At 64.1% G+C, this 55,470-nt stretch carries 56 protein-coding genes and 1 pseudogene (2 of these 57 cut by a window edge); 36 read left to right on the top strand and 21 right to left on the bottom strand.

Annotated features, from left to right (window positions below):
- Positions 1–445, top strand: partial view of an exopolysaccharide biosynthesis protein gene (locus tag K1X15_RS17160; protein ID WP_220304808.1) — the 3' portion only. 143 nt of this gene lie to the left of the window's left edge; only the last 445 of its 588 coding nucleotides appear in the window; its start codon lies off the left edge, out of view; the stop codon is at positions 443–445.
- Here K1X15_RS17160 and K1X15_RS17155 read toward each other — a convergent pair.
- On the bottom strand, positions 442–1,455 hold the full coding sequence (locus tag K1X15_RS17155; RefSeq protein WP_220304807.1) for an alpha/beta hydrolase: 1,014 nt from the start codon (positions 1,453–1,455) through the stop codon (positions 442–444). The two genes, K1X15_RS17160 and K1X15_RS17155, sit on opposite strands and share 4 nt — an antisense overlap.
- 64 nt (positions 1,456–1,519) lie before the next feature.
- Entirely contained in the window at positions 1,520–1,855 is a 336-nt protein-coding gene (locus tag K1X15_RS17150) for a hypothetical protein (protein ID WP_220304806.1), read from the bottom strand.
- A 154-nt stretch (positions 1,856–2,009) separates the two neighbouring features.
- Between K1X15_RS17150 and K1X15_RS17145 the strand changes: the two genes are divergently transcribed.
- The 4 genes and pseudogenes from K1X15_RS17145 (at position 2,010) to K1X15_RS17130 (ending at position 5,546) form a co-directional block, all read left to right on the top strand.
- Positions 2,010–3,014: a ligase-associated DNA damage response exonuclease gene (locus K1X15_RS17145; RefSeq protein ID WP_220304805.1), complete on the top strand. Its 1,005-nt coding sequence runs from the start codon at positions 2,010–2,012 to the stop codon at positions 3,012–3,014.
- Positions 3,011–4,582 (top strand): cisplatin damage response ATP-dependent DNA ligase, encoded by a 1,572-nt coding sequence (locus K1X15_RS17140; RefSeq protein ID WP_220304804.1) that lies wholly within the window; start codon positions 3,011–3,013, stop codon positions 4,580–4,582. Before K1X15_RS17145 ends, K1X15_RS17140 begins: the two co-directional genes overlap by 4 nt.
- 35 nt (positions 4,583–4,617) lie before the next feature.
- Positions 4,618–4,705, top strand: a pseudogene (locus K1X15_RS21330) (UvrB/UvrC motif-containing protein); the annotation flags it as partial.
- A gap of 211 nt (positions 4,706–4,916) precedes the next feature.
- Positions 4,917–5,546, top strand: coding sequence for a hypothetical protein (locus K1X15_RS17130; protein ID WP_220304802.1), 630 nt, complete (start codon positions 4,917–4,919; stop codon positions 5,544–5,546).
- Here K1X15_RS17130 and K1X15_RS17125 read toward each other — a convergent pair whose 3' ends face one another.
- A complete protein-coding gene (locus K1X15_RS17125) occupies positions 5,547–6,632 on the bottom strand; it encodes a hypothetical protein (protein WP_220304801.1) in 1,086 nt (361 codons plus the stop codon). It lies immediately after the preceding gene.
- 38 nt (positions 6,633–6,670) lie between these two features.
- Between K1X15_RS17125 and K1X15_RS17120 the strand changes: the two genes are divergently transcribed.
- Both K1X15_RS17120 and K1X15_RS17115 read left to right on the top strand, forming a co-directional pair.
- A complete protein-coding gene (locus tag K1X15_RS17120) occupies positions 6,671–7,375 on the top strand; it encodes a hypothetical protein (protein ID WP_220304800.1) in 705 nt (234 codons plus the stop codon).
- On the top strand, positions 7,372–8,310 hold the full coding sequence (locus K1X15_RS17115; RefSeq protein ID WP_220304799.1) for a hypothetical protein: 939 nt from the start codon (positions 7,372–7,374) through the stop codon (positions 8,308–8,310). The genes K1X15_RS17120 and K1X15_RS17115 overlap by 4 nt, the downstream gene beginning before the upstream one ends.
- Positions 8,311–8,317: 7 nt before the next feature.
- On the opposite strand, the gene K1X15_RS17110 is transcribed toward K1X15_RS17115, so the two are convergent.
- Together K1X15_RS17110 and K1X15_RS17105 are read right to left on the bottom strand one after the other, a co-directional pair.
- Complete coding sequence (locus K1X15_RS17110; protein ID WP_220304798.1) at positions 8,318–8,710, bottom strand: MerR family transcriptional regulator; 393 nt, start codon at positions 8,708–8,710, stop codon at positions 8,318–8,320.
- On the bottom strand, positions 8,707–10,422 hold the full coding sequence (locus K1X15_RS17105; RefSeq protein ID WP_220304797.1) for a long-chain-fatty-acid--CoA ligase: 1,716 nt from the start codon (positions 10,420–10,422) through the stop codon (positions 8,707–8,709). Before K1X15_RS17105 ends, K1X15_RS17110 begins: the two co-directional genes overlap by 4 nt.
- 403 nt (positions 10,423–10,825) lie before the next feature.
- Between K1X15_RS17105 and K1X15_RS17100 the strand changes: the two genes are divergently transcribed.
- The 9 genes from K1X15_RS17100 to K1X15_RS17060 all read left to right on the top strand — a co-directional run bounded on the left by K1X15_RS17100 (position 10,826) and on the right by K1X15_RS17060 (position 22,747).
- Positions 10,826–13,291, top strand: a complete 2,466-nt coding sequence (locus K1X15_RS17100; RefSeq protein ID WP_220304796.1) for an acyl-CoA dehydrogenase — start codon at positions 10,826–10,828, stop codon at positions 13,289–13,291.
- Between the two features lie 162 nt (positions 13,292–13,453).
- Entirely contained in the window at positions 13,454–15,415 is a 1,962-nt protein-coding gene (locus K1X15_RS17095) for a 3-hydroxyacyl-CoA dehydrogenase NAD-binding domain-containing protein (RefSeq protein WP_220304795.1), read from the top strand.
- Positions 15,416–15,428: 13 nt separating this feature from the next.
- On the top strand, positions 15,429–16,715 hold the full coding sequence (locus K1X15_RS17090; protein ID WP_220304794.1) for an acetyl-CoA C-acetyltransferase: 1,287 nt from the start codon (positions 15,429–15,431) through the stop codon (positions 16,713–16,715).
- Entirely contained in the window at positions 16,712–16,870 is a 159-nt protein-coding gene (locus K1X15_RS17085) for a hypothetical protein (protein WP_220304793.1), read from the top strand. The genes K1X15_RS17090 and K1X15_RS17085 overlap by 4 nt, the downstream gene beginning before the upstream one ends.
- A 314-nt stretch (positions 16,871–17,184) precedes the next feature.
- The gene (locus tag K1X15_RS17080) at positions 17,185–18,798 is read left to right on the top strand and encodes a peptide ABC transporter substrate-binding protein (protein ID WP_240549534.1); all 1,614 of its coding nucleotides are present in this window, start codon (positions 17,185–17,187) and stop codon (positions 18,796–18,798) included.
- Between the two features lie 99 nt (positions 18,799–18,897).
- The gene (locus K1X15_RS17075; RefSeq protein ID WP_220304792.1) at positions 18,898–19,821 is read left to right on the top strand and encodes an ABC transporter permease; all 924 of its coding nucleotides are present in this window, start codon (positions 18,898–18,900) and stop codon (positions 19,819–19,821) included.
- Complete coding sequence (locus K1X15_RS17070) at positions 19,821–20,741, top strand: ABC transporter permease (RefSeq protein WP_220304791.1); 921 nt, start codon at positions 19,821–19,823, stop codon at positions 20,739–20,741. Before K1X15_RS17075 ends, K1X15_RS17070 begins: the two co-directional genes overlap by 1 nt.
- Positions 20,742–21,725: an ABC transporter ATP-binding protein gene (locus K1X15_RS17065; protein WP_220304790.1), complete on the top strand. Its 984-nt coding sequence runs from the start codon at positions 20,742–20,744 to the stop codon at positions 21,723–21,725.
- Positions 21,725–22,747 carry an ABC transporter ATP-binding protein gene (locus tag K1X15_RS17060; protein WP_220304789.1) on the top strand — a complete coding sequence of 341 codons (1,023 nt, stop codon included), beginning with the start codon at positions 21,725–21,727 and terminating at the stop codon, positions 22,745–22,747. Before K1X15_RS17065 ends, K1X15_RS17060 begins: the two co-directional genes overlap by 1 nt.
- Before the next feature lie 52 nt (positions 22,748–22,799).
- Here the strand turns inward: K1X15_RS17060 and K1X15_RS17055 are convergent, their stop codons facing one another.
- Entirely contained in the window at positions 22,800–23,291 is a 492-nt protein-coding gene (locus tag K1X15_RS17055; RefSeq protein WP_220304788.1) for a response regulator, read from the bottom strand.
- Between the two features lie 183 nt (positions 23,292–23,474).
- Between K1X15_RS17055 and ykgO the strand changes: the two genes are divergently transcribed.
- Positions 23,475–23,600 (top strand): type B 50S ribosomal protein L36, encoded by a 126-nt coding sequence (gene ykgO / locus K1X15_RS17050; RefSeq protein ID WP_046105532.1) that lies wholly within the window; start codon positions 23,475–23,477, stop codon positions 23,598–23,600.
- Positions 23,601–23,700: 100 nt separating this feature from the next.
- Here the strand turns inward: ykgO and K1X15_RS17045 are convergent, their stop codons facing one another.
- Positions 23,701–24,399 (bottom strand): L,D-transpeptidase, encoded by a 699-nt coding sequence (locus tag K1X15_RS17045; RefSeq protein ID WP_220304787.1) that lies wholly within the window; start codon positions 24,397–24,399, stop codon positions 23,701–23,703.
- 461 nt (positions 24,400–24,860) lie between these two features.
- Here K1X15_RS17045 and K1X15_RS17040 point away from each other — a divergent pair, with 461 nt between their 5' ends.
- Entirely contained in the window at positions 24,861–25,262 is a 402-nt protein-coding gene (locus tag K1X15_RS17040) for an SRPBCC family protein (RefSeq protein ID WP_220304786.1), read from the top strand.
- Positions 25,263–25,331: 69 nt separating this feature from the next.
- Here the strand turns inward: K1X15_RS17040 and pyk are convergent, their stop codons facing one another.
- Both pyk and K1X15_RS17030 read right to left on the bottom strand, forming a co-directional pair.
- Positions 25,332–26,771, bottom strand: coding sequence for a pyruvate kinase (gene pyk, locus K1X15_RS17035; protein WP_220304785.1), 1,440 nt, complete (start codon positions 26,769–26,771; stop codon positions 25,332–25,334).
- The gene (locus tag K1X15_RS17030; protein ID WP_220304784.1) at positions 26,768–27,298 is read right to left on the bottom strand and encodes a DUF1036 domain-containing protein; all 531 of its coding nucleotides are present in this window, start codon (positions 27,296–27,298) and stop codon (positions 26,768–26,770) included. Before K1X15_RS17030 ends, pyk begins: the two co-directional genes overlap by 4 nt.
- Before the next feature lie 294 nt (positions 27,299–27,592).
- Here K1X15_RS17030 and K1X15_RS17025 point away from each other — a divergent pair, with 294 nt between their 5' ends.
- The gene (locus K1X15_RS17025) at positions 27,593–27,856 is read left to right on the top strand and encodes a DUF2312 domain-containing protein (protein ID WP_220304783.1); all 264 of its coding nucleotides are present in this window, start codon (positions 27,593–27,595) and stop codon (positions 27,854–27,856) included.
- Between the two features lie 51 nt (positions 27,857–27,907).
- On the opposite strand, the gene K1X15_RS17020 is transcribed toward K1X15_RS17025, so the two are convergent.
- From K1X15_RS17020 to K1X15_RS17010, 3 genes are read right to left on the bottom strand one after another with little or no spacing between them, the layout of a single operon-like run.
- Positions 27,908–28,135: a flagellar basal body rod C-terminal domain-containing protein gene (locus K1X15_RS17020; protein ID WP_220304782.1), complete on the bottom strand. Its 228-nt coding sequence runs from the start codon at positions 28,133–28,135 to the stop codon at positions 27,908–27,910.
- 55 nt (positions 28,136–28,190) lie between these two features.
- On the bottom strand, positions 28,191–28,976 hold the full coding sequence (locus tag K1X15_RS17015) for a class II glutamine amidotransferase (protein WP_220304781.1): 786 nt from the start codon (positions 28,974–28,976) through the stop codon (positions 28,191–28,193).
- Between the two features lie 2 nt (positions 28,977–28,978).
- On the bottom strand, positions 28,979–29,689 hold the full coding sequence (locus tag K1X15_RS17010) for an aspartate/glutamate racemase family protein (RefSeq protein ID WP_220304780.1): 711 nt from the start codon (positions 29,687–29,689) through the stop codon (positions 28,979–28,981).
- A 147-nt stretch (positions 29,690–29,836) separates the two neighbouring features.
- On the opposite strand from K1X15_RS17010, the gene K1X15_RS17005 reads away from it, so the two are divergent.
- Positions 29,837–30,298, top strand: coding sequence for an Lrp/AsnC family transcriptional regulator (locus K1X15_RS17005; RefSeq protein ID WP_220304779.1), 462 nt, complete (start codon positions 29,837–29,839; stop codon positions 30,296–30,298).
- A 134-nt stretch (positions 30,299–30,432) separates the two neighbouring features.
- On the opposite strand, the gene dxs is transcribed toward K1X15_RS17005, so the two are convergent.
- From dxs to K1X15_RS16975, 6 genes are all read right to left on the bottom strand, one after another.
- A complete protein-coding gene (gene dxs / locus K1X15_RS17000) occupies positions 30,433–32,361 on the bottom strand; it encodes a 1-deoxy-D-xylulose-5-phosphate synthase (protein WP_220304778.1) in 1,929 nt (642 codons plus the stop codon).
- Positions 32,362–32,504: 143 nt separating this feature from the next.
- Complete coding sequence (gene mepK / locus K1X15_RS16995; RefSeq protein WP_220304777.1) at positions 32,505–34,151, bottom strand: peptidoglycan L,D-endopeptidase MepK; 1,647 nt, start codon at positions 34,149–34,151, stop codon at positions 32,505–32,507.
- A 236-nt stretch (positions 34,152–34,387) separates the two neighbouring features.
- Positions 34,388–36,085, bottom strand: a complete 1,698-nt coding sequence (locus K1X15_RS16990) for a L,D-transpeptidase family protein (protein WP_220304776.1) — start codon at positions 36,083–36,085, stop codon at positions 34,388–34,390.
- A gap of 401 nt (positions 36,086–36,486) precedes the next feature.
- Positions 36,487–37,200 carry a DUF4386 domain-containing protein gene (locus tag K1X15_RS16985; protein ID WP_220304775.1) on the bottom strand — a complete coding sequence of 238 codons (714 nt, stop codon included), beginning with the start codon at positions 37,198–37,200 and terminating at the stop codon, positions 36,487–36,489.
- 40 nt (positions 37,201–37,240) lie between these two features.
- Positions 37,241–37,963 carry a DUF4386 domain-containing protein gene (locus K1X15_RS16980; protein ID WP_220304774.1) on the bottom strand — a complete coding sequence of 241 codons (723 nt, stop codon included), beginning with the start codon at positions 37,961–37,963 and terminating at the stop codon, positions 37,241–37,243.
- 81 nt (positions 37,964–38,044) lie between these two features.
- On the bottom strand, positions 38,045–39,049 hold the full coding sequence (locus tag K1X15_RS16975) for an NAD(P)-dependent alcohol dehydrogenase (RefSeq protein ID WP_220304773.1): 1,005 nt from the start codon (positions 39,047–39,049) through the stop codon (positions 38,045–38,047).
- A gap of 108 nt (positions 39,050–39,157) precedes the next feature.
- Between K1X15_RS16975 and K1X15_RS21325 the strand changes: the two genes are divergently transcribed.
- From K1X15_RS21325 to K1X15_RS16940, 8 genes are all read left to right on the top strand, one after another.
- A complete protein-coding gene (locus K1X15_RS21325; protein WP_240549533.1) occupies positions 39,158–39,547 on the top strand; it encodes a LysR family transcriptional regulator in 390 nt (129 codons plus the stop codon).
- The gene (locus K1X15_RS21320; RefSeq protein ID WP_240549532.1) at positions 39,516–40,052 is read left to right on the top strand and encodes a substrate-binding domain-containing protein; all 537 of its coding nucleotides are present in this window, start codon (positions 39,516–39,518) and stop codon (positions 40,050–40,052) included. Before K1X15_RS21325 ends, K1X15_RS21320 begins: the two co-directional genes overlap by 32 nt.
- Before the next feature lie 112 nt (positions 40,053–40,164).
- Positions 40,165–41,061, top strand: coding sequence for a LysR family transcriptional regulator (locus K1X15_RS16965; RefSeq protein WP_220304772.1), 897 nt, complete (start codon positions 40,165–40,167; stop codon positions 41,059–41,061).
- Between the two features lie 96 nt (positions 41,062–41,157).
- Positions 41,158–41,781 (top strand): NAD(P)H:quinone oxidoreductase, encoded by a 624-nt coding sequence (gene wrbA, locus K1X15_RS16960; protein ID WP_220304771.1) that lies wholly within the window; start codon positions 41,158–41,160, stop codon positions 41,779–41,781.
- Positions 41,782–41,826: 45 nt separating this feature from the next.
- Entirely contained in the window at positions 41,827–42,837 is a 1,011-nt protein-coding gene (locus K1X15_RS16955) for an EamA family transporter (protein WP_220304770.1), read from the top strand.
- A gap of 58 nt (positions 42,838–42,895) precedes the next feature.
- Positions 42,896–43,285 carry a VOC family protein gene (locus tag K1X15_RS16950; RefSeq protein WP_220304769.1) on the top strand — a complete coding sequence of 130 codons (390 nt, stop codon included), beginning with the start codon at positions 42,896–42,898 and terminating at the stop codon, positions 43,283–43,285.
- A 238-nt stretch (positions 43,286–43,523) separates the two neighbouring features.
- Entirely contained in the window at positions 43,524–43,940 is a 417-nt protein-coding gene (locus K1X15_RS16945) for a LiaF transmembrane domain-containing protein (RefSeq protein WP_220304768.1), read from the top strand.
- Between the two features lie 150 nt (positions 43,941–44,090).
- A complete protein-coding gene (locus tag K1X15_RS16940) occupies positions 44,091–44,417 on the top strand; it encodes an ElaB/YgaM/YqjD family protein (RefSeq protein ID WP_220304767.1) in 327 nt (108 codons plus the stop codon).
- A gap of 65 nt (positions 44,418–44,482) precedes the next feature.
- Here K1X15_RS16940 and K1X15_RS16935 read toward each other — a convergent pair whose 3' ends face one another.
- Complete coding sequence (locus K1X15_RS16935) at positions 44,483–45,316, bottom strand: Crp/Fnr family transcriptional regulator (RefSeq protein WP_220304766.1); 834 nt, start codon at positions 45,314–45,316, stop codon at positions 44,483–44,485.
- A 433-nt stretch (positions 45,317–45,749) separates the two neighbouring features.
- Here K1X15_RS16935 and K1X15_RS16930 point away from each other — a divergent pair, with 433 nt between their 5' ends.
- The 8 genes from K1X15_RS16930 (at position 45,750) to K1X15_RS16895 (ending at position 54,116) form a co-directional block, all read left to right on the top strand.
- Complete coding sequence (locus K1X15_RS16930; RefSeq protein WP_240549531.1) at positions 45,750–46,964, top strand: ROK family transcriptional regulator; 1,215 nt, start codon at positions 45,750–45,752, stop codon at positions 46,962–46,964.
- Complete coding sequence (locus K1X15_RS16925) at positions 46,961–48,220, top strand: M20 family metallopeptidase (protein ID WP_220304765.1); 1,260 nt, start codon at positions 46,961–46,963, stop codon at positions 48,218–48,220. Before K1X15_RS16930 ends, K1X15_RS16925 begins: the two co-directional genes overlap by 4 nt.
- Positions 48,221–48,246: 26 nt before the next feature.
- Positions 48,247–49,305, top strand: coding sequence for a substrate-binding domain-containing protein (locus K1X15_RS16920; RefSeq protein WP_220304764.1), 1,059 nt, complete (start codon positions 48,247–48,249; stop codon positions 49,303–49,305).
- A 58-nt stretch (positions 49,306–49,363) separates the two neighbouring features.
- A complete protein-coding gene (locus tag K1X15_RS16915; protein ID WP_220304763.1) occupies positions 49,364–50,356 on the top strand; it encodes an ABC transporter permease in 993 nt (330 codons plus the stop codon).
- 11 nt (positions 50,357–50,367) lie between these two features.
- Entirely contained in the window at positions 50,368–51,567 is a 1,200-nt protein-coding gene (locus tag K1X15_RS16910; RefSeq protein ID WP_220304762.1) for an alanine racemase, read from the top strand.
- Positions 51,568–51,577: 10 nt separating this feature from the next.
- Positions 51,578–52,318 carry an ATP-binding cassette domain-containing protein gene (locus tag K1X15_RS16905; protein WP_220304761.1) on the top strand — a complete coding sequence of 247 codons (741 nt, stop codon included), beginning with the start codon at positions 51,578–51,580 and terminating at the stop codon, positions 52,316–52,318.
- A 300-nt stretch (positions 52,319–52,618) separates the two neighbouring features.
- Entirely contained in the window at positions 52,619–53,104 is a 486-nt protein-coding gene (locus K1X15_RS16900; protein WP_220304760.1) for a TerB family tellurite resistance protein, read from the top strand.
- A gap of 40 nt (positions 53,105–53,144) precedes the next feature.
- Positions 53,145–54,116, top strand: a complete 972-nt coding sequence (locus K1X15_RS16895; protein WP_220304759.1) for a TerC family protein — start codon at positions 53,145–53,147, stop codon at positions 54,114–54,116.
- Positions 54,117–54,190: 74 nt separating this feature from the next.
- Here K1X15_RS16895 and K1X15_RS16890 read toward each other — a convergent pair whose 3' ends face one another.
- Both K1X15_RS16890 and K1X15_RS16885 read right to left on the bottom strand, forming a co-directional pair.
- Positions 54,191–54,865 carry an ABC transporter ATP-binding protein gene (locus K1X15_RS16890; RefSeq protein ID WP_220304758.1) on the bottom strand — a complete coding sequence of 225 codons (675 nt, stop codon included), beginning with the start codon at positions 54,863–54,865 and terminating at the stop codon, positions 54,191–54,193.
- Positions 54,862–55,470, bottom strand: the 3' portion of a protein-coding gene (locus K1X15_RS16885) for an ABC transporter permease (RefSeq protein ID WP_220304757.1). Its footprint extends 597 nt past the window's final position; 609 of the gene's 1,206 nt are visible here — the last part of the coding sequence; its start codon lies beyond the right edge, outside the window; its stop codon occupies positions 54,862–54,864. Before K1X15_RS16885 ends, K1X15_RS16890 begins: the two co-directional genes overlap by 4 nt.

Below are 55,470 nucleotides of genomic sequence, written 5' to 3'. Positions count from 1 at the left end.
ATTGCTCGTGGTATCCCCGCTCAGCATCATTCCCGGATTGCCCAGCCTTGTGGGTCTCAACAGCGTCCTGATTGCAGGGCAGGTGGCGCTGGGGCGGGAGACGGTCTGGCTTCCCAAATGGCTGACGAAGCGCTGCATTTCCGCCAAGCAGGCGCAGAAGCTGCTCAAGTTCCTCCGACCGGTTAGCAAGGTGACGGACAACATGATAAAGCCGCGCGTGCGGCCACTGACCGGCATGGCCATGCGGCGGGCCGGAGCGGTGGTCTGCGTGCTGGTCGGCGCGATCATGCCGGTGATGGAACTGGTGCCATTCACCTCGACATGGGCGGGTGCGGTGATAGCCGGCTATGGGCAGGCCATCACCGCGCGCGATGGCCTGCTGGCCCTGGCCTGGGCAGGGGTGGTGGTCACCGGCCTCATGCTGGGCTGGATGCTGCTGGCCTAGCGGCTCAGCACTTCGGCCAGAAATGGCAGGGAAATATCCATGCGATAGTCGACGCTGGAATGGTTGTCGGGGAATTCCTCGTAGCGGTGGGCGATGCCCCTGGCTTCGAGCGTCTTGTGAATGCGGCGGGTGCCGTAGAGAATGTTGTACTGGTCCTCGGTGCCGCAATCGAGGAAGAAGCCCTTGAGCTTGCCAATGGCATCGGCATGGGTTTCGACCATGCGGGCCGGGTCCCAGGCAAGCCAGTTGTCCCAGCGCTCGGCGATCAGTTCGCAGGTATCGAGGGTCACAGGCAGGCGCAGGCCAAGGAAAGTTTCGGGGCTGGGATCGGGGTCGAAGCTGGCGGCCTGGGCCAGGATCATCAGGACGAGGGTGTCCTTGCCGTCGATCTTGTCCTTGGCCTCGAAGGCGGTCAGCCATTTTTCGATGGAATTGTCGCTCTTGGCCAGCGCCCGCAGCGTGGCGGGGAATTCGGGGATGTAGAGGTTCTCGAAACCGGCATCGCCCGAATGGCTGGCCGCGGCAGCCCAGATATCGGGGTGGCGCATGGCGTGGACGAGACTGCCGAAGCCGCCCGAGGACTTGCCGAAGACGCCGCGCCGGCCCGTGCCACCGCAAGAAAAGCGGTTTTCTATCTCGGGCAGCATTTCGGCAATGAGGAAATCCTCATAGTTTCCGAGGACGGGTGAATTCACATATTGATTGCCGCCCAGGCGGCTGTAGCAATCGGGAAAGGCGACCACGACCGGCGCCATCCTGCCGTCGCCGATCAAGCGGTCGAGGCGCTCGGGGACGTTTTCGGAAAAGCTCTTCCAATTGGTGTGCGCCGGGCCTCCCGCGGTGAAACCGACGAGATCGACCAGCAGCGGCAGGCCCTTGCCGTCATGGCCATGGGGCACATAAACGTCGATGATGCGCTCGGTCGGGTCGCCCAGGCGATTGCCGGCGAGCGCCTTGCTGTCGATCATCAGGCGGTGGATGGTGCCGGGGGCGTGGGTGGTCTTGCGCATGGACGGGCTCCGGGGTGTTCTGGTCTCACCCCGGTTGTAAGGACCAGCACAGGCTTGGCAAGTCTCAGGCGCTCATGTCGACAAGCGAGCCGGGTTCGGCATCGGCCTTGCCGGTGAGGGCTTCGAGCATGCGGCGCTTGATTTCGTCCTCGACGCCAGCGCGGGCTTCCGGGTCCATGGCGGCGAGACTGTCTTCGCTCAGTTCCATGTCTTCAAGGATTTGTGCGCGCAGCCGCTCGGCCGGCGACATGCGCGCATATTCGAGGAATTCATCCCTGGCATCCACCTTGAGCGGGGTGGCGCTCGTACCGGAGGTGGGGGTAACCGGCTTGCCGGTGGGGAAGAGCTGGTTGATCGGCGAGATGTTCATGACAGACCGTGTCAGCAGGGATGGTGCCATCTGACATGCAAGGAGTCTGCCATGTTTGCGCGACCGGTTTCGGTGGCTTTGCGGGCATCGGGCCCGGCATCATCGCGGCAGGGGGCAAGATTTACCCGGACGAACCTGCCGCCTGAGTGAACCGCACCGGTTCGGGCAACGTTGAGAGGAAGCCATGGCCACGCCGATCCTCGACCGTAATCTCTATGTGCCTGCCATCGATGCCTGGATCGATCCGGACACTCCGCGGCCGCGCGCCATCATCACTCACGGCCATGCCGACCATGCCCGCTCGGGGCATGGGGCGGTGCTGGCGACGCCGGACACCATTGCCATCATGCAGGTGCGCTATGGGGCCGATTGCGCTGGACGGTTCGAGGCGCTGGACTTCGGCGCGGTGCTGGACATTGATGGCGCCAAGGTGAGCCTGCATCCGGCCGGGCATATTCTGGGCTCGGCGCAGGTGAGAATCGAGGCCGGGGGGCAGCGGGCGCTGGTGACCGGCGACTACAAGCGTCTGCCGGACCGCACGGCGCAGCCCTATCAGCCGGTCGCATGCGACCTGCTGGTCACCGAGGCGACCTTCGGGCTGCCGGTGTTCCAGCATCCCAGGCCGCAGGATGAGATCAAGCGGCTGCTGAAATCGGTCGGGGACCAGCCGGAGCGCTGCCACCTCGTGGGCTGCTATGCCCTGGGCAAGGCGCAGCGGGTGATCGCGCTGCTGCGCGATGCGGGGTGGGATCGGCCGATCTATCTCCATGGTGCGATGATCGGGCTGTGCGCGCTATACGAGGAACTGGGGGTGTCGCTGGGGGAGCTGATCCCGGCAACCGGCATGCCCAAGGCGGCGATGGCGGGGCAGATCGTCATCGCGCCGCCCTCGGCCATTCGCGACCGCTGGAGCCGGCGCTTTCCCGACCCGGTGGTGTGCCAGGCCTCGGGCTGGATGAGCATAAAGCAGCGGGCACGGCAGGCGCTGGTGGAATTGCCCCTGGTGATCTCGGACCATTGCGATTGGGGCGAACTCAACCAGTCCATTCTCGAGAGTGGCGCGGAAACCGTGTGGGTGACGCATGGGCGCGAGGATGCGCTGGTCTATTGGTGCCGGCAGCAGGGCCTTGCGGCCGATCCGCTGGCGCTGCCGGGGCTCGATGACGATGGCGGGGAGGGCGGGGCATGAAGCGCTTTGCGGACCTGCTCGAACTGCTGGCGCTGACCCCGTCGCGGACCCGCAAGATCGCGGCGCTGGCACAATATTTCGCCGAAGTGCCGGACCCGGATCGGGGACTGGCGCTGGCAGCGCTGACCGGGGAAATGGACATTCGCAATGTCAAGCCGGCCCTGCTCAAGGAGACGGTGCTGGCCGAGGTCGATGAGACGCTGTTTGCGCTGAGCTATGACTATGTGGGGGACCTCGGGGAGACCATCGCCCTGATCTGGCCGCATCATGGGGAAGGGGAATTGCCGCGGCTGAGTGAATTGGTGAGCCTGCTCAACACCACCAGCAAGGCCGAATTGCCCAGGGTGATCGGGGGATTGCTGAGCCAGGCGGCGATCCATGAGCGCTGGGCGCTGATCAAGCTGGCGACCGGCGCCCTGCGGATCGGGGTATCGGCGCGGCTGGCCAAGACGGCGCTGGCGCAAATGAGCGGGGTGGACCTGCAGGCGATCGAAGAGGTCTGGCATGGGATCAGACCGCCCTATGGCGAGCTTTTTGCGTGGCTGGAGGGCAGGGCCGAGCGGCCCGACATCGACCATGCGGCGCGGTTTCATCCGCTCATGCTTTCCAACCCCATCGAGACCAGCGATTTCGAAAAGCTCGATCCGCGGGATTTTTCGGCGGAGTGGAAATGGGACGGCATCCGCGTGCAGCTGGTGCTCGGGCGGGACGGCGCCTCGCTGTTCTCGCGCACCGGTGATGATATTGCGGCGAGCTTTCCCGATGTGGTCGAGGCGGCGATGGGGCGCGCGGTGCTCGATGGCGAATTGCTGGTGGGCCATGATTTCGAGGCGAAGAGCTTCAATGACCTGCAGCAGAGGCTCAATCGGAAGGTGGCCCAAGGCAAGCAGATGGCCGAGCTGCCGGGCTTCGTGCGGGTCTACGACATGCTGTTCGATGATGACGAGGATATTCGCGCCCTGGGCTGGGAGGCGCGGCGGGCGCGGCTCGAGGCCTGGTTCGCGGCCAATCCGCAGACGCGCATGGACCTCTCTGAAGTGCTGCCCTTCCAGTCGTGGGAAGAGGTTGCACAATTGCGGCGCCAGGGCGCCGATGAGCATGGCCATGAAGGCGTGATGATCAAATTGCGCAGCGCGCCCTATGTGCCGGGGCGGCCCAAGGGCTTCTGGTACAAGTGGAAGCGCGATCCCAATGTGGTCGATGCGGTGCTGATGTATGCCCAGCGCGGGCATGGCCGGCGCAGCTCGTTCTATTCGGACTATACGTTCGGGGTGTGGAAGGGGAACGAGATCGTGCCCATCGGCAAGGCTTATTTCGGCTTCACCGATGAGGAGCTGAAGCAGCTCGACCGCTGGATCCGGGGCAATACGGTCGGGTCGTTCGGGCCGGTGCGGGAGGTGCGCAAGGACCTGGTATTCGAGGTGGCCTTCGACTCAGCGCAGAGGAGCAGCCGGCACAAATCGGGCGTGGCGCTCAGATTTCCGCGCATCAACCGCATCCGCTGGGACAAGCCGGCCCATGAGGCGGCGCGGCTCGAGGACATGGATGCCTTTGTGGGAGGGAGCTGATGTCGTCCCGGACCAATCACCAGCGGCTGGTGGCGCTGGAAAAGCAGATGGAAGAAGCGGCCGCCGCGTTCGACTTCGAACGGGCCGCGACGCTGCGGGACGAAATCGCCCGCCTGCGCGGCGAGGCCGACGGGCTGGTGGGCCAGCCGCCGCCGGGGCAGATGGGACTGGGCTCGAATGCGCCAGTGCGCGCGCCGCCCAAGGGCTGGGTGAAGCCAAAAAAGCCGGACCCGTTGACGGGCGGGCACAAGGGCCGCAAGCGCTAGACAGACCGCCGGAATTGACACGCCCGGGGGCGGGTTTATTCTGCCCGATGTGACGTGAGGGGGGTGGTATGCGCAAGCTGTTACTGACCTTGATCTGCAGCCTGGCGGGGGCCGGGGCGGCGATGGCGCAGACCTCGCTGGCCGATATCCAGGCCGCCGTGGCCGCAAGCAGCAGCGAACTGGACCAGGTGGATGCCATGCTGGCCGACACCGATCCCAACCGGCGCCTCGCCGCTTTGAAACTGCTGATCGCCTCGGGCGAGCCTTTGTTCGTGAAGCGGGCCAAGGAGGTCGGGCTGCTGAGCTCAGACCCGGAAATGCAGAAGGTGGCGGTTGCCGCGACGCTGGACCAGGGCGGTCCCTTCCGGCTGGAAATCGACCTCTCGCAGCTCGAGGAGGGGTCGTCGCTCCACAAGCTGATCCAGGATTATGACGGCAGTATCGACGAGACTGCAAAGCTCGGGCGGGTGACCTTCTCGACGCTGCCCTATGACGCGGACAGGAAGTGCTGGCCCGCCGCCGACGGCAAGCTTTGCGCCATCATCCCGACAGGCGCAGCCTATTCGCTGGATGAATGGCAATATGGTTCTGGCTCGCTGGAACTGCAGCCGGACGGGGCCCTGACCGGCACGTTCAACTTCAACCGGGGCGGGTTCGAGCGCGTCGGGGCGCCGGCGCGGATTCCGCTGGCCGAATAGCTATTGCAGGGACAAGCAGTCGAGGGCTGTCGGCAGGGCCGGGTCCCAGCTCGATTGCAGGGTGATCGCCACCTGGGTCGCGTAGGGCGCGGCGCCGTTGGGGGCCTCGAAGCGTCCGGTGGGCGGCATGTCGCCACTGGCAAAGCGCCGCCAGCGCGGCGTTCCATTGGTGCTCGATATCTCGATCAGGATGCCCTTGGGCATGGTGGCGGACGGCGCCATGCCGGACGAGCCAAGCGCGACAATGCGGAGGGGAAGCGCCTTGTCGCCGGGCAGGTCGAGAATGAGGCGTGGCGGGGTATCGGAGGGCGGGAAGGCGGCGACGCCGCCCTTGGCGAGGTTCGAGCAGGAGAGCTCGGGCGAGAGCGGCTCGAGATTGCAGGTGACCTCTTCAGGGGCAAACGTTCCGGCGGGGCAAAGCCCGGCAGCCTCGATAGGTGCGGGCATGGCCGGATCCCTCACGATGGTCGCCGGCCCGGTGTCGAGCAGGCGCCCCAGCCGCGCCGCGATCTCGTCGGCGCGCAGGAAGAAGGCGTCGTCAATGCCCTGGGATTGTACGGCCATGCCGATCAGGGTGCCGCCGGCGCGCAGGATGCCGCCGCTGCTGCCCTGATAGATTTCGGCGCCCAGATCGCGCGAGGCCGGGCGCGCAGTGATCGATTCAAAATCAAAGGAGGTGATGACCATGTCGTCGCGCAATTCGAGCCCGCCGGCATCGACCCGGACGAGCTGGGCGTTCTCGGTGCTGTCCAGGATGGGCTGCAGGTCGGTGCGCAGCGCGTCAAAGCGGTCATTGCAGCGCTGGGACAGGCCGCTGGTGACGATGCCGAGTGCCAGGTCCATGCCCGGCGCATAGGTGCGGAATATTTCAGCGTCGCCAATCGAGGAAGGCGCGGAAGTGGACAGGCTCAGTCGCGTAGCGCCCTGCCGCACATGATCGGGGACGATCAGGTAGCAATTGCCGCGGTGATTGAAGACATAGCCCAGTCCAGTGCCCCGGTTGATGGAGACGGGTTCTGCCGTGGCCGCCGTGACCATCAGGCAGGCGACGAGAATGGACTGGCAAACGCGGAGCAATAGCGTCATTGTATTATGGTCTGGAAGATCGGGGGATATCTCAACCGATGTGCAGGTCCATTGCAAGCATGGTGATGCTGGCCCTTCTGGCTGGCCCGGTGGCCAGCCAGGCGCAGGAGGACGTGCCGGCTCCGGTCAGCGATCTGGTGGAACGCTATGCGCCGGCAGCCCAAATCTCCGGGACACCGGTGATGGGATTGGCCCTGGCGGGCGTGCTCGATCCGTCGGCGGGGCAGATCACCGCCTTCGTTCCGGCGCAATGGCAGGAGCAGGTGTTCTGCGCGCGGGTGGTGTCCTCGGACGGGCGTTACCTGGCGCAGCGCGAATACCGGGCCCCGGCACAATGGCAGTCCCGCCTGGTGTCGCTGGAATTTCCGACGCGGAGCAGCAGCCAGCTTCCCCATATCGGTGGCGAGGATATCGGGGTGACGCTGTGGGTGGGAAGCTGTGAAAGCGCTCCGGCGGCTTTGCATATCGCGCCGGCCATCTGGAACAAGGCAGAGGCGATCGCCGATGGCGGCGAATTGCTGATCAACTCGTTCCGCTCGCAGGAGACCTATCTCTATGTGCGGGAGCGGGGCGAGAAGATTGCCTGTTCGTTCCTGGCGCATGAGCGCCGCACGGCCTTCGATACGAGCTGCAAGCTGCCGGCGGCACTGCTCGCCCCGGGCCAGACACTGGAGATCGAGCTTAACCGCATTCGCCGCGGCCAGATCGTGCCCGGCGAAGTGTTCGTCATCGACCTGCAATGATCGCGCGAATACTGCGTTTCATCGGCGAGCAGACCCCACGCACAAGGCGGGTGGCGGTGGCGCTGGCGGTGGGATTTGTCGTCCTGGTGTTTCTGCTGCTGACGCTGCGGGATGGCGAGAAATCCTATTCGGCGCATGCCCAGACGCGCGGCCTCGACATCGTGTTCAACGAGGCGCCGATTTCGGGCTGGCAGCTCGAGGAGATGCTGGTCTGCTTCCGCCGCGACGATGCAGACCTTGCGGTACAGAGCCAGGGCCCCGGTGTCTCGCCGCTATGCGACCCAGACCTCTACCAGGTGGAGCACTTTGCCGATGAGGAATTCACCTGGCCCGAGGCGGCGCATTTGCAGATCGCGCGGGTGGGCGCCGGGGCGCCGCTCGAAATCGACGTCATCGAAAGTGGCACGCCACCACTGGTGCTGGGCGGGGCGAGCCTGCCCAGCCGATCCCGCATCCTAGTTCCCGCCCAGATATGGGCCGAGGCCGGTACCCTGCCGCTCGAGGGGCAGATTACCCTGGGCGATACGCCCAGCTCCGGGTCGCAACTCACCGTCATCGCGGGCAGCTATTCGATCAATGAGAGCCTGATCTGGTACAACAAGCCGGTCGAGGTGGTCTCCGGCGTGTTCCGATCCGGAGACGTGGTGCGGATGGTGGACGGGGCCGATGCCGGTGACGTCTTCGGTTTCATCGAGCCAGCCGGCGATGGCGGCGCCGGGTTCCGGGCAACGGTGTTTTCCTCGCCGGGGGGCAGTCGCCTGCAGCTCTTCCGCTATGGGGTGGCGGATCTGCAGATTGAGCCGAGCCTGCTCGACAGGGTGCTGCGCAACCCCATTCTCCTGGCGCTGGGCGTGTTGCTGGCGGTGCTGGGCGCGGTGTCGAGCGCCGTGCAATTGGCCCGCTGGGTGTGGTTCGGCGGCGAAAAGGCGGGTTAAGCGAGCGCTATCCGGCCTTTTGCAGCCGTTCTTCGGCCAATTGCCTGATCTCGCGCAGTTCGCGGATGGTGGTTTCGAGATCGTCGCGCTGGCGCTCGAGCAGGGCGAGCCGCTCGTCCACCTTGCCTGCGAGCAGGCTGACCTGCTGGGTGCGGTCGGCATCGTAGAGACTGAGATAGTCGGAGATATCGCGCAGGGTGAAGCCGAGGCGCTTGCCGCGCAGGATGAGGATCAGCCGGGCGCGGTCGCGCTTGCGGAAGATGCGGGTTGCGCCCACCCGTTCGGGCGAGAGCAGGCCCTTGGATTCGTAAAAGCGGATGGCCCGGGTCGAGATGCCGAACTCGCCGGCGAGGTCGGCTATGGAGAACAGGTCCCGGTTGTCGGCTTGCTGGCTGGTCACGACTTTGAGGCTTTCATCTGGGCATATTCCTCGCGCAACTCCTTCTTGGAGAGCTTGCCGATCAGGGTCTTGGGCAGGGCGTCCTTGAAGATGATCTGCCGCGGCATCTCGATCTTGTTGAGTTTTTCGGCGAGGAAGCCCTTGAGTTCGGTTTCACTGACCGTGCGGCCGGATTTGAGTTTGACAAAGGCCACCGGCGCTTCGCCGCGATAGTCGTCTGCCACACCGATCACATTGACCTCCTCGACCGCCTCGTGGGTCATGATGGCCTCCTCGATGGTGCGGGGGTAGACATTGAAGCCCGAGCAGATGATGAGGTCCTTGATGCGGTCGACGAGGAACACATAGCCGTCCTCGTCCATATGGCCGACATCGCCGGTGCGCAGCCAGCCATCCATGAAGGCAGCTTCGCTGGCCTCGGGATTCTCGTAGTAGCCAGCCATGACCTGCGGGCCCTTGACCTGCAGTTCGCCATTTTCCCCGATGCCCACGACCTTGCCGCTATCGACGTCGACAAAGCGGATATCGGTGCCGGGCAGGGGCAGGCCGATGGACATGGGCTTGGAGGCGACGCGCAGCGCGGCACAGCAGACGACCGGGGAGGCTTCGGTGAGACCGTAGCCCTCGGCCAGGAGCGCCTTGGACTTTTTCGAAAAGGCGTGGCGCACTTCGTCGGGTAGGGCAGCGCCGCCGGAAATGGCGACTTCGAGGCTCTCGATCTGTTCGGCGCCGACCGAGTCGGCGCGGGCGATGGCGTTGAGCAATGTGGGAACCGCGGGCAGCACATTGGCCCTGGTGCGGGCAAAAATGCCCAGCAGCGCCTTGAGTTCAAAACGCGGCAGCATGATCACCGGCGTGCCATTGCAGAGCGGCACGTTCATGCAGACGGTCATGGCGAAGATGTGGAAGAAGGGCAGAACCGCGATGACCTTGGAGGGCGGATAGAACAGGCCGCATCCCCATTTGTCGATCTGGCTCATATTGGCCGCGATATTGGCGTGGGTGAGCAGCGCGCCCTTGGGAATACCGGTGGTGCCGCCGGTATATTGCTGGACGGCAATATCCCCGGTGGTGTCGATGGTGACCGGCGCCGGGCTGTCCCTGCGGGCCAGCAGGGATTCGAAACTGGTGATCGAACCGGCATGGGGCGATTGGGACGGCTTGGCCAGATCCTTGCGCTTGGCGACCGAGAACAGGATCTTCTTGACCAGCGGCAGCGCGTTGGGGAAGTGCGCCACGACCATTTTCTTGACGTGGCCGGCGGCGAGCAGGGCCTCGCCCTTTTCGAAAATCTGCTGCAGATCGAGCGTCACCAGAATGTCGGCACCGGCATTGGCGGTGATGTGGCTGAGCTCGGCCACGGTATAGAGCGGATTGCAATTGACCACGGTGCCGCCGGCCCGGAGCACGCCGTAATAGGCAATGGGGTAAAAGGGCGTGTTAGGCAGCATCAGGGCGACGCGCGTGCCCTTGGTGACGCCGAACTGGCTCTGCAGGGCGCCAGCAAAGGCGACGATCTTTTCCGCCAGTTCGCCAAAGGAGGTGGTGCCGCCCAGGAAATCGAGAGCCACGGCGCCCGGGTTCTTCGCGCAGGCGGCCAGCACCTGCTCATGCACCGGCGTGGTGTCGATCGTGTCGTCCCAGGCAATGCCCTCAGGATAGCTAGCGATCCAGGGGCGAAGCCCGTCAGTGGTCGTGGCAGGCGTGTCCATGGCGTTTCCTCCTCCAATTGCCCTTTGGGCAAACGGGTGTTCCCCTCGTTTGGATGCCGTGGGTCCATCCGGACCGGCGTTCAAGCGCCTGTTTGCGGCGGCATCGCTTAGGAAATATCTCACGGCTTTACGTTAGCGTCAATTTGATGCCGGGCCGTTCCGGGAAAGCTCCGCCCGGAAAGGCGGCCCATGCGATCAGGGCGACGTATTGGAGTGCTGGTTGACGTATACGTAAACTTGAGTAAACTGCCTCTACACATCCCGGGCTGCCGCGCTATGGTGCGGCCAAGCAAGGGGAAGGCCGGGCCGATTCTCAAATCGGCAACCGGTCCGGCATTTGGAAGATGACGGGCGCAGCCCCTTTGCCAAGCGGGCTCGCAGCCGTCCGAGGAGGATGAGGGCGATGAGCCTTTTGCTGTTTGCGATCAGTCTTGTCGTATTTGCCACGCTGGCCATGCGCGAAAGCCCGCTCTGGCAGTGGGGCGCCGGCTTTGCCGTGATCGGCCTGCTCACCGGCCTCGATTTCACCCAGTCGGGCGCCGTCTATGGGCTGGGCTGGTTTGGCTGGGTGCTGGTCATCCTTGGTGTCATCCTGCTGCTGCTGGCGGTCAAGCCGATCCGCATGGCGGTGCTGACAAGGCCGGTCTATGGGGCGGTCAAGTCGATCCTGCCCAAGGTCAGCCGCACTGAGCAGGAGGCGCTGGACGCCGGCACGGTGGGCTGGGACGCGGAGCTGTTCTCCGGCCGACCCAATTGGGACAAGCTCACCAAGATCCGCCCGCTGACCCTGACGGCAGAGGAACAGGCATTCCTTGATGGTCCGGCCGAAACCGCGGCCAAGATGATCGACGACTGGGATATCCGGCACAACCGCGCCGACCTTTCGCCCGAGCTCTGGGAGTTCCTCAAGTCCAAGGGCTTCCTGGGCATGCTGATTGCCAAGGAACATGGCGGCCTCGGCTTTTCGGCGCAGGCGCAGTCGATGATCGTTTCCAAGATCGCCAGCCGCTCGGTGGCGGCCGGCATCACGGTGATGGTGCCCAATTCGCTCGGGCCGGGCGAGCTGCTCGAAAAATATGGTACGCCGGCGCAGAAGGAGAAATATCTCCACCGCCTCGCCAATGGCCAGGAAGTGCCCTGCTTTGCCCTGACTGGCGTGCATTCGGGCTCCGATGCCGGCGGCATGCGCGATATCGGTATCGTCACCAAGGGTACCCACAACGGGCAGGAAGTGCTGGGCGTCCGCCTCAGCTTCGACAAGCGCTATATCACGCTGGCGCCGGTGGCGACGCTGGTGGGCCTGGCCTTCATTCTCAAGGATCCGGACAATCTGCTGGGCCGGGGCGAGGAGATCGGCATTACGCTGGCGCTGATCCCGCATGACCATCCCGGCCTCGATATCGGCCGCCGGCACTATCCGGCCCGACAGGCCTTCATGAATGGTCCCGTGCGCGGCAAGGACATGTTCGTGCCCATGGACTTCCTGATCGGCGGCACCGACTATGCCGGACAGGGCTGGCGCATGCTGATGGAATGTCTCTCCACGGGCCGCGCCATTTCGCTGCCGGCCATCGGCACCACCTCGATCAAGCAGACGCTGCGCGCCACCTCGGCGTATGCGCGGGTGCGCCGCCAGTTCGGCATTCCCGTGGGCATCATGGAAGGCGTGGCCGAGCCGCTCGGCGAGATGGTCAAGCGCGCCTATATGTATGAATCGACCCGACGCCTCACCGCCTCGATGGTGGACGAGGGCCAGCGCCCGGCAGTGATTGCGGGCCTCCTCAAATACACCACGACCGAGGCCATGCGCGACAGCATGGACGATGCGTTCGACATCCAGGGTGGCCGTGCCATCCAGGACGGGCCGGGCAATTATCTGTTCGGCGCCTATCAATCCATGCCGGTGGCGATCACGGTGGAAGGGGCCAATATCCTCACCCGCACGCTGATGACCTTCGCCCAGGGCGTGCTGCGCGCGCATCCGTACCTCCTCAAGGAAATCCAGGCGGCGCAGAACAAGGACAGACGCGCCGGGCTCGAGGCGTTCGACGCGGCCTTTGGCGGCCATACCGGCTTCATGCTGCGCAATATCGTGGCGAGCTTCCTGCACGGGCTTTCCAATGGCGCCTTTGCCTCCTCGCCCAATGAAGGGTCGATGGCGCGCTGGTACCGGCGGCTGCACCGCTATGCGCAGGATTTTGCGCTGGTGGCGGACTGGACCACGGTGGTGCTGGGTGGCGCGCTCAAGCGCAAGCAGAAGCTTTCGGGCCGCATGGCCGACATTCTGGGCGACCTCTACCTGATGTCCGCAACGCTCAAGCGCTTCGAGGAAGAAGGGTCTATTGCCGAGGACAAGGAACTGGTCGAGGCCATCATGGCCGACCGCGTCGCCTCGATCGAAGCGACCTTCGCGGAAGTGTTCGCCAATTTCCCCAATCCGGTTTTTGCCTGGGCCATGCGGTTCCTCTGCTTCCCGCTCGGGCGGCATGCCCAGCCGGCGTCGGACCGCGTCAATTATCGCTTTGTGCGCGCCGTGCTGCGGCCCGGCGCCTTCCGCGACCGGCTGACCACGGGCGTCTATATTTCGATGGACCCGAACGACGTCACGGGCGTTCTGGAAGATGCGTTGCTCAAGGTGACCGAGGCCGAGGAGATCGAGGCCAAGTTCGTCAAGGCGTCGCGCAAGGGCGTCATCGAACGTCGGCTAGATCGCGATGCCATCGAGGATGCGGTGGCTGCCGGGGTGCTCAACGACAATGAGGCGGGCATCATGCGCGCCGCCGACGAGGCAACCAACCGGGCCGTGCATGTCGATGATTTCGAAATGGACGTGCTCAAGGAAACGGCGCCCAGAGCGGCGGCGGAATAGCGGTCGACCGTGATTGAACATTGCAGGCTGAGCCTGCGCCTCCCTCCCCCTTGAGGGGAGGGAATGAGGGTGGGGGTAGTAGTGTGGTCCGCTAAGGGACCCCCACCCCCAACCCCTCCCCTCAAGGGGGAGGGGAGCAGACCGAGATAACGAGGAGCTAGTATGATCGCCCCACAGGCAACCGAGACAAGGCATTGGAGCTTTCACACTGATCTCGAAAAGATCGGCTGGCTGACCATCAACACGCCGGGCGCGTCGGTCAATACGCTCAGCCGCGAAGCCATCATGGAGCTCGAAACGCTGGTGTCGCGCTTCGAGGACCTGGCCAGTTCCGACGAGCTGGCAGGCGTGGTCATCCTCTCGGGCAAGGATAGCGGCTTCATTGCCGGGGCCGATGTTTCCGAATTCGACGCGATGAGCGATTTTTCGGTCTTGCCCGAGGCGCTGCGGCGCACCCATGCGCTGTTTGCACGGATCGAGGCGCTCAAAGTGCCGGTGGTCGCCGGCATTCATGGCTTCTGCCTGGGCGGTGGGCTGGAGCTGGCGCTGGCCTGCCACTATCGCATCGCCGTCAATGACGAAAAGACCCGCATCGGTTTTCCCGAGGTCAATCTGGGCATCTTCCCGGGCTTTGGCGGCACCGGGCGCTCGATCCGACAGGCTGGACCGGTCGATGCCATGCAGATCATGCTGACCGGCAAGATGCTGCGCGCGGGCGCGGCGCGCGGGCTCAACCTCGTCGACAAATTGGTGCGCCATCGCGACATGCTGCGCTGGGAAGGCCGCAAGGCGGTCCTCACCAAGAGGAAGTCGAGCGAGGCGCCGGCGCTCAAGAAGGCGGCCGCGCTGCCGCTGGTGCGCGAGGCCATCGCCAACCAGATGCGCAAGCAGGTCGGCAAGAAGGCGCGCAAGGAGCACTATCCGGCGCCCTATGCGCTGATCGACCTGTTCGAAAAGCATGGCAATGACTGGCGGGCGATGATCCGTGGCGAAGTCGACGGCTTCGTGCCGCTGATGGGCTCACCCACCGCCACCAATCTGAGGCGCGTGTTCTTCCTCTCCGAAGGACTGAAGAAACAGGGCATCAAGGGCACGAAGTTTTCGCGCGTGCATGTGATCGGTGCCGGGGTGATGGGTGGCGATATTGCCGCCTGGTGCGCCTATCGCGGCATGAGCGTGACGCTGCAGGACCTCGACATGGAGCGCATCAAGCCGGCGCTCGACCGGGCCAAATCGCTGTTCAAGAAACGCTACAAGAAAAAGCGCGAGGTCGATGCGGCCATGCTCAGGCTCACGGCCGACCCGCAGGGCACAGGCGTGTCCCGCGCCGATGTGATCATCGAGGCGGTGGTGGAAAAGCTCGAGGTCAAGCAGAAGATATTCTCGGGCCTTGAAGACAAGATGAAGCCGGGCGCCATCATGGCGACCAATACCTCTTCGATCGAACTCGAGCGCATTGCCGAGGCACTGAAGGACCCGGCGCGGCTCATCGGCCTGCACTTCTTCAACCCGGTGGCGCAGTTACCGCTGGTCGAAGTGATCCGGTCCAAGTTCAATACCGATGAGGAGATCGGCAAGGGTGCCAGCTTCGCGCTCGCCATCGGCAAGAGCCCGGTCGTGGTCAAGTCGGCGCCGGGCTTCCTCGTCAACCGCGTGCTCATGCCCTATATGCTGGGCGCGGTCGAGCGGGTGGAAAAGGGCGAGAGCAAGGAATTGCTCGACGCTGCTGCCGTGGCCTTCGGCATGCCGATGGGGCCGATCGAGTTGATGGACACAGTGGGTCTCGATGTCGGCAAGTCGGTGGCGACCGAACTGGGCCACGAGGTGCCGGCGGACAGCCGGTTCGCCAAGCTGATTGCCGAGGGCAAGCTCGGGCGCAAGACCGGCGAAGGCTTCTACAAATGGGAGAAGGGCAAGGCCCAAAAGGGCGAAACGCCCGCTCATCCCGACCTGGCCGGGCTCGGCAAGGAACTGGTCAAGCCCCTTGTCGACATGACCGAAGTGGTGGTGGCCGAAGGCGTCGTCGCCTCCCCCGAACTGGCCGATATCGGCGTCATCATGGGCACAGGCTTTGCGCCCTTCCTGGGTGGACCGATGAAGGCTCGGGCGGATGGCCGCGCGTAAGGAGAAAAACACGATGACCGAACTCAAGCGCGTTGCCATTGTCGGCTCGGCCCGCATTCCCTTTGCCCGCGGCGGCACGGCCTATGCGGATGAAACCAATCTCTCCATGCTCGGCACGGTGCTGGGCGGGCTGGCCGACAAATACGGCCTCAAGGGTGAAAAGGTGGATGAGGTGATCGCGGGCGCCGTGATCAACCATTCCCGCGACTTCAACCTGGCCCGCGAAGCCCTGCTCGACGCCGGACTCAGCCCCCGCACGCCCGGCACGACCATGCAGATTGCCTGCGGCACGAGCCTGCAGGCCGCCCTGGTGCTGGCGGGCAAGATCGCCTCGGGCCAGATCGAGAGCGGCATTGCCGCCGGATCGGACACCGTCTCCGACAGCCCGATCGTCTTCGGGCCGAAATTTCAGCATCGGCTGCTCAACGCCAATGCGGCCAAGACGACGGGCGACAAGCTCAAGGCCTTCACCAAGGGCTTTTCCTTTGGCGAGCTGACGCCGGTGGCGCCCTCGGTCAACGAGCCGCGCACCGGGCTTTCCATGGGCCAGCATTGCGAATTGATGGCCAAGGAATGGGGCATTACCCGCCAGGAGCAGGACGCCCTGGCCGTGGCCAGCCACCGCAATGCCGCGGCCGCCTATGACGAGGGCTTCCACGATGATCTGCTGGTGCAATGCGCGGGGCTGGTGCGCGACAACAATGTGCGCGCCGATGCGAATATGGAGAAGATGGCGACGCTCAAGCCCGCCTTCGACAAGGCCTCCGGGCATGGCACGCTGACGGCCGGCAATTCGACGCCGCTGACCGACGGTGCCTCCGGCGTGTTGCTGGCCAGCGAAGACTGGGCCAAGGCGCGGGGCCTGCCGATCCTGGCCTATCTCACCACCGGCCGCGTCGCCGGCAATGACTTCGCGCATGGCGAGGGCCTGCTGATGGCACCGACCATTGCCGTCAGTGAAATGCTCGAACGGGCCGGGCTCGGCTTTGCCGATATCGACTATTTCGAGCTGCACGAGGCCTTTGCCGCGCAGGTGCTGTGCACGCTCAAGGCCTGGAAGGATCCGGCCTATTGCAAGGATGTGCTGGGCCGCGACAGCGTGCTGGGCGAAATCGATCCGACCAAGATCAACGTCAAGGGTTCGAGCCTGGCCTATGGCCACCCCTTCGCGGCGACGGGGGCGCGCATTCTGGGGCTTACCGCCAAGCTGTTGTCCACGGAAAGCAGGAAGCGGGCGCTGATTTCGGTGTGTACCGCTGGTGGCATGGGCGTGGCGGCTCTGGTAGAAAGCGCGCAATGAGCGACAATGTCATCAAATTCCGGCGGCCCGAGAAGAAACCCGAGCCGCCCAGCCGCAAGCCCAGGGGACCAATGCCGGGCTGGGCGCCCTTTGCGGCTCTGCTGGGCGTCGCGATCCTCATCTTTTTTGTACAGCGCAGCGGCCTGATCGGCTAGCGCCCGTCAGGACGCGCATTAGGACAGGCTTGTCATTGACTGGTCTTGCGACGCCCTGTGCGGGTATTCGCTTCCGGATACTCGGGATCTGGAGCAATAATTTGCTTTCACTTGCGCTGTGCAAAGCATGTTCACAATCGGCCATTCGATGACGTTTAGGTCAATCTTTCGCTTGTCAGTGGACGGAAATGCGTAATACCGTCCACCAATCTTGACCGGCGGGTAAAACCGACGGCGAAGAAGAATGAGCTGCCCGACGTCAGAGGCGGCCAGTCAGAGAAACGCAAAGAATTCCACAAGGAGATGGGACGAGAATGAAGATCACCACAGCCCTCAAGGCGGTGACGACCGCGGGCGCGCTTGCGCTGATGATGAGCACTGCGGCCTCTGCCGTGACGCTGCAGCTGCACAATGGCGGTGACCCCGGTTCGCTCGATCCGCACAAGGTGTCCGGTGACTGGGAAAACCGTGTCGTCGGTGACTATATCGAAGGCCTGGTGACCGAAGATGCCGGCGCCAACGCCATTCCGGGCCAGGCTGAAAGCTGGGAAATCTCCGAGGACGGCACTGTCTATACCTTCCACCTGCGCGACGATGCGATGTGGACCGATGGCACCCCGGTGACCGCCGGTGACTTCGTGTTCGCCTTCCAGCGCCTGATGGATCCGGCCACCGCTTCGGACTACGCCTATCTGCAGTACCCGATCAAGAACGCCGCTGCGATCAACTCGGGCGAAATCACCGATTTCGACCAGCTCGGCGTCAAGGCCATCGACGACAAGACGGTCGAGATCACGCTGGAAGCCCCGACGCCGTTCTTCCTGGACGCGCTGACCCACTACACCGCCTATCCGGTACCCAAGCACCTGGTGGAAGAATTCGGCGATGCCTGGACCGAGATGGACCACATCGTGGCCAACGGTCCCTACAAGATCGTGGAATGGCTGCCGGGCTCCTATGTCCACTCGGTCAAGAACGAAGACTATTACGGCGCAGCCGACGTCAAGATCGACGAAGTCTATTACCACGTGCTGGAAGACCAGGCTGCCGCTCTCAACCGCTATCGCGCGGGCGAGTTCGACATCCTGACCGACTTCCCGGCCGACCAGTATTCCTGGATGCAGGAAAACCTGCCGGGCGAAGCCCATGTCGAGCCCTTCCTGGGTGTATATTACTATGTGATCAACCAGGAAAAGGCGCCTTTCGACGACGTCCGCGTCCGTGAGGCCCTCTCGATCTCGATCCTGCGTGATGTCATCGGCCCCGATATCCTGGGCACCGGCGAACTGCCGGCCTATGGCTGGGTGCCGCCCGGTACCGGCAATTATGTCGAGAATGCCTATGCTCCGGAATGGGCCTCGATGTCGTATGAAGAGCGCGTGGCCAAGGCCACCGAGCTGATGACCGAAGCCGGTTATGGCCCGGATAATCCGCTCGACCTGCAGCTGCGCTACAACACCAATGACAACCACCAGCGTATCGCCGTGGCGATCGCCGCCATGTGGGAGCCGATCGGTGTGAATGTGGAGCTGTTCAACTCCGAAGTGGCTGTTCACTACGACGCCCTGCGCGCCGGTGACTTCGAAGTCGGCCGCGCCGGCTGGCTGCTCGACTACAACGATCCGTCCAACACGCTCGACCTGCTCAAGACCGGCGTCGAACAGGACGGTTCGATGAACTGGGGCAACAATTACGGCCGCTATTCGAACGAAGAGTTCGACGCGCTGCTGGCCCAGGCATCCAACGAGCAGGACCTGGTGGCTCGTGGCCAGATGCTGGCCGATGCCGAAAAGATCGCCATGGACGAGTTCGCCGCCATCCCGATCTACTGGTATGTGTCCAAGAATGTCGTGAAGCCCTACATCACCGGCTTCGAAGACAATGCCAAGGACATCCACCGCACCCGCTGGCTCTCCAAGTCGGAGTAAGCCGCAAACCGAAATCGTGGGGCCAAAATGGCCCCACGATCTTTTCTCCGGCGTGGCGCGCCGTGGACGCAGCGCCCCGGACAGTAAAGGCCCAACCCAATGCTCTCGTACGCTTTTCGGCGCGTGCTTTCGGCCATTCCGATTGCACTGATCGCCGTTACAGTCTGCTTTTTCATCCTGCGCCTGGCGCCCGGCGGTCCGTTTGACGGCGAGCGGGCCCTGCCGCCGAATGTGCTGGCCAATCTGCGCGCGCACTACAATCTCGATCAGCCGCTGATCAATCAGTATCTGATCTATCTCTGGCGCTTGGTGCATGGCGACCTCGGCCCCTCCATGGTGATCGAGGGCTTTCCGGTCAGCCGGCTCATAGCCATCGGTTTTCCCTTCACGCTGACACTGGCGCTCACGGCCTTCGTGATCGCGACGGCGATCGGCGTGCTGGCGGGCATGGTTGCGGCCGTAAACCAGAACAAGTGGCCGGATTATGTGCTGGTGCTGGGCGTCATGGTGGGCGTGATCGTTCCGAACTTCCTGATGGCGGCACTGCTGCAGCTCTGGTTCGGCGTCTATCTCGGCTGGTTCCCCGCCGGTGGCTGGGTGACGGGCAGCTGGATGCATCTGGTGCTGCCCGTCACGGTGCTGGCCTGGCCGCATGCGGGCCGTATCAGCCGGCTGATGCGCGGCTCGATGATCGAGGTGCTGGGCACCAATTACGTGCGGACCGCCCGGTCCAAGGGCCTGGGTGAGCGGCTGGTGATGGCGCGCCACGCGATCAAGCCGGCGCTGATCCCGGTCGTGTCCTATCTCGGGCCAGGGCTGAGCTATCTGCTCACCGGGTCGCTGGCCGTGGAGCAGGTGTTCGGCCTGCCCGGCATCGGCAAGTATTTCGTGACTGCGGCGCTCAACCGCGACTATGGCATCGTGCTGGGCACGACCATCCTCTACATGTTCATTATTCTCGCGCTCAATCTGATCGTTGACCTCGTCTATGCCTGGCTCGATCCCAAGGTGAGGTACCGCTGATGGCCGGGATCACCGGAAAAGACCAGGTCCTGACGGACTACGCCAACAAGCTGGCCAGCCTGGACGCGCCCAAGGGCCGTTCGCTGACCCAGGATGCCCTCTATCGCCTGAGCCGCAACAAGGCCGCGGTGGTGTCGATCGGGGTGCTGGTGCTGATCGTGCTGGTGGCGTTTATCGGACCCTATTTCGTGCCGTGGGGCTATTCGGAGGTGGACTGGACCCATATCCGCAAGCCCCCCAATTTCGAGGTGGCGCATTATCTCGGGACCGACCAGAACGGCCGCGACATGCTGGCCCGCGTGCTGCAGGGCACGCAGATGAGCCTGGTCGTGGCGGCGGTCGCCACTTTGGTGTCGGTGATCATCGGCGTGATCTATGGCGCGGTGGCCGGCTATTTCGGCGGCCGGGTGGATGCGGTCATGATGCGCATCGTCGATATCATGTATGCGCTGCCCTATATCCTGTTCGTGATCATCCTGGTGGTGATGTTCGGGCGCAATCCGGTGCTGCTGTTCGTGGGCATCGGGGCGATCGAATGGCTGACCATGGCCCGCATCGTGCGCGGGCAGACGCTTTCTCTCAAGGAGAAGGAGTTCGTGGAAGCCGCACGTGCCGGCGGTGCCAAGCCCTTCGCCATCATCATGCGGCACATCGTGCCCAACCTGACCGGTCCGGTGGTGATCTATGCCACCCTGACCATTCCCGAAATCATCATCGCGGAAAGCTTCCTGTCCTATCTCGGGCTGGGCGTGCAGGAGCCGCAGACCTCGCTGGGGACGCTGATCTCCGCCGGGGCTCCGGTGGCCGAAGTCATGCCCTGGCTGTTGCTGGCGCCGGCCGTGGTGCTGGTGACGCTGCTGTTCTGCCTGACCTATATCGGGGATGGCCTGCGCGATGCTCTCGATCCGAAGGACCGCTAGATGACCAAGGTACTCGACGTTCAGGACCTCAGCGTCATTTTCGACTTGCGCGACAGCGAAGTTCGCGCCGTCAATGACCTCAACTTCTCGCTCGAAGCGGGGGAAACCCTGGCGGTGGTGGGCGAGAGCGGCTCGGGCAAGAGCCAGGCCTTCCTCTCCATCATGGGCCTCCTGGCCCGCAATGGCCGCACCACCGGCCGGGCCATGATGGGCGACGTGAACCTGGTGGGCATGGAGAAATCCCGGCTCGACCAGCTTCGCGGCAAGGACATCGCCATGATCTTCCAGGATCCGATGACCTCGCTCAATCCGAGCCTCAGGGTGAAGACGCAGCTCTCCGAAGTGCTGGTCAAGCATCGCGGCTTCAATACGCGCGAGGCCGAGAATACGGCGATCGAGATGCTGGAGCGCGTGGGTATTCCCGAACCGGCCAAGCGCGCCAATGCCTATCCGCATGCGCTCAGCGGCGGCATGCGCCAGCGTGTCATGATCGCCATGGCGCTTCTGTGCCAGCCCAAGATCCTGATCGCCGACGAGCCGACCACGGCGCTGGACGTGACGGTGCAGGCGCAGATGCTGGACCTGTTCAAGACGCTCACCGAGGATTTCGGCACCTCGCTGGTGCTGATCACCCACGATCTGGGCGTGGTGGCGGGTGTCGCCGACCGCATGATGGTGATGTATGGCGGGCGCGCGGTGGAAAAGGGCAAGGTCGACGACCTGTTCTACGATCCGCGCCATCCCTATACGCTGGGCCTGTTGCATTCGACGCCGCATATCGCCCACCGGGCCGCGCGGCTCGACCCCATCCAGGGGCTGCCGCCAAGCCTTGAGCACCTGCCCAAGGGCTGTTCGTTCAATCCGCGTTGCGCCTTCTGCTTCGACCGGTGCCTCGAAGAGCGGCCGCCGCTGGCCCCGATCGGCGAGGGCCGCGAGAAGGCCTGCTTCTATGAAGGGCCGCTACAGACCAGGAAGGTGGCGTGATGAACCAGACGCCAAACAACCTCCTCGAGATCCGCGATCTCAAGAAGACCTTTTCCATCTCGACGGGCCTGTTCTCGCGCCAGCTGACGCTGACCGCGCTGGCCGATATCAACTTCAATGTGCGCCAGGGCGAGACCCTGGGCATTGTGGGGGAGAGCGGCTGCGGCAAGTCGACCCTCGGGCGCTGCATCCTGCAATTGATCAGCCCGGATGAAGGCCAGGTGCTCTGGCTGGGCCAGGACCTGACCAAGGTGCCGGCCGAGGAGATGCGCAAGCGGCGTGCCGACCTGCAGATCATCTTCCAGGACCCGCTGGCCTCGCTCAATCCGCGCATGACGGTGGGCGAGATCATCGAGGACCCGCTGCGCACGCTCAAGCCGGAACTGAGCAAGACCGAGCGCCGGGCGCGCGTGGTGCGGGTGATGGAATCGGTGGGGCTGCTGCCGGAGATGATCAACCGCTATCCGCATGAATTCTCCGGCGGGCAGGCGCAACGTATCGGCATTGCGCGGGCCCTGATCACCGAGCCCAAGCTGATCGTCTGCGACGAACCGGTCTCGGCGCTGGACGTGTCGATCCAGGCGCAGATCCTGAACCTGTTGGCCGAGCTCAAGGACGAGTACGGGCTGACGCTGATCTTCATCTCGCACAATCTGTCGGTGGTGCGGCATGTGTCCGATCGCATCCTGGTGCTCTATCTGGGACGTATCGTCGAGCTGGCGACCGGCGACGAGATCTACGAGGATCCCAAGCATCCCTATACGACGGCGCTGCTGACGGCGGTGCCGATCCCCGATCCGAAGCTGGCGCGACAGCGCAATATCGACGCGCTCAAGGGCGAAATTCCCTCGCCGATCAATCCGCCCTCGGGCTGCACCTTCCGCACGCGTTGCCGCCATGCGCGACCGCAATGCGCCGAGGTGCGGCCGCCGTTGGAGACCATCGAAAATGGGCGGCTGGTGGCCTGCATCCGCTGGCGCGAGATCGAGGCTGAACAGGGCGAAGCGGCCGTACCCGCCTGAGCCGGCCAAAGGCCGGCACCACGATTATGGACCGGCGCCTGGCGCCGGTCTTTCAGTTTCTGGGGCCGCGTCTTTCGGCGGTGCCGATATCCTGCGCGCGGCGGCGGCGGTCGGGACCGGCATAATGTTCGGCCTCGATAAAGGCGCGCGGATTGGCGGCAAGGCTGTCGAGGCGGGCCTTGAGATGATTGACGGCAAAGGGTTTGCGGAGGAATTCGGTGACGCCGGCATCGCGGGCCGCGGCAATGCGGGTGGCGTCGGGCGCCGCAGCCATCATGATCACCGGGGTGAGGCGGTTTGGGGAGTCGGGGCTGGCGCGCAGGCGCCGGACCAGTTCAACGGCGTCGGGCCCGGTCAGTGCATCGTCGATGATGACGAGGTCGAAGGGGCGCCGCCCCAGTTCGAACTGGGCAAGGGTACCATCATTGGCCTCGCGGGTGTCGCGATGGCCAAGGGAGCGCAGCATGTCGGCGACGAGGGCGGCCATGTGGGCCTGGGGATCGACGACCAGGGCACTCGATTTCATGACTGTGTGGCGGGCCATGCAAGGCGCTCCGAGGGGAGGCAATGCCTGAAAATAACCTGCAGCCCTCACTCCCGCGTTAACAGGCGAGCGCTGGGGAAAACCTGTTGCGATGTGCGTTGACAGGCAGGGTGTCTTTCCTTATGAAGAGGCCAGTTTTCGGGCGCCTTGGCGCCCCTTTTGTTTGACCGAGGATTTGGAAAGATGAAGATCCGCAACTCGCTGAAGGCGTTGATGACTCGCCACCGCGCGAACAAGCTCGTCCGCCGTCGCGGCCGCGTTTACATCATCAACAAGGTGGACAAGCGCTTCAAGGCCCGCCAGGGCTGAACGTTCCGCTCCATTGCATGACTTTTTGACGGGGCCTGCACGCATGTGCGGGCCCCGTTGTTATTGAGGTGTTGTTGCGGAGCCCGCGGGCTACGCCGGCTCAGGCCTTGAGCACGATGACCTTGGTATTGACCGGGGTGCGCGCGTAGAGGTCCATCATGTCCTGCGTCAGAAGCCCGATGCAGCCGCTCGAAATGCCCTTGCCGATCGTCTCCGCCTGCCGGGTGCTGTAGAGGGTGTAAAGCGTGTAGCGGCCGTCCTGGTAGAGATAGAGCGTGCGGGCGCCCAGGGGGTTGTCGAGGCCCGGGGGCATGCCACCGGCATATTGGGCCGCTTCGGGTTGCCGCTCGATCATTTCCTTGGGCGGCGTCCAGACCGGCCATTCGGCCTTGCGGCCGATATAGGCGTCGCCACTCCAGAGGAACCCGGCGCGGCCCACGCTGACGCCGTAGCGCGTGGCGGTGTTGTTGCCCTCGATGCGGTAGACATAGTAATTGCGCGGATCGACGATGATGGTGCCGGGTGCCTCGGCGCTGTCATAGCGCACCGTGCGCCGCCAGTATTTCGGGTCGACCTTGTTGAGATTGACCGCCTCGATGGGAAAGCGCTCGTCGGGCAGGGGTCCATAGACCTGTTCGGCCTCGGCCAGGCTCAAGGCCTTAATCGTGGTGCATCCGGCCAGGGCCAGCGCGCCAAGGCTGGCGGCGGAGCCCAGGAGAAAGGCCCTTCGACGCAGGCCCGCAGGACCGGGGGCGTCTTCAATCGGGGTGGGTTGGGCAAGGTCATTACGTGCGGACATGAAAATGGTCCCATTCCTCTCGCCCGCGCGCTTCCGGCAGCGGGCAGTCAATCGGTAAAGACAACGTCCGAGTCGACACTGGATCGGCTCCCAGGACCAGTCTGGCGAGGGCGGGATGCCGGCGCAAGCGCAGTCGGTCCTTCCAGGTGTCCAGAACGACCGGGGGATTCACAATTTCTCTAGTCGTGACTTTCTTGCCTCAAGCCGCGTCGCCCGCACAATCCATGTTCTGACGGAACGGAAAAGGTGTGTGCCCGCTCCCTGACGGGTGCGCGGCCAATGCCTGCACAAGGGGCATTGTGCATTGGAACTGTGCAGGTTAACCAGCAAATTGATCTTTTAAATCATATGGTTGTCTAGCCGGTACAGACTGGTATCACTGCCGCGCCGGGTGAAGCCCGGTCCAGCGTCAGCCCGCATCGGCGGTCCAGAACGGGCGTCCGCCCAGCATCCCAATTGCCATGTTTCCCAGCCGGACCTTCAGCCTGGTGATTAATCGGCCATGGGCCGAGATCTATGGGTTTCTCTCCGATCCCCGCACGCTCGGCCACTGGACGCAGGGGGTGATCGTGGAGCCGGTGCACCCCATCACCGACTATCGGTGGCGCACCAGCTTTGGCGGGGTGCCCGTCAGCATCGACTTCACGCCACCCAATGATCTCGGCGTTCTCGACCTCAGCCTGCGTTGGGATGACGGGTCAACGCGCCACTATTTCATCCGGGTTTTCCCCAATGGGTCGGGGAGCGAATTGTGCTGCACGGTGCTGCAGCGCCCCGATGAGAATGACGCGCAGTTCAATTCCGAATGCGAATGGCTGCGCACCGACCTCAACATTCTCAAGGCGCATTTTGAAGGCCAGTGAAATGACAACGCCGCCCGAAGGCGGCGTTGAGGATCATGTGTGGTGGGGCGAGGCCGCGACGCGAGCGGTTCAGCTCGACCCTGCGCCGTCCTGCCGGACAAAGGCGATGCGCAGCATGTTGGTGGCGCCGGGGGTGCCCAGGGGAACGCCGGCGGTGATGGCGATGCGGTCGCCGGGGCGGGCAAAGCCTTCCTGATAGGCGATGACGCAGGCGCGATCGACCATGTCTTCCAGATTCACCGCATCCTCGGTCTGCACGCAATGAATGCCCCAGACCACCGAGAGGCGGCGAATGGTGCGCAGATTGGGCGAAAGCGCGATGATGGGCTTGGAAGGTCGCTCGCGGGCGGCGCGGATGCCTGTCGAGCCCGAGGCGGTGTAGGTCACGATGGCGGCCAGGTCGAGCGTTTCGGCCACCTGACGCGTGGCGGCCGAGATGGCGTCGGCGGCGGTTGCCTCCGGCTCGGTCTGGGCGGCGCGAATGATGTTGCGGTAATTGGCGTCGCCCTCGACCGCCACGGCCACGCGATTCATGGTGGCGACGGCCTCGACCGGATACTGGCCCGAGGCGCTTTCGGCCGAGAGCATCACGGCATCGGCGCCTTCGAAAACGGCGATGGACACGTCGGAGACTTCCGCACGGGTCGGCACCGGCGCGGTGATCATGCTTTCGAGCATCTGGGTGGCCACGACCACCGGCTTGCCATAGCGGCGGCACATGCGGATCATGCGTTTCTGCAGGCCCGGGACCTGTTCGAGCGGCAGTTCGACACCCAGGTCACCGCGGGCGACCATGATGGCGTCGGAGAGCTTGACGATCTCTTCGAGCCGCTCGATGGCCTGGGGCTTTTCGATCTTGGCCATGACGCCGGCGCGGCCCTGGACGATCTTGCGGACGTCGATGATGTCTTCGGGGCGCTGCACGAAGGAGAGGGCGATCCAGTCGACTTCGGCCTTGAGCGCTTCGAGCAGGTCCGCATGGTCCTTCTCGGTCAGGGCGCCGGTGGGCAGCAGCGTGTCGGGCAGGGAGACGCCCTTCTTGTCGGAGAGCTTGCCGCCATAGACCACTTCGGTCTCGATGGCGCCGCCGCCCACCTTGGTGGCCTTCAATTGCAGCTTGCCATCGTCGAGCAGCAGGCGGTCACCGACCGAGACGCTTTCGATGATTTCGGGATGCGGCAGGTAGACGCGCTCGGCATTGCCCTGGTCGTTCTGCTCGCTGTCGAGGGTGAATTTCTGCCCGGCGACGAGATTGACCGACCCCTCGGCAAACTTCCACACGCGCAGCTTGGGACCCTGCAAATCGGCCAGAATGCCGATCGGATGCTTCAGACGCGCTTCAACCGTGCGGATGCGCTTGACCGTCTGGTGCAGCAGCTCGTGGCTGGCGTGGCTCATATTGATGCGGAAGACGTCGGCACCGGCCTTGGCCAGTTCCTCGATCATGTTCTCCTCATGGCTTGCCGGCCCGAGGGTGGCGAGGATCTTGGCGCGTCTGATCCGTCTCATTGCGTGTCCGTATTGTCTGGCGTTAGGGGGGCGTCGGGGTCGACCAGGAAGGCTGGATCCTCGAGATCTTCGCCCAGATCCGGGCCGACAATGCTCGGTGCGCCCGCGTTTTCGGTGAGCTGCAGCGTCCAGTCGGATCGGTTCTGTGTATCGATTTCAAAGAACCCGGTGCGCTCATAGCCCCGGGCGAGGCAATCCTCAACCCCGAATATTGTGAAGGTTTCGTCACGGGTGCACATGAAGACCTGTCCGTCCCAGGCGCCACCGCCAATGTCGTCAACCGCGTAGAGATAGTAGAAGCGGCGCTGCAGGTCGCCCTGGTAGATGGTGCGGCAATCGCCCGGAGGGGCCTGCCACCAGCCTTCGCTCATCCAGCCGCGCTCGGCGCGATAGCCCAGAGCCAGCGAGACCAGATTGGCGGTCTCGTTGCAGACGCGCAGTTCGGCATGGGCCGGGGTGGCCATGGCCAGAAGGCCTCCGAAGGCTGCTATCAGCAGGGTTGAGGCGAGGCGGATGGGGTTCACCATTGCGCTGGAAATCACCGGAAAACGTGCCCTTCTTTGATCGTATGGCGGGGGTGAGGTCAATGGCTAAAGGCGCGATTTGACGGAATTGCGGGCATGTCGCCGATGCTGGTCATAAAAGCGGCGTGAGCTGGCGCGACTGATTGCGCCGTACGGCGCGGCAGGGTGTGGATTGAGGGCAAAGGGGGTTGAACCGGACCGGGGCTTGAGGTTCATGGAGCCCGGACAATTTACGTTCGATTTTGCGACCGCCGACGGGTTCCCGCCCGGGCGAGCGGTTGCCAGAAGAGGTTAGCCATGGCCGTTGAAGACAGCGTCGCGCAGGACCAACTGCGCGCTTTCATCGAGCGCATCGAGCGCATGGAAGAAGAAAAGGCGGCCATTGCCGCCGATATCAAGGAAATCTACGCCGAGGCCAAGGGCAATGGCTTCGACACCAAGATCCTCAGGAAGATCGTTGCCATCCGCAAGCAGGATGCCAATGAGCGCATGGAGCAGGAAGCCCTGCTCGAGCTCTATATGTCGGCCCTGGGTATGGTCGAGGCGCCGTCCGAATATTGAGGCTCGCAAAGGTCGCCGGGCGCTGACGCGGCGCCCGGGTGGCAGGCCTATCTAGACCAAAATATCAAGCAGGGCTTTCGTCATGTCGCTGGCGACGCCCACGACCTTGGCGGATGCCTTGAAGTCGTTGCGGGCCTGGAGCACGTTGACCATCTCGGTCGAGATGTCGACGTCATTGCCCTCGACCCCGCTGGCGGCGATGCGGCCGGCGCTGCGTTCGAGCTGCTGGCTGGCCCGGTGCATGCCGGAAGCGCCGATACCGATGCTGGAAATGGTCATGTGACGGGCCTTGCTGGTGCTTCGGCCAGCAAGCCCGCAATTGATTGACGCCAGGTTAAGCCGGCTGCGTCTCGAGAACGGCAAATTCTTCGCATCGCGCCGCGCCGCCGGCCACGGTCATGTGGGTGCCCGCGGCGACCGGGTGCCAATGGTCGCCGGGGTCGCCAAAGGGCTCCGAGGCAATGGCAATGCCGCTATCAAGCTGGCGCCAATAGAGCGAGGGCGGCCGGTCGTCGCTGGCCCAGCGGAAGGCGTGCAGCGTCTGGCCGTCGGCGAGGATGGCGGTGAAGCGCAGCGGCTGGGTGATGCCATTGGCGTGCTGGATGCGCAGGCAGGTGCGCAGCATGGCCGCGATGGCACCGGCCGGATCGTGGGAAAGCCCATGGCCCAGCGCTGCCAGGAACATGGCCTCGCTGTCGCTGTTGCCGCGGCGAAGGCCGTAAAGATCGTCCGGCACCAGCGCCTCGACCGAGCGGCGCACAGCTTCGTAGCCACCGATCTGGCCGTTATGCATGAAGAGATGGCGGCCCGATGAGAAGGGATGGCAATTGGCCATGGTGACTTCGCCCGAGGTGGCCGAACGCACATGGGCGAGGAACAGTCCGGCCTCGACCTGATGGCAGAGCGAAGCCAGATTGGCATCGGACCAGGCCGGGAGGATGCCGCGATAGAGACCGGGTTCGGACCGCGCCCCATACCAGCCCACGCCGCAGCCATCGCCATTGACCACGGTCTTGGCTTCGCGGGCGGAGTGGGACTGGCTGACCAGCGAGGCTTCCGGGGCGATGAGCAGCGTGTCGAGAAAGATGGGGTCGCCCGAATAGGCGAGAAACCGGCACATGGTCAGGCGGCCCGCTCCAGCGTGTCGGACAGGGCAAAGCGCACGGCTGCATCGGCGTGGATGGTGGTCGAGTCGTAGCCGGGCAGGGGCAGGGCATCGGGGTCGAGCAGCAGGCCGATTTCGGTGCAGCCGAGAATGACGCTATCGGCGCCTTCGGCCTTGGCCTTTTCGATCAGCGCCAGATAGTCCCGGCGGGCGATGTCGCAGACATTGCCCTGGCAGAGTTCATCGAAGATGACGTCATGCACGCGCTGCCGGCCGTGGGCCTCGGGCACCATGACGTCGAGCCCAAGCGCCTTCATGCGATCGGTATAGAAACCATGCTCCATGGTGTAGCGCGTCGCCAGCAGCAGGGGGCGTTTGCGGCCATCGGCACGCAGGGCCCTGGCGGTTTCGGTGATGATGTCGATCAGCGGCACGCCCACCATGGCGGCGACCGGTTCGGCCACCAGATGCATGGTATTGGTGCAGATGAGAATGCAGTCCGCACCCGCCTGCGCCAGGCCGGCGCCGGCTTCGCCGAGAAGCGCACCAGCCAGGTCCCAGCGGCCGGCCTTTTGCAGTTCCACCACCTGGGTGAAGTCGAGCGAGCGCATGGCGATATCGGCCGAGTGCAGCCCGCCGCGCAGGCGCCGCACCTCCTGGTTGATATGCCGATAATAGACGGCGGTGGATTCCCAGCTCATGCCGCCGATCAGGCCAATGGTTTTCATAGCGGAGCCCCTCCATTTGCATCCAGTGTGCCGCCAGTCGGGGGCAAAAGGCATGCAGAGTTGCGCGCTGAGCGAAGGATTCACGCGTTGTGGCTGTGCAAAATAGCGAATACGCGCTAGCTATTTGCGTTGACATGGAGTGCGACGATGCTGGATGACCGCGATCGAAAGATTCTGGGCCTGTTGCAGGCCGATGCGGAAACGCCCCTGGGAGAGCTTGCGGAAAGCGTGGCCCTATCGCCTTCGGCCTGTTCGCGACGCATCGCACGCCTCAAGGAGGAGGGCTATATCGGCCGGATGACGGCCGAACTGGACCGGCGCAAGATGGGCCTGCCCACCACGGTCTTCGTCATCGTGCGCACCGGCAGCCATGCGGCGGACTGGCTGGAGAAGTTCCACGCGGCCGTGGGGGCCATTCCCGAGATCGTCGAGGTGCACCGGCTGACCGGCAATTTCGACTATATCCTCAAGATCGTGCTGCCCAATGTCGAGCACTATGACGTGGTCTACAAGCAGCTCGTTTCGCGCATCGAGCTCTTCGACATGTCGGCCTATATCTCGATGGAAACGGTCAAGGCAGCCAAGGGGCTGCCGACGAATTATGCGTGAGTCCCGACAATACCCCCACCCTTAATCCCTCCCCACAAGGGGGAGGGAGACGATGAACACCAGCGACTGATTCCAGCGCCTCCCTCCCCTTGATGGGGAGGGAATGAGGGTGGGGTGTCCTGACGGGTGCCGAACTAGACCTTGGCCAGGGCCGCCTGCATTGCCGCCTGGTCATAGCCAAGTGCGGTGAGGGCGGTGGCGACGATGCCGGCGCGGTCGAGGCCGGCCGCGGCATACATGTCGGCCTGGGTCGCGTGCTCGACGAAGGTGTCCGGGATCATCAGCGGACGGAAGCGCAGCTTGCCGTCGAGCAGGCCATTGGACGCGAGGAAGGTGGCGACATGGCTGCCGAAGCCGCCCAGCCCACCTTCTTCGGTCGTGACCAGGACATCATGCGACTGGGCCAGCGTGGCGATGAGTTCCTCATCAAGCGGCTTCATGAAGCGGGCATCGGCGATGGTGGGGTTGAGGCCGAGCGCGGCCAGCTTGTCGGCGGCGGCCAGCACTTCCCCCATGCGGGTGCCGTAGGAAAGGAGCGCGATGGTCGCGCCCTGGCGCAGCACGCGGCCCTTGCCGATGGGCAGGATTTCGCCGCGCGCCGGCATGTCGACGCCGATGCCGTCGCCGCGCGGATAGCGGAAGCTGATCGGGCCCTTGTCATAGGCGGCGGCAGTGGCAACCATATGCCTCAACTCGGCCTCGTCGGCGGCAGCCATCTGCACGATGCCGGGGACAGCGCCGAGATAGGCATTGTCGTAATTGCCGGCATGGGTGGGGCCATCGGCGCCGACATAGCCGGCCCGGTCGATGGCGAAGCGCACCGGCAGGCCCTGGATGGCCACGTCGTGGATCACCTGGTCATAGGCCCGCTGCAGGAAGGTCGAATAAATGGCGCAGAAGGGCTTCATCCCCTCGCTTGCCATGCCCGCCGCAAAGGTCACGGCGTGTTGCTCGGCAATGCCCACATCGTAGATGCGGCTGGGAAAGAGTTCGGCGAACTTGTCGAGCCCGGTGCCCGAGGGCATGGCGGCGGTGATGGCGACGATGCGCGGATCGGCCTCCGCCTCCTGGATCAGGCTCGATGCAAAGACCGAGGTGTAGGAGGGCGCATTGGACGGTGCCTTGGCCTGGGCGCCGGTGATGACGTTGAACTTGGCGACGCCATGATATTTGTCGGCGGAGTTTTCCGCCGGGGCATAGCCCTTGCCCTTCTTGGTCACGGCGTGGATCAGGATTGGCCCTTCACCAAAGTCGCGCACGTTTTCGAGGATGGGCAGCAGGTCGTCGAGATTGTGCCCGTCGATTGGGCCGACATAATAGAAGCCCAGTTCCTCGAACAGCGTGCCGCCGGTGAAGAAGGACCGGGCGAATTCCTCGGTCTTGCGCGCCGGTTCGTGCAGGAAGGGCGGGAGCTTGGAGACCACGGCCTTGGCCGCTTCGCGGGTGCCGCGATAGACCGGGCCGGACACCAGCCGCGCCAGATAGGTGCGCAGCGCTCCCGTGGGCGGCGCGATCGACATGTCATTGTCGTTGAGGATGACAATGAGGCGCGCGTCCATGGCGCCGGCATTGTTCATGGCCTCATAGGCCATGCCGGCCGACATGGCGCCGTCGCCGATGACGGCGATCACATTGCGCGGGGTTTCCAGGTGCTTGCTGGCCTCGGCCATGCCCAGACCGGCCGAAATCGAGGTTGAGGAATGGCCGGCCCCGAAGGGGTCGTATTCGCTCTCGGCGCGGCGGGTGAAGCCGGAAAGGCCATCTTTCTGGCGCAGGGTGCGCATGCGGTCGCGTCGGCCGGTGAGGATCTTGTGCGGATAGGCCTGGTGACCGACATCCCAGATGATGCGGTCGTGCGGGGTGTCGAACACGGCGTGCAGGGCCACGGTCAGTTCCACCACGCCGAGACCCGCGCCCAGATGCCCGCCGGTCACCGAGACGGCGTCGATCATCTCGGCACGCAATTCGTCGGCCAGCTGGCGCAGCCGATCATGCGGCAAGGCGCGCAAATCGGCCGGGTTCCGGATCGTGTCGAGCAGCGGCGTTTCGAGCTTGTCGGCCAAGCGTATCCCCGTGGCGTTCTGGTTTATCCCTGTTTAGGCGCAGGGTCGGGGCTTGGCAATGCCGGCGGCCCGCATGCGTCGAAGGGTCCCCGATTTGTCGGGGGCCAATCGGGCTTTTGCGGGGCAAACGGTTGAGGCGGCGGTTAGTTGCTGGCGACGACCAGCGGAGCGCGGGTGAAGCGGTCATACACCGGGGCGGGACCCTTATCGCCAATGCCCTTGATCAGGACGTGGCGGCCCATTTCCGGCGTGGGATCGAAATCGGCCTCGTCGTGGTCGAAGATCACGGCATAGCGATCCGAGGTCAGTGCCGCCGGATCGGTGAAGATGTCGGCAACATGCTCGAGATCGGGGGCCACGAGATCGGGGCGACGCATGTCGCGTGCCGGGGGCTGGCTGGCCACATGCTGCGCCAGAGCCTGTGCCAAAGGCGTGGTCTCGGCGGCATCGGTTGCCCCGAAGGTGCCGGAGAAAAGGCCGCTCAGCGGGTTGGCGGCGCCGCCCCCCAGGGAGGCGGTGCGCAGGCCGGTGGCGGCCGTCAGCGGCGGCAGCGCCGGCAGCCGGTCTGTCGGGGCCGGCGCCGTGCCGGTGCTGGCCGTGGTGCCGTTGCGGATGATCATTTCGAGGGCCCTTTGGGCGCCCGGCTCAGGCGCCGGGGCCGCCGCATAGGCGGTCAGAATGTCGGCGGGCGGGTCGGTCATGATGACGCGAGGCGTCGGCATGGTGGGCGCCGTCAGCGCGGCGAGCGCGGTCACGGCGTCGTTCTGGCGCAGGTCGGCCGGCATGCTGACCGGCATGGTCACGGCAACGCGTGTCGCGCCCAATTCGTCCGGCGACAGCGGCGCACTGCCGGCGGAGGAAAAGGGCATGGTGGTGTCCGAGACGGAGGCAACCTGGAGGTCCGGGCCGCCCAGATCGGCTGGCCGCATTTCCGGCATGACCGGCGCCACCTGGCGGAATTGCTGTGGGGCCAGCGAGGCGGTCTGCACCTGCGCCCCAGAACTGGCCTGGCCGGAGGCTTGGTCGTTATTGCCAAAGATGACATCCATCAGCGTGCGGCCGCTGCCACCAGTGCTGGCGACCTGCGTGCCGGAGCTGGAGGCGTTGCAGGGATAGCTATGGCAGCGTTTCCACTCGGCCATGGCGACCTGGTAGCCCTGCTGGGAGAGCGGCGTGCCATCGGTGGGCAGGTGCATGGTCTTGCCGTCAGGGAAGATTTCCTTGAGCTGGGCGCGGGTCATGCGCGGCCAGGCGCGCACCGAGCCGGTGTCCAGATGCACGAAGGGGCTGCCGGAGGTAGGATAGTAGCCGACGCCGCCCACCTGCTTCTTCATGGCGGTGGCCCGCAGCTTGGCCAGGGGAATGCCGGGAATGAAGAAGTCCATGGCATTGCCGCGCATGTGCTGGGAATTGTCGGCGACGCCGGACGACTTGGCGGCCAGCATGGCATTGGTTGCGGGCGAACGATAGGCCGAGACAATGTTGATGGGCTGGGTGGCGCCCACTTCCTGGTAGACTTCCCAGACCAGGTCGAACAGACGCGGGTCCATCTTGGTGGGCTCGTTGCGCCGCCAGTCGCGCAGGAACTGGTTGAGCTGGTTGAGGCCCGACTGGACATATTGCCCATTGCGCTTGAAGACGATGCGCGCGGTTTCCCCGGTATGGGTGTAATAGAGGTAGAGCGAGCGCTCAGTCGCGGCCTGGACCGGCGCGGCCGGCAGCAAAGCCGAAACGCTGATGACCGCAGCGGCAAGAAACCGCGCGGCACGCCGCCAATTGATAAACCCCATAACCGTCACGCCAAACTCTGCCCGGTTCACTCGTCAGATATGGTGGACGTTAGCGCTCAATTCGCTCGAATTTCTTAACGCTAACCAGTTGTGAACTGGCCAGGCGGCCCCTCACGCCTGTGTTATTAAGGGCAAAAGCAGGCGCAACCAAGGCGAAAATGTAAACGACAGGTTAAGCGGCCAGCGTGACTGCCGCCGCGCGGCCGCGGATCTGGCAGCGCATGTGGATGCTTGGCTCAGGGGGAGAGTTCATCCGGAACCGGCTCCGCCGTCGCCACGATGGCCGGATCGGCTGCGTGGTGGAGGCCGAGCGCCTCGATCAGCTTCTCGTTGTGGCCATAGACATCGCCATAGGAGCGGATGGTGCCGTCAGCGTCCACGCGCAGGGTGAAATAGGCCAGGTGCACCGGGATCTGGGCTTGCGGGTTCACCCAGCGTTCGGAGGAGCCGAACATGGCTTCGAGCGAGGCGCGCGAGATATTGGGCTCGTTGGCCATCAGCGCATCGGCAAATTCCATCGGGTTCTGCACGCGGATGCAGCCATGGCTGAAGGCGCGGAAGGAGCGCGAGAAGAGCGACTTGGATGGGGTGTCGTGCAGATAGACGTCGTGCTTGTTGGGAAACAGGAACTTGATCTGTCCCAGTGCATTGCCGGCGCCGGGGCGCTGGCGCACACGGAATGGGAAGTTGGACGCGGAAACCTGCGTCCAGTCCACCTGCCAGGGGCTCACCGGCGAGCCGTTATAGAGCAGGTCCATATTGTGGCTGTCGGTATAGCCGGGATTGTTCAGCACCGCCGGGGCGATCTCGCCGCGGATAATCGAGGAGGGCACGTTCCAATAGGGATTGACCACCAGATGCCGGATATTGTCCGAAAAGATCGGGGTCTGGTTCTTGGTGGTGCCGACCACCACGCGGGTAGTGTATTCGGGCTGGCCGTTACGCTCGATCCAGAGCCGGAATTCGGGGATGTTGACGAAGACCCGAAAGTCGCCGAGATCGGACGGCATCCAGCGCCAGCGCTCCATATTGGCAATGATGTCCTCGCGGCGGGTTGCAGCGCCCCCATTGAGCGCGGCTACGGTGGCCGGTCCGATAATGCCATCGACCTCCAGCCCCTGGCCTTCCTGGAAGGCGCGGACCGCGTCAACGGTCAGGTCGTCATAGAGTTTCGACGTGGACGCAGCCAGGTTGAGACGGCTGCGGATGGCGGGCAGGCGGGCATCGGAATTGCCCGGCCGCAGCACCGGTCCGTCCCCGATCGGGGTCGGGCGCGCTGCGCTGGACTGCTCGAAACTGGCCAGGGCCGCCTTGAGCGCCAGGAATTCGGGATGCTTGGGTTCCAGCTCCGCCAGGATCGCGGCCGGGTCCTTGCTGGCGGCCAGGCGTTCGAGCAGGGCGGCTTCGTCGATCGGCTTGGGCCGGATATCGAGAAGCGGGCTGATCGACTGCGGATCGATGCGCCCGCTGTGGATGTGGTTGGCATAGCGCATGGTCGCGGCCGAGAAGGCGGTTTCCAGCGTCGCCAGGGCAATGCCGTCGCCGTTGAGCTTGTCGCGCGAGATAGACGGCGTCAGGTAGTCTGCGGGGTCGAGGCCCTCGGCGGCCGCATTTTCAAACAGCGCAATGATCTTGCCGGCTGCCGGCGAGAAGGCGACGCTGCCGTCAACCCCCTGCGAGAGCCAGATGGGTTCGAAATGGCGCTCCCCATAGAGAAAATAGAGGCGCTGGGCCTCGGCCTGGGCGGCCGTGTCGGGCCTGGCTCCATAATAGGCCGCCGACAGGCCGGCCTTGATGGTGCGGGCAAGCGCGGACTGGGGCGGGGCAATGACGATGCGGCTGGTCTCGGCACTCGCCACCTGCTGTGCGAATGCCGCTGGCACAATTGTGGTGGCAGCGAGAAGGGCGACCAGACTGACCAGAACCTTGTTCATCATTGCTCCTGAAGGCGTCGCGCGGGGGCCGGGACAAGCCGAATCCGACCCGTTCTGGCCCCAAATGCTGAAACCTCAATACTCTGCAAACCTTAACGGGAGCAATTGCTCGCAGATTCGTGACTCACCGCTGTGACTGGTCTGCAACGGTTGTGCGTTTGCGAATGGCTGTGTGCTTTTCTGTCTCTGTTCGCGCCAAGCTATTTGCCTGTCGCCACTCATGAATTTGTCAAAGCTTGATCCTGGGCAGATCCCAGGGGCCCAGCGAGCATCACTACGCAACACCCCCGCCCGCGAGGCGAAGGTGTTGCGGTGATCCATCGACCCGCCCGTCCGCCCTCGTTCGGCAACCGCGATGGGCCACTTCGAAGGCAACGTGCGGGGCGGGATTGGACGACGATCTAGCCGTGCTGCGGGGCGGTCCTGCCCCTTGCTCCCACTGCCAGCCAGATCGCGAAGGCCAGTTCGGCGATCAGGGGTATGAGGTAGGCCATGGTGATGATCGACGGCTGATCGCCGGTCAGGAGAGAAAATCCGCTCCCCGACAGATAGACGAGGCCCGATGCGGCAATTCCCAATCCGACCAGGCGGGGGGCAATGCCCGAGCGCATGATCAGCCAGGCCGTCAGCAGGCAATTGATCCCGAAGAAGATGAGGCCAAGGTCATAGCCTTGCCCCTGCAATTCGAGCAATGCTTGCACCGCCCAGGCGAGATTGTCGGCGCCGAATGCCTCGGCAAAATGCTCCCCGCGCAGCAGCACCATCGCCGCCACCTGGAACAGGAGGTTTGCGGCGAGCACGATCGCCTGCGTCAGGCGCAGGATCATCGCGGCCAGCGCCACGCGCGGCGCCACCTGACGAAACAGCAGGTAGAGAAGGACGCCAACGGCAATATCGCTCAGGATCATGCCGATATCGGCGACAAGGCTGAGTGAGAACAATCCGCCGGAAGCCATGATATTGGCGAGTGTTTGCGGGCCGTTATCCGGCACGATCAGCAAGTCTCGAACTGCCATTTCGCTCCAGATGCCCAGGACGATGATGGCGAGATAGAAGAGGCCCGTGACGCGGGCGATGCTCTTGTTGGAACGGGTTTGCAGGTCAGATCCGACCATGATGGTGTCCTCCATTGGACTTTTGGGGATGGCTGGTCGATCAGGCGGCCAGCGTTGCGATGTGTTTTTGGAAGCCCCGATGCACGGCGCCGCCGCGGAAGGTGAGCCAGAGGCAAACCGAGATTTCGGCGAGTGCAGCAGGCATGATGGCCACGGGGGAGATCGCGGGTTCGAACGCCGGCAGCACGAACACCACGAAGAGGTCGGTCCAGTAGCCCACCAGCGCCAGCATCATCACTACGCCCAGCAGGCGCGGCACGAAGCCGGAGCGATAGAACAGCCAGCCGATGGTGAAGCACCAGGCGCCGAAGAAAATGCCGTTGGCGGTGTAGCCATAGGCATGCAGATCCAGCAGCAGGGCCGCCAGGTCCTGCACCTGCTCGGGTGGAAAGGACGGCAGGGCACCGTTGACGAGCAACAACGCACCGAAGTGATAGACCACGTTGGCGCCCATCCAGGGGAGCCGCAGGAGGTTGAGGAACAGCGCCAGCAAGGCGATCGGCTTGTTGACCGGCTTGAGCAGCATCCAGAAAGCCAGTCCGAGCCAGGTGTCGAGCAGCAGCACCAGCAGGTCAGCGATCCCGGCAAGCCCATAGAGCATCTGGTTCGCCGCGATATTGGCCATGGTGGCCGCAGCGTCGCCTTGCACCACCATGCCGGTGCGAACGGAAAATTCGGCGAAGCCGGCAAGGACCGCGACGGCCAGATAGGCCAGTCCGGCCGAGCGGGCCCAGTTGAAGTCATCTTGGGACGGAATGGTCATTGCATCATCCTCGGAAAGGGGCGAGCGGCATCCATCACCGGCGTGTCGACCGGTGCAGCATGCTGCCGCTCGGGTGGGAAATTACTCGGCTGCCAGGATCGCCACGTCGTGGTGCTCGACTTCGAGCACGACATTGCCGCGCTTGTGGCCGCTCTGGACGTATTCATGGGCCTCGGCGATCTGGTCGAGGCCATAGCGCCGGTCGATGATGGTCTTGAGCGCGCCGTCTTCGATCAGGGCTTTGACTTCCTTGAGGCGATTGCTGAGTTCGGCATGCGGCAAGAGCCCCGTGGCCGAGAACCTGGCCTTGCGGCGTCCGAATTTCCCGGTCCAGAGCATGCGGAACAACAGACCCAGGCCCAGAACCGGCGAGAGATAGACGCCATCTTGTGTGAGCGCCCGCCTGGCCTTGCCGAACGGCACCTTGCCCGCCGTATCGAAGATCACGTCATAGGCGCCGCGGCGCTGCGTGAAGTCCTCGGTAGTGTAGTCGATGACATGGTCGGCACCCAACTGGCGCAGGAAACTGGCATTGCGCCCGCTGGCGACCGCCGTGACTTCGGCGCCCAGATGCTTGGCCAGTTGCACCGCCGACGTGCCAAGGCCACCCGCCGCACCGTTGATCAGCACCTTTTGGCCCGGCCGGACCGTCACCAGGCGCGTCAGGAAATTGTGGACCGTGAGCGCGCCATCGGTGACCGGCGCCGCCTCCTCATAGGACATGGTCATGGGGATCGTCTGGATGATTCCGTCTTCTGGCACCGCCACGAACTGGGCGTGAGCGTGAAATCCGATGGTCGTCTCGCCGAACACATCGTCACCGACCGCAAAGCGGGTCACATCTCGCCCGACGGCCTCAACCTTGCCGGCAAAGGCCGTGCCCGGCACCGAGGCCTTGGGCTTGCGCAGCCCCAGGAAGATCCTGCCGAACAGGGGCTTGCCCGTCCGCATCATCACGTCGGCCTGGGTTACGGCACTGGCGTAGATCTTCACAAGGACCTCATTGTCCCTGGGGGTTGGCCGATCGATCTCCTGAATGCTCAGGACTTCCGGACCGCCATAGGCATTGGCAATAACCGCCTTCATCTGTCGTCTCCTCTTGGATGCACCATCGCGGTACCGATGGCCAAGGGGTACGGCAGACAGGTCCTCTGCAGAATTGACTAAATCCTGTATTTCGGTATGCACATTTGCATGGATTGGCGATCTGTCAGATTTGACTGGAACCGCGCCCGGGCCTTTCTGGTCACGGCCGAGGAGGGCTCGTTGTCGGCCGCCGCCCGCGCGCTGGGCATGGCGCAGCCGACGCTTGGCCGCCAGGTCGAGGCCCTGCAGGAGGAACTGGGCGTGGTGCTGTTCGAGCGCACCGGTCGTGGCCTCGAGCTCACCCCAAGCGGCCTGGACCTGCTCGAGCATGTGCGCACCATGGGCGAAGCGGCAGGGCGTCTCTCGCTTGGCGCATCGGGACGGGCGCAGGCGCTCGAAGGCACAATCGCCATCACCGCCAGCGAGATCGACGCGGCCTATCTGCTGCCCCCCCATCATCGAGAAATTGCGCCGCACCGCCTCTGGCCTGACGGTTGATCTCATCGCCAAGAACTCCGCCGCAGACCTGCGCCGCAGAGAAGCCGACATTGCCATCCGCAATTTCCGCCCCGACCAGCCCGAGCTGATCGCCCGCAAGATCAAGGACGTTGCGGCGCGGCTCTATGTTTCGGAGGTCTATCTCGAACGCTTTGGCAGGCCGCTGACCGCGGAAACCATTGTCGAAGCCGATTTCATCAGCCTGTGGTCGCCCGATACCTATCTGGCCGGACTGCTGGAGGCGGCGCTGCCCATCGACCGCAGCAATCTGACCATTCTGGCGGACAGCCATTTGGTCCACTGGGAACTGCTCAAAGCCGGTCTGGGTATTGGCATGGTCCCCGAATTTCTCGGCGACAACACGCCCGGCATTGTCCGCGCCCTTGAGGACATTGCCCCGGCCTTTCCCTTCCCCATCTGGCTTACCACGCACCGCGAGCTCAACACCTCAAGGCGCGTTCGCATGGTGTTCGACTTCCTCGCCGAGGAACTCGGCGGCATCTAGATCATCCTCCACTTTGCCCTTGCCGCCCCGGCGCGGCGCGGCTGAACAACTTTTATCCGCCCGCAAAGCCCGCTACCGTTGGCAAGGCAGGTTTCGAGGTTGCAGGCGGCGCATGGACAAGCTCTCGGTGATGAATGCCTTCCGACGGATCGTGGAGCGTGGCAGCTTTGTGGGCGCGGCCAATGATCTCGGGGTGTCTCCCGGCCTGCTCAGCAAGGAAATCAAGCTGCTTGAGAAAAGCCTTGGCTGCGCGCTGGTCACGCGAACCACCCGCAGCATGTCACTCACCGAGGCCGGGCAGGAATATTACGCCAAGGCGGTGACCATTCTCTCGGCGGTGAACGCGCTCGAGAATGACATTCGTGCCAGCGCCAGAGCGCTGGTCGGCCACCTCAAGATCAATGCCCCGCATTCCTTTGGCCAATTGGTCATCGCGCCCATGCTGCCTGGCTTTCTGGAAGACTATCCCGAGCTCGAGGTCACCTTGTCGCTGGACGACCATATTCTCGATATGATCGAGAGCGGCTTCGACATCTCCATCCGTGTTCGGCCCAGTCTGCCCGATTCTTCCCTGATGGTTCGACGCTTGGGGCAACTCAAACAGGCAATCTATGCCTCGCCTGCCTATCTCGAGCGCTTTGGGGCGCCCACCAGTCCGGACGACATTTCTGCTCATACGGTGATCGGGTTCACCCTGGCCGGCCATCAAAGCGAATGGCTATTGCATGGGCCAGGCGGCCCGAGAAAGCTTGCCCTGCATCCGCGCGTCAAGGTCGGCAGCAGCGTGGTGCTGCGCGACCTGCTGATTGCAGGCTGCGGCATCGGGACCCTTCCAGACTTCATATCGCGCGAGCCTGAGCGCGATGGGCGTCTTGTGCGTGTCTTGCCCGAATATGAGCTGCCATCGCCCGAGGTCTTTGCCGTTACCGCCTCGCATATGGGATCGGACCCCAGGGCCAAGGCCTTTGTGGCCCATCTTCAGGATGGGCTTAACGACCTCTATTCCTGACGCGGCGTGAACAGTGTTTTGAGCGCCGGATGATTACTCGGCGCCTCAGGTTCAAGGATGTTGCTGGCAAGTCCAAACCTTGCCGGAGGCATTCAAATGACCCGCATTCTCGTCGCCTACTATTCCAGCTATGGCCATGTTCGCGCTTTGGCGCAGGCAGAGGCCGAAGGCGCGCTGAGCGTCCCCGGGACGATCGTCGACCTGCGCCGCATTCCTGAAACGGTGCCTGAAGCCGTCCGCGAGGCCTCCGGCTATGTTGTGGACGACACGCCGCCGGCCAGTCCCGGCGATCTCGCTGGCTATGACGGCATCATCCTTGGAACCCCGACACGCTTCGGCATGATGGCGGGGCAGATGAAGCAGTTTCTGGATCAGGCGGGCGGTCTGTGGGCGCGCAATGCCCTGGTGGGCAAGGTCGGCGCGGTCTTCGCCTCGACCGGGTCGCAACATGGTGGCCATGAGGCCACGATCCTGTCGGCCCATGTTCCGCTCATGCACTTCGGCATGGTCATTGTCGGACTGCCCTATTCCTTCGCCGGACAGACGCATCGTGACAGCATTGTGGGAGGATCTCCCTATGGCGCCGGGACCATTGCTGGCGTCGATGGCTCGCTCCATCCCACCGAGATCGATCTCGCCGGCGCCCGCTTCCAGGGCGCTCATGTTGCCCGGGTTGCAGGGCGGCTTGCACAGGAGGATTGGGCACGGGACGCGGCCTGAGGCGACCTGACCCGATCCTGCACCATCCGGCACTGGAACCCAAAAATGGCACGGATATCCGATATTCTCCTGACTGCCCTGGCACCGGCAGTATGGGGCAGCACCTATATTGTGACCACCGAGGCGCTCCCCGCTGGGCACCCTCTGACCCTGGCTGCGCTCCGGGCGCTGCCGGCGGGAATCCTGCTGCTGGCGCTCACCCGCAGCGTCCCACCCCTTGCCCTGATTGGCCGCATACTGGTGCTTGGTGTCCTCAATTTCGGGCTGTTCTGGACCATGCTGTTCATCGCCGCAGAGCGGCTGCCAGGCGGTGTGGCGGCAACCCTTGGCGCCGTTCAGGCGCTTATGGTGATCGCATTGGCGCGTGCCTGGCTCGGCACGCCCATTCTGGGCGGCGCCGTGATTGCGGCGGTCGCCGGCGTAGTCGGGGTCGCGCTCCTGCTTCTGGGGCCCGCCGCTGCGCTCGATCCCCTGGGCATTCTGGCCGGGGCGTTGGGTGCGGCATCAATGGCCGCCGGCACGGTGCTGAGCCGGAAATGGGCTCCGCCGGTCTCCGCTTTGCGCTTCACGGCCTGGCAATTGACGGCAGGTGGCCTGGTCCTTCTGCCTTTGGCCATGCTTGTTGAACCGGCACTGCCATCCTTGTCCGCCGCCAATTGGATGGCCCTTGCCTGGCTCGGCCTGATCCGGGCGGCGGCATCCTATGGCCTGTGGTTTCGCGGGCTGGCTCGGCTGGAACCAACGGCCGTCTCCATGCTGGGCATGGTCAGCCCGATCGTTGCTGTTGCCCTTGGGTGGCTGTGGCTGCACCAGTCCCTGACCCCGCTGCAAATCCTGGGCGGCGGCATCGTCCTGGCTTCCGTCTGGGCCGGGCAAATCGCCAATCGCCTGCCGCAAAGCCGGGCCAAGAATGCGGGGACCGACCGCCGCCGAAAGCGCACCGTCGCCGTTGACCTCTGCGCTCTTTCGGAACACCGGCTGAATGATCTTGGTCTATCGCGCTCAGAAATGGTTGGTCCGGCCCCGAGCAATAGATATCAGGCCGGCTGCAATTGATTTTCGACCCTCAACACCTCGATTATTCCGGCTGTGAAGCTGTCGCCAGGAGGACAAAATGCAAGACGTGAACCCCGCCCGGTTCGGGATTATCCTCAAGACGGAGAAGATTGCCGAGTGCGTCAAATTCTATCAAGACGTGCTCTCGTTGAAGTTGTGGTACCAGAAGCCGGATCTGTTCTGCTTCCATTTTGGTGCCGACAGCTACCTGATGGTGGAGCGGGGTGGCGTGACGTCTGGCCTTCGCAAGGGCGCCGAAACCAACCCGGTGGTCTTGCGATTTGATGTGCCCGATGTCGATCGTGCAGCCGATCGCATTGCAGGGCTTGGGATCGATGTCGAAGTCCTGCGGTTCGAGTGGGGTACGATCGCCATCTTTTCGGACCCGGACGGAAATCCCTGCGAGTTCAAGAATGCGGACGATCCCTATTTCGAACTGCAGCCCTAGCCGGCATGTCGGGGTGATGGGGTGGGGAGCCCGCACGATTTCCGACGGTCGCCAGGGCGTGATTTTGACGGGCATCAAGGCCCCTTGCGCGCCGCGCCGCTAGGTTACGGGACCACATCGAGACGCAGCAGAGCGACAGCCTGATGCGGCCGCTGCGGTCTGGCTGACAAAGCTGGTCATCTGCGATTTTTGCCAAGGGCCGGCGCCTGCCACATGCGGGCCAGGCAGGGAGAATAGCATGGACGATCTTCAATCTCCGTCGCCACCACCGAACGCTGATTGGCGCGAAGCGCGTCGGGCCGAACGGCGCCAACGACTGGTCAGCCGTTATGGATGGATCGGACCGGGCATGGGCGGGGTGCTCCTCGTGCTGCTGGGCGTGATCTTCCTGGCGCAGAATTTCGGCTACCCCGTTCCGGAAAAGTGGTGGACCATCTTTCTGCTCGTCCCGGCTCTCGGCGCCTCGTTTGCTGCGTGGAACGCGTATCAACGCGATGGCAAACTCAATGGCGAAACCATCGCCGCCATCCTGGGTGCTGCAACGCTCCTTGTCATCGCAGCGGCGCTGATTTTCGATTTCGCCTGGGGCATGCTTTGGCCACTCGCGCTTATCGCTGTTGGCGGCGGTATTCTTCTCCGCGCCTATTGGCGCTGAAGCTGCCGCACGGCGCGCTGCGTCGCACCAGCCAAGACCCGCTGGCCGTTGAGCCAGCGCCACGGTGTCCCCAGAGGTGTTGACGGCCATCAATAGGTGCCGGCGTCCGGCCGCTAGATTGGGTCGAACCAAACCCGAAAGGAGATACAAGTGGCCACTCCCGAACTACTGAAGAGAGCAATGGCAGGCGAGCCCGACCTGGGGTCTCAGATCGCCGAGTTGCAGAGCGATGTTGCGGCGATCGCGGCGACATTGTCCAAGCTGGCGGAACGTCGCGTAGCCGGTATCCGCGAGGACGCGCAGGAGGGTATCGCCAACCTGATGCATGAAGGTCAGGACATGTCTGCCAATGCTGCCAGCCGGCTCATGAAGCTCGAGGCAAAGCTCGAGCAGACCGTGCGGACACAGCCGCTGATCGCCATCGGCCTGGCGTCGGTCGTCGGCTTCCTGCTCTCAGAGGTTACCCATCGGCGCTGAAATTCGACGGGGCGGCGGCTGCAGCGCCACCCTCCGTGTCACGCGCTCCTTGCAGCGAGATCACGCTATTTGGACCGGTGAAGTGGCAGCACAATCGCTGTCTGCAAATGGCGGCTTTCAGAGGTTCTGGTCAACTCGGCCGGCATGAACAGCCTGAGGTCGTCGTCGCTCACGCCGGCAATCGTCTGCAGCCTGTCTCTATCGAGAACTTCGAAATGGCTGCTGTCGAGGATCAGGATGACGCCCTTGTCTTCCAGGTAATGCAAGTGCCGGCTGATGGTTTCGATAGTGGTGCCCAGATAGCTTGCCACATCGGCTCGCGAGATCCCCAGCGCGGCCACCGAATGGCTCGTCTGCAGCTTTGCTTCCTGCAACAAATGATCCCGACGGCCCGTCGTGACCAGCAGATAGGTCGCCACCCGCTCCAATGAGTTCAGGCAACTGAGCAGCAGCGCGCTCTCCCTCGCAACTGCCAGGGCCCTGGATGTTGACTGGAGGATTGCGTGCTCCAGAATTGGGTGGCGCCTTATCACGCTCTCGTAGCGCAGCCGATCGGCGACGCAGAGCTCTGCGTCTGTGGCCGCCTCCACTGCAAAGTCCATCGAGGCGGTGAACAATTGACCGAAGAAGTCTCCCGGGTACAGCAGGGAGACGATCCTCTCTCTGCCATCGGGCAGGGTCTTGGACACCTTGAGAATGCCTGCCAGCACCGTGCCCACCAAGGCGGCCTGCCCTCCATTGGCCAGGATGGTCTGTCCCGCGGCGACCAATCGCCGGCCGGATAAGGCCGCTATGTCTGAATGGATCGCACAGTCCGTCAGGCTGCAAACGGACCTTACAGAAGCCCGGCAACGGGCACATCGGTTCGCCTGGTTGGCTATGCCTTCGATCTTGCCCATTTTCGCCTCTCCGCAATTGGCGGGCATGTGTCGGGGAGCAATGGCGTGCAAGACCCCGATACCCCGGCAGACCGTCGCAGAACCGCCCAGGGGACTCCTTGATTTCAGTCAAAAGGTGCCGCTTACCGGATCGGCCTTGTTGATCGCGCGCAAACGCGTCCCGGCGGCGGGCGACACTTGCCGAAGGCAGAGGGTGGCCTTTTCCGTCACAGGGATGGGATCGGGTGGAACCGCCCCCGCGCCAGTGCTGCTCGGGCAGCCTCTAAAAGGCCCGTGCGAAAGCAGGCAGGACAATGTCGCGCCAGCCCGGGCCCGTGTGCGGTGAAATCGTTGCACGGCCGTAGTGCTCCCTCGGTCGAGCACATTCCGCTTGACTCCATCCGCGATCTCCTCAATTAGTTCGGTCAGTCACCGAATTAACTAAGGCGTTGATGTGAGCCAGGCCATTCGAATCTCGCGGCAGTTTTCCCTTCGCTCCGTCATGGAGGCGATCGTGCAGGGCGGTTCGGTGTCCCGCGCGTCGCTGGCCAAGCAGACGGGCCTCTCCAAGCAGACGATTTCCGAGATCATGCGCCAGCTTGAGGACGACGGCTGGGTGCAGGAGACGGGCCGCACCAGCGGGCATGTCGGCCGCACCGCCGTGACCTATGAACTGGTCCCATCCGCCGCCTATATCGCCGCCGTCGATCTCGGCGGCACCAAGGTGCGTGTCGCCATTTGCGACCTGTCGAGCCACGTTCTGTCCGAAGTCACCGAGCCGACCCATCCCGACGGTGGCCAGGCGGTCGTCGACCAGATTGCGGCGCTGTGCTGGACGGCGGCCGACAATGGCGGTGTGCCGCGATCAAAACTGCGCATCGCAGTGGTCGGTGCCCCCGGCGCGCCGCAGCCGGAAACAGGTCGCGTCCTGCTCGCCCCAAACATTGCCGGCTTCGATCAGATGGATGTTGCGGGTGCGCTCGAAGCCGCCCTTGGCTTCGAAGCCATGATCGAAAACGACGTCAATCTCGCCGTTCTCGGTGAGAGCTGGCTGGGTGTCGGGCAGGGGATCGACAATCTCGCCTTCATCGCTCTGGGGACCGGCGTCGGCAGCGGTCTGATGCTGAACGGACAGCTGGTGCGTGGTGCCACCAACGCCGCCGGCGAGCTGGGTTTCCTGCCTTTCGGTGCCGACCCGTTCGAGCCGGAATCCCTGCGGGCAGGGGCTTTCGAGCGCGTCGTCGGGTCCTATGGGATCGTGGCGCGCTATCATCAGGCGGTCGGACATGACGCGACTGTCCCGGCAATCTTCGAAAAGGCCAATGCTGGCGATACGGCCGCGGTTGCGGTGCTGGACGAAACGGCCCGCCTCCTGGCGCGCGGCATCGGGGCCATCGCCGCCATTGCCAATCCGCAAAAGGTCATTCTCGGCGGGTCCATCGGTTCGCGGCCCGAGATTGTCGAAAGAGTGCGGCAGGTCCTGCCGCTCTGCTTCCCCTATCCGGTCGAGATCGAGGCCAGCATTCTGGGCAATCACGCGGCTCTGGTCGGCGCCGCCGCCATCGGCCTGAGCCATTTGCACAACACCTTGTTCGGCGCCGAAACCCCGGAATCCCGCATTTCCCTGCCGCCCGCCAACGCCGTTTCAATGCGGGAGCTGCTGCGATGAGCCCGGATCTGCACAATCGCCTCCTGGCAGCACTGGATCGCGACGATGCCGTTGAACTGCTGCGCGGCGCCATCGGTCGCAACAGCGTCACCGGCAACGAAGCCAGCATGGCCGATTATCTGCATGGCCAGATGCAGGGCAGGGGCATCGAAGATATTGAGGTCACCGCGTTCGCGCCCGGCCGCCCCAATATCCGCGGCAAGCGCTCCGGCACCGGTGGGGGCAAGCGCCTGCTGTTCATCGGTCACACGGACACGGTGCATGTCGAAGGCTGGGAACAGCACTGGGCCGGCGATATCCGCGAAAACCCGTTCGGTGCGCCCATCGTTGATGGTGAAATCTGGGGTCGTGGCGCCGGTGACCTGAAAGCGGGCATCTGCTCCAGCCTCGCCGCCCTGACCCTGCTCGACCGCGCCGGCATCCGGCTCAAGGGCGATGTCGAGTTCGCTTTTGTCGGTGACGAGGAAAGCGGCGAGCCGGGCAGCGGCGTGTCGGCGGGCGTCAAAGCCCATGTGGCGCGGATTGCCTCGGGCGAACTGATGCGGCCCGACTTCGTTGTCTATACCGAGCCAACGCAGCTCGCCGTCTATCCGGCGCAGATCGGCTTCTTCATCGCCGACATCACGATTACCGGCAAATCCGCCTATTTCGGCGTTCCGGAGCTTGGCCGCGACGCGCTCAAGGCCAGCCATGCGGTGATGAGCGCGCTCTGGGCGCATTCGGACGAGATATCGGCCAGAGCCGAGCACCCATTGGTCGGCCGCGGCTTTCTGCTCATCACTACGCTCAATGGTGGCGGCTTCATCGCCGTGCCCGAGCGCTGCACCCTTTCACTGATCCGCAAATTGCTGCCCGGCGAAAGCCTGGATGCGGCGGCGGCCGAACTCGAAAGCACGATCCGGGGCGCAATTGCCGATCCGGAAATCCAGGTCGAGATCGCCTATCCGGCCGGCCGCGACCATGCTTTGGGCGGCACGGCCACCGAGATCGATCTGACCCATCCGGCGCTGGCTCTGCTGCAGGAGAGCGTTGGTCAGGCCATGGACGGGCGAGGGGGCATTGAAGGCGCGCCCTTCTGGTCGGAAAGCCCGTTCTTCGTCAACGGCCTGGGCATCCCCGCGGTCTATTGCGCGCCCGGCGACATCCGCAACTGCCACACATTCGAGGAGCGCGTCAGCGTCGAGGAATACCTCGCCGGCGTCGTTGCCTTTGCCGGTTTCATCGCCCGCTTCTGCGGCATGGAAGACAACAATTAGGGAACCAAGTTCAAGGGAGACTGACTATGAAGACCACTACCAAGCTCGCGGCAGCCCTGCTGGCCGCAACGCTGCTCCATCCGGTCGCCGGCTTTGCCCAGACCGTGGGCCCCAATGGCGAAAGTGCCACGCCGTCGTCCGAGATCGTCCTCAGCGACGAGAACATCGCGGCGCTCACCGGCAAGGGCTACAAGGCCGCTCTGCTCTGGCACACCTCGTCGGACTTCATCAACGCGGTTTCGGCTGGCGCCAATGACGAGTTCGCCCGTGCCGGCGTCGACGTCGTCGTCACCACCGATGCCGGCTTCGACGCGGCCAAGCAGCGCTCGGACATCGAAACCGCCCTCTCGGCCGGCCCCAATGTCATCCTTTCACTGCCGCTCGACCCGGTCACCTCGGCCGCAGCCTTCAAGGAAGCCACGGCATCCGGCGTGGAGCTGGTTTTCCTCTCCAACCTGCCGGCCGACTATGTCCACGGCACCGACTACGCTGCGATCGTCACCGACGATCTGTTCCAGATGGGCAAGCAGGCCGCTGACGTCCTCGCCGAAGCCATCGGGGGTGAGGGCGAGGTGGGCTACATCTTCCACGACGCCAGCTATTATGTGACCAACCAGCGCGACCAGGCGTTCAAGACCACGATCGAGAACGACTATCCGGGCATCAAGATCGTTGCCGAACAGGGTATTTCCGATCCGGCCCGCGCGGAAGAGCTGGCCAGCGCCATGCTGCTGCAGAACCCCGAACTCGACGGCATCTATGTCACCTGGGCCGAACCGGCCGATGGCGTGCTGGCCGCCCTGCGCAGCGCGGGCAATACCACGACCAAGATCGTGACGCTCGACCTCTCCGAGCCCATTGCCCTCGACATGGTCAAGGGTGGCAATGTTGCCGGCATCGTCGCCGACGAGGCCTATGAACTGGGTCGCGCCATGGCCGCCGTCGGTCTCAAGGCCCTGCTCGGCGAAGACTCTCCGGCATTCGTCGTCGCCCCGGCCCTGACCGTCACTGCCGACAATGTCGCCGAAGGCTGGCAGCAGTCGCTGCACCGCGACGCCCCGGCCTCGGTTCTGGCCGCACAGTAATCCTCCCGGGGCGGGGGCAATCGTGCTCCCGCCTCAACCCTTCTCCGATGAGGCAGCCATGACCGCGCCCCAGACCGCCGCTCCCCCCAGACAGACGCTGTTCGCCCGCCTGAGCGGTGCCAACCTGCAGCAATATGTCGTCTATGTCGGCTTCCTCGCCATCTTCCTGTTCTTCGCCGTGGTGCTGCGCGACAGCGGCTTTCTCACCCAGCGCAATCTGGTCAACATCATCCTGCAGACGGCTCCAGTGACGATCATGGCCATTGGCCTGGTCTTTGCCCTTTCCGCTGGGGAAATTGACCTTTCCATCGGTTCCACCGTCGCCGTGTCGGCCCTGGCCGGCGCCATGGCCATGGCCGCACTCCCGCAGGCGGCCCTGCTCGTCGGCATCGGTGCCGGCCTCGGCACCGGCCTCCTCATCGGCTTGGTCAACGGCGCGCTCGTCGCCTATATGCGGCTGCCATCCTTCCTGGTGACCCTCGCCACCATGGGCCTTTTTGCCGGCGTGGCGCGCTCGCTCACCCAGCTCCGCTCCATCCCGGTGACCGATCCGCTGTTTACTGGTCTCTTCGGCTCCGGCGCTCTGTTCGGCATTCCCTCGCTGGTCATCTGGACGCTGGCTGCAGTCCTCATCGGCCACTTCGTCTTCCGCCAGACCAAATATGGCGCGCATGTCCTGGCCACCGGCGACAATGCCCGCGCCGCCATGGTCACCGGCATCAAGGTGCCCCGCGTCCGGCTTTCGGTTTTCTTGATCAGCGGCGCCATGGCCGGGCTCGCGGGGCTGCTCTATTCGGGCCGCCTGCAGGCCGCGAAGTACACGCTGGGTGAAACCGACCTCATGACCGTCATCGCCGCGGTCATCGTCGGCGGCACGCTGCTCAATGGCGGCAAGGGCTCCATTATCGGCGCACTGGTCGGCTCGCTGATGATGGGCATGCTCAACAATGGCCTGATCCTCATGGGCCTTTCCGTCTCCGACCAGATGATCGTGCGGGGCCTCATCATCCTCGTCGCCGTTGCCGTCTCGCTGCGCGAAACCTCTCGCTAGGAAATCCAGACATGTTTCTCGACGTTCTCCGCCGCCGCAACCCCGCCTTCATCGAAGCGGCCATGGCCCTGCATCAGTCCGGCCAGATCCCGGCCAATGCCTATGTGCTTGATCTCGACGCTGTCGAGGCCAATGCCCGCGTCCTCAAGACCGAAGCCGACAAGAACGGTCTCAAGATTTTCGCCATGACCAAGCAGGTCGGTCGCGCCTCGAGCTTCTGCCAGGCAGTGCAGCGTGGCGGCATCGAGAAGTCGGTGGCTGTCGACATGGCCTGCGCCCGCGCAACCCACAATGCCGGCATGAAGGTGGGGCACCTTGGCCACCTGCAACAGGTCGCACGCGCGGAAGCCGATGCCGCTGCCGCCACCTTCCGGCCCGACTACTGGACCGTCTTCAACGCCGAAAAGGCCCATGAGGCAGGGGCCGCAGCGCACAAGGCGGGCTACAGGCAGAACCTGCTCGCCCGCATCAAGGCCGAAGGCGACACCTTCTATCGCGGTCACGAAGGCGGCTTCGAGGCCAGCGACGTCGTCGCCGTGGCCGATGGCCTGGATAGGGTCGAAGGCGGGCGCTTTGCCGGCATCACCACGTTTCCGGCGCTGCTCTTCGATCATGCCAGCCGCAAGGTGAAGCCGACCCCGAACCTGGCGACGCTCTCCCGCGCCGCCGAGGCCCTCCACAAAGCGGGCCGTCGCAATGTGGAAATCAACGCCCCGGGCACGACCTCCTCGGTCCTGCTTCAGGGCCTCGCCGAAGCCGGCGCCACCCAGTGCGAGCCCGGCAATGGCCTTCATGGCACCACGGCCCTGCATGTCATGGAAGACCTGCCCGAACTCCCCGCCGTGCTCTATCTCACCGAGGTGTCGCATCTGTCAGGCGGCAAGGCCTATTGCCTGGGTGGCGGGTTCTATATTGACCCGATCTTCCCCGACTATCCGGTCAAGGCGATTGTCTCGCGCGAGCCCACCACATCGGCCGGCGCCTTGCGCGAAGTGGAGATTCCGCCGCCCTCGGCCATCGACTACTACGCCATGATCGACGCTGAAGGCCCCGCCACGCCCCAGCCAGGCGACACGGCCGTCTTCGGTTTCCGGGGCCAGGCCTTTGTCACCCGCGCCTATGTGGTGGGCGTGTCGGGCATTTCCGCCGGTAACCCCAAGGTTGAAACCATCGAAGACAGCTTCGGCCGCACGGCCGCCTGGCCGGTCTAGGAGTGCCGCAATGACCCAGCCTGTCCTGGCCCTCAACAATATCCGCAAGAGCTTTGGCGGCGTCGTCGCCATCGAGGATTTCAGCCTCACCATCGAGCCGGGCGAGATCGTCGCCCTGGTCGGTGACAACGGCGCCGGCAAGTCGACGCTGATCAAGATCATTTCGGGCGTGCATGCCCCCACATCCGGCGAAATCGTCATCGAGGGCGAGAGCATTTCCATGTCGAGCGCCACCAAGGCGCGCGAGCATGGGATCGAAGTGGTCTATCAGGACCTCGCTTTGGCTGACCAGCAATCGGTCTATATGAACCTGTTTCTCGGCCGCGAGGTCACCAAGGGCCCCTTCGGCCAGCTCGACCGCAAGACCATGATCGCCGAGACCCAGCGCCTCGTCGATGAGCTGGATGTCCGCATTCCCTCGCCCCACGCCACCATCCGCGACCTCTCGGGTGGCCAGCGCCAGGGCATCGCCATCGCCCGAGCCACGCGCTGGGCGAAAAAGCTCATCCTGCTCGACGAGCCCACCGCCGCGCTCGGCGTGGCCGAAACGGCCAAGGTCGAGAAGATCGTGGCCGGTCTGAAGGCCCGCAATATTGGCGTGCTCATCATCAGCCACAGTCTCGACCAGGTCTTCCGCCTCTCCGACCGCATCTGCGTCCTCCGCCGCGGCAAGCAGATCGGCATCCGCACGACAGCGCAAACGGACAAGAACGAGATCGTCTCGATGATTACTGGTTTGAGCGCGCAGTAGACATCGCTCGTCCACTACGGGGGCAAGGCTCCCCGTTCCGGCCGTTCAACCGGTTTGGGTCGCCTCGCGCTGGTCTGGCTGGCGAAAAAAAATGTGCCGCCCTCTTGCCGCTCTGCCGGCCGATACCAATCTCGATTGTCGTGACCGGGCCCCTCTGGCGTCGGCGGCACAGGCCGCCACGCGATGTCGGATCACCTCGGCAGGGCCCGCGGGCATCTGCGTGTGGTGCCCGAACGATGTCCTGGTCTCCATGCGCACTCCCTCAGTTCTGTTGAGCAGACCCTGAGAGGAGATTTATGCATGAGCAAGGACAAGTCCCCCTTCCAAGACGACATATTTCTGCGCGGTGCCCGTCTCAGGGCCCGTCAGAATGCCGATGCGCGTGAGCTGCGCCACGAGGCTGGCCTGGCCGAGAGCGAAGCGTTCTTCCAGGCCCTCGTCGCTGCCGTCGCGGTGATCGCCCATGCCGATGGAAGGCTGGAACTGGCCGAAAGGCGCAAACTGGTCGAAGCGTTCATCGCAAGTTCGGCCGTAAAGGGTTTCTCGGTCACGGACCTCGCCCACGAACTGGCCGAGCACAGTCGCGCCTATGGCTATGACCCTCACACGGCCGAACAGCGGGCCCTGGCGTGCCTTTCTGTCAGCCTGCTCAGCGGCGAACAGCGCCAGTCGATCCGGCAGGTCTGCCATCAGGTGATCACGGCTGATGGCCTTGTGCACCCGGTTGAACTGGGTGCGCTGCACCGGGTCGAACGTGCCCTGGGCATTGCCGGGGGTGCGCAGTGACCCCAAGCAGCATCGGTCTTTGCATGCAGGAGGATTGTAGATGGACATCCTGACCAGCATGTTCCTCGGACAGCCGCTCTGGATGTGGCTTGGTTTCCTGGGTCTCGTGGTGGCCCTGCTGGCCTTCGACCTCGGCGTTCTCCATCGCGATGGGCACGAGATCGAGGTGCGCGAAAGCCTCTTGCTTTCCGCCTTTTATATCGCCCTCGGCCTGGCTTTTGGTGGCTTTGTCTGGTGGCAACTTGGAGCCCAATCAGGTGTCGAATACCTCACCGGCTTCGTGGTCGAGAAGAGCCTCGCGATGGACAATGTCTTCGTCATTGCGATGATCTTTGGCTATCTCGCCATTCCGCGCCATCTGCAGCACCGCGTGCTGTTCTGGGGCATATTGGGCGTGATCGTGCTGCGGGCGATCATGATCGGGCTGGGTGCCACCTTGGTGTCCGAATATGGCTGGGTTCTCTATGTCTTCGCGGCCTTCCTGATCTTCACCGGCATCCGGATGCTGATGATTGGACACGAAGAGGCGGACCTGAGCCAAAATCCGGTCCTGTTGTTCGTGAAGAGGCGCTTCAGGGTCACGGACACCTTGCAGGGTGACCGGTTCTTCGTGCGCCAGCACGACCCGAAGACCGGCCGGATGGAGCGGTATATGACGCCGCTGTTCCTCGCCCTGATCATGATCGAGATCGCGGATGTGATCTTTGCGGTGGATTCGGTGCCGGCGATCTTTGCCATCACCACCGATCCCTACATCGTCTATACGTCCAACATCTTCGCCATTCTTGGCCTGCGCGCCCTCTATTTCGCGCTTGCTGCCATCATCCATCGCTTCGCCTATCTCAAGCAGGCGCTGGCTGTGCTGCTGGTGTTCATCGGGTCCAAGATCTTCCTTGCGGACCTGCTGGGCTGGGACAAGTTCCCCGCCGAATGGTCGCTGACGATTACGGCGGTGATCCTGGCAAGCGGGGTGGCCTATTCCCTCCGGCGGACGGGTCGCATGCCCCAATGAAGCAATGGGGACGCGGTCGCCTGCGTCCCCATTGCACGTCTGCGCGGTCACAGTCTATTGGCTGCGGCGCACTCTCAACTGACCCGGCCATCCAGCACACGGATCTGCCGACGACAGATTTCGGCGATCCTTTCGTCATGCGTCGAGATCAAGAAGCTGGTCGCTTCCTCGCGATTGATCTCCCCGATCAGGTCCATCACCTGGGTGGCCGATTCCCTGTCGAGGTTGCCCGTCGGCTCGTCGGCCAGGACCAGTTCGGGCCGGTTCATCAGGGCGCGGGCAATTGCGACCCGCTGCTTCTGTCCGCCAGAAAGCTGGGTGGCCAGAAAATCCATGCGGCTACCAAGGCCGACGCGGTCGAGCAGTTCGCGTCCGCGCGCCCGCGCTGCCGCCGTTTCGCGCCCCGATTTCACCGCAGTGGGGAAGATGACGTTCTCCAGAGCCGTGAAATCGGGCAGCAGGTGATGGAATTGGAAGACGAAGCCGATATGGCGGTTGCGAAACTCGGTGAGGTCTCGATCGTCTGCCCCGGTCAGATCCTGGTCCAGCATGAGGTGCTGCCCCGATGAGGGCTTCATCAGCGTGCCCAGAATGGTGAGCAGCGTGCTCTTGCCAGACCCCGACGGGCCCAGCAGGGCGGCCAGTTCACCGGTCTCCAGCGTCAGGTTCAGACCCTTGAGGACCGGGGTCGCGGTATCGCCTTCCCCATAGGTTTTGACCAGATCCCGGACTTCAACCAGCGTGCTCATTGGCCGATCACCGAGACCGGGTCGACACGGGCAGCGGCCCGGGCGGGCAGGATGGATGCCAGAATGGCGCCGATCGTTGTCAGCGTTACAGCCAGGTCATAGGCGCCTTGCCGGACGTCTATGGGCAACCCGCCTTGTGGCGCCACCTCAGGCAATGGAAAGGGGGAAAGGGCCGCATATCCCAGGCCAGCACCAATCAGTCCCCCCAGCAGGCCAATCAGGGTGCCCTGGGCTACAAAGACGAAGATGACAAAGCCCTGGGTCGCGCCCATGGCGCGCATGATGCCGATTTCGGGACGCCGCCTGTAGGTGGAGAGCAGCAGGGCGCTGGCCACGCCGATCACGATTGTGATCAGCGCAAAGCCCTTGATGAGATTGCCCGAACTGGCCTGCGCCCTGAGCCCGTCCAGCAATTGGGCGTTCCCCTCCGTCCAGGGCTTTGCTTCAAGGCCGGTATCGGCAGCGAGCTGACGCGCATAGGTCTCTGCCTGGTTGAGGTCGTCGAGCTTGATTTCTATGCGTGAGATGCCTTGCGGCAGGTCGAACAGCGTTCGTGCGACAGAAAGGCTGACAAAGGCCGAGCGACTATCCAGCGCATCCAGACC

The sequence above is a fragment of the Devosia salina genome (genome assembly GCF_019504385.1).
Classification (GTDB): domain Bacteria; phylum Pseudomonadota; class Alphaproteobacteria; order Rhizobiales; family Devosiaceae; genus Devosia; species Devosia salina.
The sequence above is the reverse complement of the archived record's forward strand: the minus strand, read 5'-3'. Positions and strand labels throughout refer to the sequence as shown.

Excerpts from the sequence above, each read along its gene's own strand:
- K1X15_RS17115 (WP_220304799.1), top strand. The coding sequence starts at position 7,372 with ATGATCGCGCGAATACTGCGTTTCATCGGCGAGCAGACCCCACGCACA.
- K1X15_RS16950 (WP_220304769.1), top strand. The coding sequence starts at position 42,896 with ATGCAAGACGTGAACCCCGCCCGGTTCGGGATTATCCTCAAGACGGAG.
- K1X15_RS17065 (WP_220304790.1), top strand. The coding sequence starts at position 20,742 with ATGACCAAGGTACTCGACGTTCAGGACCTCAGCGTCATTTTCGACTTG.
- K1X15_RS16965 (WP_220304772.1), top strand. The coding sequence starts at position 40,165 with ATGGACAAGCTCTCGGTGATGAATGCCTTCCGACGGATCGTGGAGCGT.
- K1X15_RS17125 (WP_220304801.1), bottom strand. The coding sequence starts at position 6,632 with ATGACGCTATTGCTCCGCGTTTGCCAGTCCATTCTCGTCGCCTGCCTG.
- K1X15_RS16915 (WP_220304763.1), top strand. The coding sequence starts at position 49,364 with ATGACCGCGCCCCAGACCGCCGCTCCCCCCAGACAGACGCTGTTCGCC.
- K1X15_RS17055 (WP_220304788.1), bottom strand. The coding sequence starts at position 23,291 with ATGGCCCGCCACACAGTCATGAAATCGAGTGCCCTGGTCGTCGATCCC.
- K1X15_RS16955 (WP_220304770.1), top strand. The coding sequence starts at position 41,827 with ATGGCACGGATATCCGATATTCTCCTGACTGCCCTGGCACCGGCAGTA.
- K1X15_RS16980 (WP_220304774.1), bottom strand. The coding sequence starts at position 37,963 with ATGACCATTCCGTCCCAAGATGACTTCAACTGGGCCCGCTCGGCCGGA.
- wrbA (WP_220304771.1), top strand. The coding sequence starts at position 41,158 with ATGACCCGCATTCTCGTCGCCTACTATTCCAGCTATGGCCATGTTCGC.
- K1X15_RS17015 (WP_220304781.1), bottom strand. The coding sequence starts at position 28,976 with ATGTGCCGGTTTCTCGCCTATTCGGGCGACCCCATCTTTCTCGACACG.
- K1X15_RS17090 (WP_220304794.1), top strand. The coding sequence starts at position 15,429 with ATGACCGAACTCAAGCGCGTTGCCATTGTCGGCTCGGCCCGCATTCCC.
- K1X15_RS16985 (WP_220304775.1), bottom strand. The coding sequence starts at position 37,200 with ATGGTCGGATCTGACCTGCAAACCCGTTCCAACAAGAGCATCGCCCGC.
- K1X15_RS17060 (WP_220304789.1), top strand. The coding sequence starts at position 21,725 with ATGAACCAGACGCCAAACAACCTCCTCGAGATCCGCGATCTCAAGAAG.
- K1X15_RS17025 (WP_220304783.1), top strand. The coding sequence starts at position 27,593 with ATGGCCGTTGAAGACAGCGTCGCGCAGGACCAACTGCGCGCTTTCATC.
- K1X15_RS17140 (WP_220304804.1), top strand. The coding sequence starts at position 3,011 with ATGAAGCGCTTTGCGGACCTGCTCGAACTGCTGGCGCTGACCCCGTCG.
- K1X15_RS16905 (WP_220304761.1), top strand. The coding sequence starts at position 51,578 with ATGACCCAGCCTGTCCTGGCCCTCAACAATATCCGCAAGAGCTTTGGC.
- K1X15_RS16895 (WP_220304759.1), top strand. The coding sequence starts at position 53,145 with ATGGACATCCTGACCAGCATGTTCCTCGGACAGCCGCTCTGGATGTGG.
- K1X15_RS17005 (WP_220304779.1), top strand. The coding sequence starts at position 29,837 with ATGCTGGATGACCGCGATCGAAAGATTCTGGGCCTGTTGCAGGCCGAT.
- K1X15_RS17085 (WP_220304793.1), top strand. The coding sequence starts at position 16,712 with ATGAGCGACAATGTCATCAAATTCCGGCGGCCCGAGAAGAAACCCGAG.
- K1X15_RS17120 (WP_220304800.1), top strand. The coding sequence starts at position 6,671 with ATGTGCAGGTCCATTGCAAGCATGGTGATGCTGGCCCTTCTGGCTGGC.
- K1X15_RS17020 (WP_220304782.1), bottom strand. The coding sequence starts at position 28,135 with ATGACCATTTCCAGCATCGGTATCGGCGCTTCCGGCATGCACCGGGCC.
- K1X15_RS17030 (WP_220304784.1), bottom strand. The coding sequence starts at position 27,298 with ATGGTGAACCCCATCCGCCTCGCCTCAACCCTGCTGATAGCAGCCTTC.
- K1X15_RS17095 (WP_220304795.1), top strand. The coding sequence starts at position 13,454 with ATGATCGCCCCACAGGCAACCGAGACAAGGCATTGGAGCTTTCACACT.
- K1X15_RS21325 (WP_240549533.1), top strand. The coding sequence starts at position 39,158 with ATGGATTGGCGATCTGTCAGATTTGACTGGAACCGCGCCCGGGCCTTT.
- K1X15_RS17100 (WP_220304796.1), top strand. The coding sequence starts at position 10,826 with ATGAGCCTTTTGCTGTTTGCGATCAGTCTTGTCGTATTTGCCACGCTG.
- K1X15_RS16910 (WP_220304762.1), top strand. The coding sequence starts at position 50,368 with ATGTTTCTCGACGTTCTCCGCCGCCGCAACCCCGCCTTCATCGAAGCG.
- ykgO (WP_046105532.1), top strand. The coding sequence starts at position 23,475 with ATGAAGATCCGCAACTCGCTGAAGGCGTTGATGACTCGCCACCGCGCG.
- K1X15_RS17150 (WP_220304806.1), bottom strand. The coding sequence starts at position 1,855 with ATGGCACCATCCCTGCTGACACGGTCTGTCATGAACATCTCGCCGATC.
- K1X15_RS17105 (WP_220304797.1), bottom strand. The coding sequence starts at position 10,422 with ATGGACACGCCTGCCACGACCACTGACGGGCTTCGCCCCTGGATCGCT.
- K1X15_RS16900 (WP_220304760.1), top strand. The coding sequence starts at position 52,619 with ATGAGCAAGGACAAGTCCCCCTTCCAAGACGACATATTTCTGCGCGGT.
- pyk (WP_220304785.1), bottom strand. The coding sequence starts at position 26,771 with ATGAGACGGATCAGACGCGCCAAGATCCTCGCCACCCTCGGGCCGGCA.
- K1X15_RS17070 (WP_220304791.1), top strand. The coding sequence starts at position 19,821 with ATGGCCGGGATCACCGGAAAAGACCAGGTCCTGACGGACTACGCCAAC.
- K1X15_RS16925 (WP_220304765.1), top strand. The coding sequence starts at position 46,961 with ATGAGCCCGGATCTGCACAATCGCCTCCTGGCAGCACTGGATCGCGAC.
- K1X15_RS17040 (WP_220304786.1), top strand. The coding sequence starts at position 24,861 with ATGTTTCCCAGCCGGACCTTCAGCCTGGTGATTAATCGGCCATGGGCC.
- K1X15_RS17045 (WP_220304787.1), bottom strand. The coding sequence starts at position 24,399 with ATGTCCGCACGTAATGACCTTGCCCAACCCACCCCGATTGAAGACGCC.
- K1X15_RS16990 (WP_220304776.1), bottom strand. The coding sequence starts at position 36,085 with ATGAACAAGGTTCTGGTCAGTCTGGTCGCCCTTCTCGCTGCCACCACA.
- mepK (WP_220304777.1), bottom strand. The coding sequence starts at position 34,151 with ATGGGGTTTATCAATTGGCGGCGTGCCGCGCGGTTTCTTGCCGCTGCG.
- K1X15_RS17010 (WP_220304780.1), bottom strand. The coding sequence starts at position 29,689 with ATGAAAACCATTGGCCTGATCGGCGGCATGAGCTGGGAATCCACCGCC.
- K1X15_RS17075 (WP_220304792.1), top strand. The coding sequence starts at position 18,898 with ATGCTCTCGTACGCTTTTCGGCGCGTGCTTTCGGCCATTCCGATTGCA.
- K1X15_RS16890 (WP_220304758.1), bottom strand. The coding sequence starts at position 54,865 with ATGAGCACGCTGGTTGAAGTCCGGGATCTGGTCAAAACCTATGGGGAA.
- K1X15_RS16975 (WP_220304773.1), bottom strand. The coding sequence starts at position 39,049 with ATGAAGGCGGTTATTGCCAATGCCTATGGCGGTCCGGAAGTCCTGAGC.
- K1X15_RS16945 (WP_220304768.1), top strand. The coding sequence starts at position 43,524 with ATGGACGATCTTCAATCTCCGTCGCCACCACCGAACGCTGATTGGCGC.
- K1X15_RS17130 (WP_220304802.1), top strand. The coding sequence starts at position 4,917 with ATGCGCAAGCTGTTACTGACCTTGATCTGCAGCCTGGCGGGGGCCGGG.
- K1X15_RS17080 (WP_240549534.1), top strand. The coding sequence starts at position 17,185 with ATGAAGATCACCACAGCCCTCAAGGCGGTGACGACCGCGGGCGCGCTT.
- K1X15_RS17155 (WP_220304807.1), bottom strand. The coding sequence starts at position 1,455 with ATGCGCAAGACCACCCACGCCCCCGGCACCATCCACCGCCTGATGATC.
- K1X15_RS16935 (WP_220304766.1), bottom strand. The coding sequence starts at position 45,316 with ATGGGCAAGATCGAAGGCATAGCCAACCAGGCGAACCGATGTGCCCGT.
- K1X15_RS17145 (WP_220304805.1), top strand. The coding sequence starts at position 2,010 with ATGGCCACGCCGATCCTCGACCGTAATCTCTATGTGCCTGCCATCGAT.
- K1X15_RS16920 (WP_220304764.1), top strand. The coding sequence starts at position 48,247 with ATGAAGACCACTACCAAGCTCGCGGCAGCCCTGCTGGCCGCAACGCTG.